The organism is Nocardioides anomalus, from assembly GCF_011046535.1.
GTDB classification, from domain to species: Bacteria; Actinomycetota; Actinomycetes; order Propionibacteriales; family Nocardioidaceae; genus Nocardioides; species Nocardioides anomalus.
The window spans coordinates 2,141,858-2,197,701 of the sequence record NZ_CP049257.1 but is presented as its reverse complement, the minus strand read 5'-3'; the positions used below and the strand labels follow the sequence as shown (position 1 = coordinate 2,197,701).

Sequence of the window (55,844 nt, the reverse complement as noted above, 5' to 3'; positions counted from 1 at the left end):
GTCCCCATCGAGTTCCTCGAGATCGAGCTCGCCACCCTCGGCGAGATGGGCCTGCAGCACACCCGCTCCGAGGAGTACGTCGCCCGCAACGGCCACACCCGCCTGGTCGACATCACCACCCAGCCCTCGGACCTGCGCGCCCCGCTGGACAAGATCCACCCGATGCCGTTCCCCGGCCTCAACATCGACAACCTGCCGTTCTTCGCCGTCATCGCCGCCGTGGCCGAGGGCCAGACCCTCCTGCACGACTGGGTCTACGAGAACCGCGCCATCTACCTCACCGAGCTCAACAAGCTCGGCGGCCAGGTCAAGCTCCTCGACCCCCACCGCGTGATGATCGAGGGCCCCACCCACTTCTCCGGCGCCGAGATCGTCTGCCCGCCTGCGCTCCGGCCGGCCGTGGTCATCCTGCTGGCCATGCTGGCCTCGAAGGGCACCAGTGTCCTGCGCTCGACGTACGTCATCCACCGCGGCTACGAGGACCTCGCCGAGCGGCTCAACGAGCTCGGCGCCAACATCGAGCCGTTCCGGGACATCTGAGCCGTACAGCGCGAGCCCGGTCAGTCGGCCAGCAGTTCGGCGACCGCAGCGGAGGCGTAGAACGGCTCGAGCTCGGCGCGCAGGAGCCGCTCCAGCGCCCCGGACTCGACCAGCGGCTCCATGACGCCTGGCGCCAGCCGGACCAGGTCGGCGACGACGTCTGCGCGGCCGAGGTCCAGCTCGGCGAGCAGCTCGGTGGGTGTGTAGCCGCCGAACGCCTCGAGGAAGCCGTCCACCACGGCGTGGGCGAACGTCACGGTCCGGGGGTCGGCCAGGGTCGTCACCACGAGGTCGTGGACGGCGTCGAGGAGACCGTCGGCCTCACCCGGCTCGAGGTGCTCCCCCTGCCCTCGCAACGGCGCGGCGGCGACCAGGTCCCACGTCTGCAGGGCCGCCTCGCGGGTGGTCGGGTCGCGGAGGGTGTCCACGACGATCCGGTTCAGGCGGCGCACGGCCAGGGCGCCGCCCCTGCCCGCGGTATCCGCGAGCATGCCGTCGAGCTGCCGGTCCGCCGCGCCGACGACGCCGGCCGCGGCACGGGTGCCGAGGGCCAGCAGGCCGCCGAGACCCGGGACCTTGTCGGCGACGGCCTGGTTGGTCGCGATCACCTCGCCCACGATGCGCGCCATGAACCTCGAGGCGGCCGCGCCCACCTGCGGGCTCGCGGTCAGCCGCTCCAGCGCCCGCTCGAGCGCGGGGGTCAGCCCCACCGCCTCGGTGAGCATCCGTTCGACCTGTGCGCGGTCGACGACGTCGGCCAGCGCGAACGGCTCGGCCGGGCCGGCCCGCAGCACCTCGCGGAAGAGGTCGACGAAGCCGGCCACCGCTGCGCTCGACGGCACGTCGCGCAGCGCGCGGCCCACGATGTCCTTCAGGGCGTCGGCGTCGACCAGGTCCGCCAGCTGGTGCGCGTCGACGGCGTCGAGGACCGCCTCGGCCAGGCGCGCCACCGTGGCGTCCAGCTCGCCGCCGGTCAGGCGGTCCAGGTGGTAGGCCACCTGGGCGTCGAGCAGGCGGCCGGCGAGAGGTGACGTGGCGGCGCGGCGGCGAGGGGTCAGAACAGGGTCTCCACCCAGGCGCGGGACTGGGTCTTGCCGCCGGGGGGCGCGGTCATGTCGGGCGTGATGCGCGGCATCGGCATGGTGTGCTGGCCGGCGTGGCGGTGCCAGTCCTGCTCGGCCTCGACCAGGGTGCCGAGGTCGGCGCGGCGGAGGAAGACGCCGTGGCCCTGGGGGCAGGCGTTGACCTCGGCGTCGCCGAGCGGGCGCACGTCCATCGGCGTACCGCAGACCGGGCAGTCCAGAGCAGCTTCCGCGTCCATCCCCCGAACCTAGCGTGCCGGCGCGGCGGCCCCCCGGACGCTCGCCGGTGTGCGGGGTGGTCGGCATACTGCTCGCTGTGACGGCGCCGAGGACCGGCTACCCCTTCCTGGACGCGGTCGCGGACGGGCGGGGCGGCGTGCTGGCCTTCGCGCACCGTGGGGGCGCCTACCACCCGGAGATCGAGGGCCTCGAGAACACGCTCGCCGCCTTCCGGCACGCGGTGGCCCTGGGCTACGACCACCTCGAGACCGACGTGCACGTGACCGCGGACGGGGTGCTGCTCGCCTTCCACGACACGGTGCTGGACCGGGTGACCGACCGGCAGGGCGCGATCGCCGACCTCACCTCCACCGAGGTGCGTCGGGCCCTGGTCGGCGGCCGCGAGCAGGTCCCGACGCTGGCCGAGCTGTTCGACGCGTTCCCGCAGGCGCGGTTCAACATCGACCTCAAGGCCGACGGGGCGGCGCCGGCCCTGGCGGCGTTCGTGGCCGAGCGCGAGGCGTGGGACCGGGTGCTGGTGGGGTCCTTCGCCACGAAGCGGCTCAACGCGTTCCGGCGGCTGACGGCGGGCCGGGTGCCGACGTCGGCCGCGCCGGCCGAGGTCGCGGCGTTCCTGGCCCTCCCGAGCGGTCGGGCGGCGGCCTGGGTGACCCGGCACCGGGTGGCGGCGGTGCAGATCCCGCGCCGGCGCGGGCGGCTGACGGTGGCCGGCCGGGCGATGGTGCGCAAGGCGCACGCGGCCGGCCTGCACGTGCACGTGTGGACCGTCGACGAGCCGCGCGAGATGCACGAGATGCTCGACCTCGGGGTCGACGGCCTGTTCACCGACCGGACCGACCTGCTCAAGGACGTGCTCGTCGAGCGCGGCCTGTGGAGAGGACAGCCATGACGTCGACACCGGCACCCGGCGGCGGCTTCGCCGACCTCGGCCCGCTGCGGGCGCAGGCCCGGCGCCGAGAGCAGAAGGCGTGGTACTTCTACGACTGGGCCAACTCGGCCTACTACACAACCGTGCTGTCGGTGCTGTTCGCGCCGTACATGATCACCGTCGCGGGCCGCGCGGCCGGCTGCGGCGACGACGCCGACGACACCTGCGACAAGACCGTCAGCGTGCTCGGGCTGCACCTGGCGGCGGGGTCGCTGCCGTTCTACCTGACCAGCTTCGCGACCATCCTGAGCGCGGTGATCCTGCCGGTGGTCGGGGCCATGGTCGACCGCTCGTCGCGCAAGAAGGTGCACATGGCCTTCTTCGCCTGGACCGGCTCGTTCTTCGCCGCGCTGCTGTTCTTGATGAGGGGCGACCAGTGGCAGCTGGCGGCGTTCTGCATCGTGGCCAGCAGCGTGCTGGCCGGCTGCTCGCTGGTCAGCTACTACGCGATCCTCGTCGACATCTCCACCGAGGAGGAGCGCGACCACGTCTCCTCGCGCGGCTGGGCCTTCGGCTACCTCGGCGGCGGCCTGCTCCTGCTGCTCAACCTGGTGGTGGTGCTGGGCCACGACGCGATCGGGCTCGGCACCGAGCTGGCGGTGCGGATCTCGCTGCTGTCCGCGGCGGTGTGGTGGGCCGGGTTCACGATCATCCCGTTCGTCTGGCTGCGCAACCGCGACCCGGTCGCGCCGGTCGACGCCACCGGGGGGCTGTGGCAGCGCAGCTTCGGACAGCTGTGGACCACGCTCAAGGAGCTGCGCCGCTACCCGATGACGCTGACCTTCCTGCTGGCCTACGTCTTCTACAACGACGGCATCCAGACCGTGATCTACGCCGCGTCGACGTACGGCTCCAAACAGCTCGGCTTCGGCGACTCGGTCCTCATCGCCACCATCCTGCTCATCCAGTTCGTGGCCTTCGGCGGGGCGCTGTACTTCGGGCGCCTGGCCGCCCGCCACGGCGCCTACCGCGCGATCCTGTGGGGCACGTTCGCCTGGATGGTCATCGTGGTCGTGGCGATGTTCCTGCCCGCGGAGAACGTCGCGCTGTTCCTGGTCGTCGGCGTGGCCATCGGCATCGTGCTGGGCGGCACCCAGGCCCTGTCGCGCTCGTTCTTCAGCCTGCTCATCCCCCGCGGCCGCGAGGGCGAGTACTTCGCGCTCTACAACGCCTTCGAGCGCGGTACGTCGTGGTTCGGCGTCCTGCTCTTCGGTGTGGTCTTCCAGGTCAGCGGCTCCTACCGCCCGGCCATCGTGAGCCTCATCGTGTTCTTCGTGCTCGGCGCGTTCTTCCTGCTCCGCCTGGACCCCGAGCGCGGCATCGCGGAGGCCGGCAACGAGGTACCCCGCACGGTGCGCTCCTGACCACCGGCGTGCCAGGCTGGGTCTGACGGACCTACCGGCCGGTACCAGCGCGGAATCGCGGGAATCACGACCGGCTGGGTACCGTTACACAACTGACGGGATGTTTGTCAACGGATCGCTACGGCGAACCTTTGGCTGGTCCACACCGTCTGTCAGTTGCACGGGGAAACCACGATCACACAGGGAGGTGCCTCATGGCGGAGCGCACACTGCGCGGAGCGCGTCTGGGAGGCCAGAGCTTCGAGGACGAGCGGGGCATCGAGTTCGCCGCCCGGCAGCAGGTCGGGTACCGCTGCCCGCGCGGCCACGAGTTCGAGATCACCATGTCCACCGAGGCCGAGATCCCGGCCGTCTGGGAGTGCCCCAAGTGCGGGGACGAGGCCGAGAGCACGGCGGGCATCGAGCGCGAGGTCAAGGTCGAGAAGCCGGTCCGCACCCACTGGGACATGCTGCTCGAGCGCCGCTCGGAGAAGGAGCTCGAGGACATCCTCAAGGAGCGCCTCGAGCTGCTGCGCGGCGGCGAGATCGGCCCGGCGCACCTGCACCGCGCCAACGCCAAGAAGCGCAAGGTCTCCTGAGACCAGCGACGAGCCCTAGGGCTCGTCGACCACCTCGCCCCGGACCACCGGCCCTTCAGGGTCAGGACCGGGGCGTCGTGCTGCTCCGGGACGCGAGCCGCCGCCGAGCCGGGTGACGACGAGTCGGCTGGCCACCACGCGGGTGAGCACGCCGCGGAAGAACGGGCGCGTGAACGGCAGGATCATCGCGATGCCGAAGATGTCGGTGACGAACCCCGGCGCCAGCATCAGCGTCCCGCCGACGAGGATCAGCCCGCCGTCCGCCAGCTCCTTCGCCGGCATCCGCCCGCTGTCGATGGCCTCGCGCAACGCGCGGAACGCGCGGCCGCCCTCGCGCTTGATCAGCCACGAGCCGAGCACGGAGTCGGCGACGAGCAGCAGGATCGTCCACCACGGTCCGATGGCCTGCCCCACCTGGATGATCACGTAGATCTCGACCAGCGGCACCACGACGAAGAGCGCGAACAGCGCCCACACGAGCAGCGGCCGACGGCGGCGAGCGGCCATCAGCGTCCCCGCCGAAGCGCGCGATGGAGCTGCTCGCGCCGCTCGCGCAGTCCCCACCGGGTGATCCGGCGCAGTGACTCGGTGGCCACCGCCCCGCTCATCTTGGAGTCGCCGCGCACGCGCTCGACGAACTCGATCGGCACCTCACGGACGGTGAGCCCGGCGCGCAGGCAACGGGTGACCAGGTCGGTCTGGAAGACGTAGCCGGTCGACTCCACCGAGTCCAGGTCGATCTTCTCCAGCGCCGTGCGCCGGAAGACGCGGTAGCCCGCGGTGGCGTCGCGCACCGCGATGCCGAGCAGCAGTCGGACGTAGAGGTTGCCGCCGCGCGAGATCGCCTCGCGGCGCTTGGGCCAGTTGACCACCGAGCCCCCGGGCACGTAGCGCGAGCCGATGACCAGGTCCGCTCCCCCGCCCTCGACCAGCGCCTCGAGCAGCCGGTGGAGCTGCTCGGGCTGGTGGGACCCGTCGGCGTCCATCTCCCCGACGACGTCGTACCCGGCGTCGAGCGCCCACCGGAAGCCGGCGAGGTACGCCGCGCCGAGGCCGCCCTTCTCGGTGCGGTGCAGCACGTGGATCGCGTCGTCGGCGGCGGCCAGCTCATCGGCGAGCGCGCCGGTGCCGTCCGGGGAGTTGTCGTCGACCACGAGCACGTGCACCGCCGGCTCGGCCGCCCGGAGCCGGCCCACCAGCCAGGCCAGGTTGTCGGCCTCGTTGTAGGTGGGCACGCACATCACGACACGGCCCAGCCCGGCGTCGTTCATGCTCCTCCTACGGTCGTCGGCTCCCGCTCCTCGAGCGGTGTCGCGGTCGTGTCCTGGTCCCGCCGACGATACGGGAGCAGGGCGAGGGCGAGGCCGAGAACGGTGAGCAGCTCCGCGGCGCGTCCCGTCCAGGCCCCGAGCCGTACGGCGGGCGTCAGCTGGTCGCTGAGGCCGACCGTGCGCGTCAGCACCGCGCGGGTGCGGGGGTCGGCGGTGTCGACCACGTCGCCGTCGGGCGCGATGATCCCCGAGACGCCGTTGGTGGTGGCCACCGCGACCCACCGGCCGGTCTCCAGCGCGCGCACGCGGGTGATCGCGAACTGCTGGTCGATCTGGTCGGTGCGGATGAAGGTCGCGTTGCTGCTCTGCACCACCAGCAGCTGCGCCCCGCGCTGGAGCTGGGCGACCAGCCCGTCGTCGTAGGCGATGTCGAAGCAGATCGCGTCGGCCACCTCGAGGCCGCCGATGCGCAGCGGCTCGTCGCGGGTCCCGCTGAGCATGTCGCGGCCGACGTCGCGCAGCCGGTCGAAGAACTGGTACCTGGTGAACAGCGCGCGGGCGGGGATGTACTCGCCGAACGGCACCGGGTGCCGCTTGGTGTAGCGCTCCCCCGCCCCGGTGACCGGGTCCCACACGATGCCCTGGTTGAGCACCTGACCCCGCTCGGGGCCGTCGACGATCGCACCGACCAGGATCGGCACGCCGATCGCCTCGCTGGCCCGCAGGATCCCCTCGTGGGTCTCGGCGTCGTTGAACGGGTCGGTGGCCGTGGAGTTCTCCGGCCACAGCACGAAGTCCGGGCGCGCGACGGTGCCGTCGGCGACGTCCCGGGCCAGGTCCACGGTGGCGTCGACGTGGTTGGCCGTGACCTGGCGGAAGTCGTAGAGGATGTCGTCGCCGCGCCCGGGGACGTCGCCCTGCACGGCCGCCACCGTGACCTCGCCGTCGGCGTGGAAGGACCACGGCCGGATCACCGGCGCGGCGAGCAGCGCGACCAGCGCGACCAGGCAGACCGCGGCGGCGGGTCGGCGAGCCGCCTGCGGAGACCCGGCGTGCAGGCCGCCCACCAGCCAGGCCAGCAGCGCCCCGAGCAGGGCGAGCAGGAAGCTCACGCCCACCGCGCCGGCGTACGGCAGTGCCTGCGCGACCGGGGTGTCGATCACGGCGAAGGCGAGCCGGCCCCAGGGCATCCCGCTCAGCGGCCAGCCGCTGCGGACCACCTCCATCGCCGTCCACGCCGCGGCGAACAGCAGCGGCCACCACGCGAGCCGGCGCTGGAACAGGGCCGAGACCGAGCCGAGCAGCCCGTAGAACAGCGCCTCGAGCGTGGCGAGCGCGATCCAGGCCGGGACACCGACGGCGCGCATCCAGAAGATGTGGGTGAAGTAGAAGGCCGCCCCGAAGACCAGCCCGACCACGAAGCCGCGTCGCAGCGTCACGCCACGGGTGGTGAGCACGAAGCCGGCCACGGCCACCGGGATCACCCAGGGCAGCGCCAGCGGCTCGAAGGCCACCGAGAGCAGCAGCCCCGCGCAGGCCGCGAGGAGGGCCCGCTTCAGCACCGCTGAAGTCTACGCAGAGGGCCGGAGAGGTCCCCCGCCACTTCGGTCCAGCCCAGGCTCGCAACCGGCTGCCGCGGTCAGGCTGTTGTCTAGGGGGCGGGGGCCCCTCCGTGCCCTGCTCTCACGACGGCGGCACCGACCAGGGTCGGCCACGTCTGCAGGCGATGGCACGTCCCCGTGACCCGACCGGACCCGAGGACCGGTGCTGCTGCCGTGATCTGCATGAGCGGACGACCGCTACCCAACTCGGCTCGGCGCCTCTCGTCAACCGCCCTTTGACCTGCACAAACGCGAGAAGTCGCAGGTCAGAGGACGTGTGGCGTTCATGCACAGTTCATGAAAATTCTGGTGCCGTCCGGCGTGTCCTACGCGCGAGGCGGCACGACCACGGTCCCGGTGGCCGTCGTGGCCACCAGCGGCTCGCCCAGCACGCGGGCGGCGCCGGGCCGCTCGGGCGTCGGCTCGCCGCGGGCCACCACGGTGACGGCCAGGTCGAGGGTGCGCGAGCGGGTGCCGACCCGGGTCAGCGTGCAGCTGATCTCCAGCACGTCGCCGGCGCGCACCGCCTCCTTGAACTGCACGTCGGCGTACGACGCGAACAGCCCCTCGTCGCCGTCGGTGACGATGCACATCTCGGTGGCCACGTCGCCGAACAGCTTGAGCGAGTAGGCGCCGTCGACCAGGTTCCCGGCGTAGTGGGCGTCGGAGTACGGCACGTAGCGCCGGTGCACCACGCGGGTGCCGACCTCGGCGCTCACGCCGCCGCCCGGGGGGCGATCCGGTGCACGAGGAAGGACGCGACCTCGCCGGGCGTCGTGCCCCGGGAGAACACGCGGTCCACGCCGAGCTCACCGGCCATGGTCTCGTCGAAGCGGGGCCCGCCCACGACCAGCAACGGCCGCCGCTCCGGCGGGTAGGCCTCGCGGAAGGCCGCGGACATCTCGCGGGTGTTGAGCAGGTGCGCGTCGCGCTGGGTGACGACCTGGGAGACCAGGACGGCGTCGGCCTTCTCGGCGCGGGCGCGCTCGACCAGCTGCGGGACCGAGACCTGGGCGCCGAGGTTCACCACCTTGATCTCGCGGTAGTACTCCAGCCCCTTCTCCCCCGCGAACCCCTTGATGTTGAGGATCGCGTCGATGCCCACGGTGTGCGCGTCGGTGCCGATGCAGCCGCCCACGACGACGAGGCGGCGGCGCAGCGAGCGCTTGACCGCGGCGTTGACCTCCTTGGGCGTGAGCAGCGGGTAGTCGCGCTCGACGACCTCGACGGTGCTGGTGTCGACGAGGTGGTTGACCCGGCCGTAGACCACGAAGAACGTGAAGTCCGGACCCATCGGCTTGCTGTGCACGACCAGCGCCGGGTCCATGCCCATCTTGTTGGCCAGCTGGACGGCGGCGCCGTCGGCGACCTTGTCGTGCGGCACCGGCAGGGTGAAGCTCAGCTGCACCATGCCGTCGCCGGTGGCGTCGCCGTACGGGCGGACGATGCTCACTGCGCCTCCTCGAGCAGCTCGCTGGCGGGGTTGAAGTACGCCTCGGCCTTGCGCGCGACGCCGTCCAGGCCGCGGCCGGCGTCGGCGGGGCGCTTCATGAGCCCGAAGGTGCCGTCCGCGATGGCCGCGAGCAGGCCGTCGTCGACGATGGCCTCGAGCAGGTCCACGGTCTCGCCCAGCACCTGCCTGGCGCGGGTGGCGATGAAGCCGTCCGGGGCGGGGTTGAAGTCCTCGTGCAGGTCGCCGGTGGCGTTGAGGACGTAGCGGACGTTCTGCAGCGCGATGTCGCGGTCGGAGAGCCACGGCGTCACCACGGCCTCGGTCATCATGCCGACCAGCAGGATGCCCTGGCCGGTGAGCGAGCCGACCAGGTTGAAGAAGCCGTCGAGCAGGTTGCCGCGGAAGACGTCGCCGGTCATGTGCCGCGTCGGCGGCATCCACTTCAGCGGCGCCTCCGGGAACAGCTCGCGGGCCAGCAGCGCGTGGGCCAGCTCCATGCGGAAGGAGTTCGGCAGGTCCGGGTCGATCTCGAACGCGTGGCCCAGGCCGAGCTGCCAGTCCTCGAGCCCGGCCTCCTTGGCGAAGTACTCGTTGAGCAGCTGGCTCGTCGTCACCGTGTGCGCGGCCTCGACGGCGTCGGCGGTGGTGAGGTAGTTGTCCTCGCCGGTGTTGATGATGATGCCGGCGCGGGCGTGGACCTGGCGGCTGAAGCGCTGGTCCACGAAGGTGCGGACCGGGTTGATGTCGCGGAAGAGGATCCCGTACATCGAGTCGTTGAGCATCATGTCGAGCCGCTCGAGCCCGGCCAGGGTGGCGATCTCAGGCATGCAGAGCCCCGAGGCGTAGTTGGTCAGGCGCACGTAGCGGCCCAGCTCGGCGCTGGACTCGTCGAGCGCGGCCCGCATCAGCCGGAAGTTCTCCTGGGTGGCGTAGGTGCCGGCGAAGCCCTCGCGGGTCGCGCCCTCGGGGACGTAGTCGAGCAGGCTCTGACCCGTCGAGCGGATCACCGCGATCACGTCGGCGCCCTCGCGCGCGGCCTGCTGGGCCTGCGGGATGTCCTCCATGATGTCGCCGGTCGCGACGATGAGGTAGATCCACGGCGTGCGCGGGGCGTCGCCGTGCTTGCGGACCATCCGCTCGCGCTCCCGGCGGCGGGCGTCGATGCGCTTGAGGCCCGCCCCGACCTGCTTGCGCGCGGCGCTCCTGGCGCGCGTCGCGTCGCGGCCCTCGGGCAGCCGGAACCGCACCGAGCCGGCGCCGGCCTTCTGGGCCAGGGTGGCCAGGTCCTCGGCCTCGCCACGGACCAGGGCGTCCCAGACCGGCAGCGCGACGCCGTGCTCCAACCCGACGTCCGCCCGGACGGTGTCGAGGAGCCGGTTGGCCCACGGGATGCCGTCGCCGTCGGCGCCGCCGAGCCCGGCCATGCGCAGCGTGGCCCGCTCGACGCTGACCGTGGTGTGCTGCTGGGCCAGGTCGACGATCGGCCGGCCCGCCTTGCGGGCCAGCGCGCGCGCCTTGCGGACGGTGACCGGGTCGAGGTCGAGCTTGCCGCGGGGCCTGCGGGCCATCAGAGCCGCCGCTCGAACAGCGACCGGACGCCGTCGTGCTCACGGAGCAGCTCCACGGCGTACGCCGCGTGGCCGGGCACGTAGCCGTTGCCGACCAGCATCGTCACGTCGGCCGCGAGCCCCTCGGCACCGAGGGCGGCGGCGGAGAAGGACGTGGCCATGGAGAAGAAGATGACCGTGCCGCCGGCCGCGGTGGTCAGCACCGCGCCGCCCTCGCACCCGGGGACGTCGACGCAGACCACGGTGACGTCGGCCGGACCGCCGGCCGCGGCGGCCACCGCGTCGCGCAGCGCGACCGGGTCCCGGGCGTCGGCCAGGGCCACGTCGTCGGCGATGCCGGCGGCGCGCAGCAGCTGCGCCTCGGCCTCGGTGGGCACCACGCCGACGGTGCGCTTGGCGCCGGCCCGGCGGGCCGCGGCCAGCGAGAGCGAGCCGGACTTGCCGGCGCCGCCGATGACCGCGACCACCGGTGCGTCGTACCCCTCGACGACGCGGGCGGTGAGCGCCGGCGCGCCGCAGACGTCCATGACGGCCAGGGACAGCTCGGCGGGCAGGTCGTCGGGCAGCACGGCGGCGATGGAGCGGCCGAAGAGGATCGCGTAGCCGTCGGCCGGCACCTGCTCGGAGCGGCCGTCCCAGCGCGCCAGGTCGTCCTCGACCACGAGCGGGGTGAGCGTGAGCGAGACCAGGGTGGCCACCCGGTCGCCGACGCGCAGACCGAGCGGCGACTCGGGGCCGACCTCCTCGACGGTGCCGACCAGCATGCCGCCGGAGCCGGTCTCGGGGTTCTGCATCTTGCCGCGCGTGCGCACGATGTCGAGGACGGCGTCGCGCACCGCGTCGGGCGAGGCGTGGGTGCGCTCGAGCTGGCGGAACGACGCGGCGTCCAGGTTGAGCCGCTCGACCCGGATCCGGACCTCGTCGGGCCACAGCTCGCGCCGGGTGTCCAGCCGCTGCGCCGCCTGGGGCAGGACGGTGCGGTCGTCCAGCACACGGTGCAGCCCGGTCGGGTCACTCGGTCGCACGGAGTTTCTCCTCGATGACTGCGCGTTCAACAGGATGATTTGCGGCGTGTGCTTGGACATGCCGCAGATCGTCCACCTACAGTGGCACAGTGACCATTGAAACGTCCATCGGGCTCGAGACCGGTCAGCCCTACCCCTACCAGCGTGTCGAGCTGGTGGAGCCGGACTGGACCCGCTTCCCGGGCTGGCGCGACGTCACCCGCGCGGAGTGGGAGTCGGTCCAGTGGCAGCGCGCGCACTGCGTGAAGAACGTCAAGCAGCTGCGCGACCTGCTCGGTGACCTGGTCGACGAGCGCTTCTACGCCGACCTCGAGCGCGACCAGGCCGAGCGCGCCACGATGTCGATGCTCGTGCCGCCGCAGATGCTCAACACGATGGTCCCGCACCTCACGCCCGCCGGCCCGGGCTCGCTGACCGAGGCGCTCTACGCCGACCCCGTCCGGATGTACATGCTGCCGGTCTTCTCCGACCGCCGTACCGACTGGCCATCGCACCCCCACGCCACCCGCGACTCGCTGCACGAGCACGACATGTGGGCCACCGAGGGGCTGACCCACCGCTACCCGACCAAGGTGCTCGCCGAGCTGCTGCCCACGTGCCCGCAGTACTGCGGCCACTGCACCCGCATGGACCTGGTCGGCAACTCCACCGCGGTCATCGACAAGCTGAAGTTCGTCGGCAAGCCGAACGACCGGCTCGGAGACATGCTCGACTACCTGCGCCGCACGCCCCAGGTGCGCGACGTGGTCGTCTCCGGCGGCGACGTGGCCAACATGCCGTGGCCCCGGCTCGAGGCGTTCCTCACCCAGGTGCTCGAGATCGAGAACATCCGCGACATCCGCCTGGCCACCAAGGCCCTCATGGGGATGCCCCAGCACTGGCTGCAGCCCGACGTGGTCGAGGGCGTGGGCCGGGTCGCCTCGACCGCGCGCGCCCGCGGGGTCTCCATCGCCATCCACACCCACGTCAACCACGCCAACTCGGTGACCCCGCTGGTCGCCGACGCCGCCCGCGCGATGCTCGACGCCGGCGTGCGCGACGTGCGCAACCAGGGCGTCCTGCTCAACGGCGTGAACGCCGACCCGCACGCCCTGCTCGACCTGTGCTTCCGGCTGCTCGACGGCGCGCAGATCATGCCCTACTACTTCTACATGTGCGACATGATCCCGTTCTCGGAGCACTGGCGGGTCTCGGTCGCCGACGCCCAGCGGCTCCAGCACCACATCATGGGCTACCTGCCGGGCTTCGCCACCCCGCGCATCGTCTGTGACGTGCCGTTCGTCGGCAAGCGCTGGGTGCACCAGCTCGCGTCGTATGACGAGGTGCGCGGCATCTCGCACTGGACCAAGAACTACCGGACCTCCATCGAGGCGGCCGACCCCGAGGCGCTGACCCGCACCTACGAGTACTACGACCCGATCCACTCCCTCTCCGCCGAGGGCCAGGCGTGGTGGGCCGAGCACGGGCAGCTCGACGAGTCCGCGCTCAAGGCCGCCGAGATGGCCGAGGCCTCGCGTCGTACGGCGGCGCTGCAGGCGTACTGACCGCTCACGGTGAGCGGCTAGCGTCGGGGCGTGCGCCTCGACCACCTGATCCTCGCCTGCGCCGACGTCGACGCCGCCGCGGCCCGCCTGCTCGCCGAGCACGGCCTGGGGTCGGTCGTCGGCGGCGAGCACCCCGCCTGGGGCACCCGCAATCGGATCATCCCGGCCGGCTCGGCGTACGTCGAGCTGATGGGCGTCGGCGACCGTGCCGTCGCCGAGACCACACCGCTGGGCCGACGGGTGCTCGAGGCGAGCGCGGACGGCGACGCCTGGCTGGGCCTGGCCGTCGAGCCGGACGACCTCGAGGCCACCGCCGCGCGGCTGGGGCTCCCGGTCTCGACCGGCTCGCGGACCCGCCCCGACGGCAGCACCCTCTCCTGGCGCTCGGCCGGCATGGAGGAGATGGCGGCGCGGCAGGTGCCGTTCTTCCTGGCCTGGGACGGGGTCCGCGGCGCCGACGTGCACCCCGACGAGGGCGGACCGGCCGAGGTGGTCGAGGTCGAGCTCGGCGGCGACTCGGACGAGCTGGGTGCCTGGCTCGGCGGCGACGTGCCCGGGTTGACGCTGGTCGGCGGCGCGCGCGGAGTGCGCCGGGTGGAGCTGCGGGCCCCGCGCGGGACGTTCGAGCTCGGCCGCACCTGACGGCTGGTCCTCGCAGTGCCGGCCCATGGCCCGATCACGTCGTGCGAGACGAGTCCGTGCCGAGAGACCGCCCGGAGCTCGGGAGAAGACCCGGACCGGAGCAGAACTCACCTGCGTTCCAAGATCGCAGTCGGCGCCCTGCGACGGCGGCCGACCTCGGCGCCGGCTCGGTCGGCGGTGCACAGATCGCGGACGGCTCGGTCGCCCTCGGTGACCTGGCCGGCGGTGCGGTCGCAGAGCTCGAGCAGCCCCGCGCCTACGGCGTCCTCACGTCGAACGGGACCCTGGTCGCCGCGCGGTCGAAGTACGTGGTGGTGACCAGCCGACGTCGGCTGGCCCCGCGACGGGGGCGACCCAGCCGTCCGACTGCCCCAGTGCGTACGAGCTGGCGACGGACTCCTTCACTGGCCCGGGCTTGTCCAGGACCGACGTCGCAGTCACCTTCGTCATCCCGTGACCATCGCGGTCACGCGCCGAGCCTGACCGCCCCGTCACCCGCCGGTGACGGGGCGGTTCTCGTAGTACGTCGACAGCACGATCGTCGTGCGCGTGGAGACGTTGGCGGCCAGGCGGATGCGGGCGAGCAGGTCCTCGAGGTCGCTCGGGCGGGCCAGGCGGACCTTGAGGATGTAGGACTCGTCGCCGGCCACCGACCAGCAGGACTCGATCTCGGGGATCTCCTCGAGCCGGGCCGGGGAGTCGTCGGGCTGGGAGGGGTCGATCGGGCGGATGGAGATGAAGGCGGTCAGCGGCAGGCCGATGGCCTCGTGGTTGACGGTCGCGCCGTAGCCGAGGATCAGGCCGCGCTGCTCGAGGCGCTTGACCCGCTGGTGGACCGCGGACGTGGACAGGCCCGTGGCCTTGCCGAGGTCGGTGAAGGACATCCGGCCGTCCGCGGCCAGCAGCTGGAGGATCTGCCGGTCGGTGGCCTCGAGAGGGGGAGGACGTCACGCCCGCACCCTAGTCGCCGCCTCTGACAGGATCGGCCCGTGACCACCTCCGGGCCCCGCCTCATGCTGCTGGACTCCGCCTCGATGTACTTCCGGGCCTTCTTCGGCGTCCCGGAGATCACCGACGACGACGGGCTGCCGGTCAACGCGGTGCGCGGCTTCATGGACTTCATCTCCCGGCTGGTCGAGCAGTACGACCCCGACGAGCTGGTGTGCTGCTGGGACAACGACTGGCGCCCGCAGTGGCGGGTCGACCTGCTGCCGTCGTACAAGGCGCACCGGGTGGTCTCGGAGGTCGCGAGCGGGCCGGACGTCGAGGAGGTTCCGGACCCGCTCGAGGTGCAGGTGCCGGTGATCCTGGAGGTGCTGGACGCGTTCGGGCTCTGCGTGCGGGGCGCGGACGGCTACGAGGCCGACGACGTGATCGGCACGCTGGCGACGGGCGCGCGGGGGCCGGTGGACGTGGTGACCGGGGACCGCGACCTGTTCCAGGTCGTCGACGACGACGCGGAGGTGCGGGTGCTCTACATCGCGCGCGGCGTGGGCAACCACGAGCGGGTCGACAACGCGTGGGTGCGCGGCAAGTACGGCATCGACGCGGCGCAGTACGCCGACTTCGCCACCCTGCGCGGCGACGCCTCCGACGGCCTGCCGGGCGTGGCCGGCGTGGGCGAGAAGACCGCGGCCACGCTGCTGGGCCGGTTCGGGGACATGGCCGGCATCCTCGCGGCGGCCGGCGACCCGGACTCCGAGCTCGGGCCGGGGCCGCGCGGCAAGATCAAGGCGGCGGCCGACTACCTGGCCGTCGCGCCGCAGGTGGTCGCGGTGGCCCGGGACCTCGACGTGGACCGCACGGGTCTCGAGCGGCCGGTCACGCCGCGCGACCCGGAGCGGGTGGCGGAGCTGGCCGAGAAGCACAACCTCGAGGGGCCGGCCACCCGGCTCGTCGAGGCGCTCATGCGCTGAGCGCTCGGCCGGCCCTCGGCCGGCCCGTACCGTGGAGGGCATGTCCCGCATCGCCGTCGTCGGGGGCCACGGACAGGTGGCCCAGCACCTCCTCGTCGCGCTGCGGCGCTCCGAGCACACCCCGGTCGCCCTCGTGCGCCGCGAGGCGTACCGCGAGGAGCTCGAGTCCCGCGGCGCCGAGGTGCGCCTGCTCGACATCGAGAGCCAGGACGCCGCGGCCTTCGCGGCGGCCTTCGCCGGCTGCGACGCCGTCGTCTTCGCCGCCGGCGGCGGCCCGGACGGCAACCAGGAGCGCAAGCGGACCGTCGACCTCGAGGGCTCGCTGAAGTCCGTCGAGGGCGCTCGGCAGGCCGGCATCTCGCGCTTCGTGCAGGTCTCGGCCATCGGCGTGGACGACCCGCTGCCCGAGGACACCGAGGACGTCTGGCGGGCCTACGTCGAGGCCAAGCGCGACGCCGACGCGGCCGTGCGCGACAGCGGCCTCGACTGGACGATCATCCGGCCCGGCCGGCTCACCGACGACCCGGCCACCGGGCTGGTCGCGCTCGGCCCGGACGTGGAGCGCGGCGAGGTCACCCGCGCCGACGTGGCCGCCGTGCTGGCCGCCGTGCTCGACGAGCCCGGCACCATCGGCAAGCAGTGGGACCTGGTCAACGGCGACACGCCCGTCGCCGACGCGGTGCGCCAGGGCGGCTGAGGCTGTAACACCCCCGTCACACACGCCACCTACGGTCGCGCTGTGCACCTGACGCCGGGCGAGACCGAGAAGCTCCTGCTCTCGGTGGCGGGCATGGTCGCGCGGGACCGGCTGGCCCGTGGGGTCCGGCTCAACCACCCCGAGGCCGTGGCCCTGCTGAGCTGCTGGGTGATCGAGCGCGCGCGGGACGGCGCCGGCGTGGCCGAGCTCATGGAAGCCGGCCGCGAGGTGCTCACCACCGACCAGGTGCTGCCGGACGTCCCGGCCATGCTGCACGACGTGCAGGTCGAGGCGACCTTCCCCGACGGGCGCAAGCTGGTCACCCTCCACGACCCGATCGCGGGCGGTGACGACAGCACGACCGAGCCACCGGGCGCGCTCCGGCTGGCCGAGGGCACGCTCGAGATCAACGCCGACCGGACGCCCGAGGAGCGCGGGACCCTGGTCATCGTCAACACCGGCGACCGCCCCGTGCAGATCGGCTCGCACCTGCACCTGCCGGACGCCAACACCGCTCTCGACTTCGACCGCGAGGCGGCCCGGGGGTTCCGGCTCGACATCCCCTCGGGTACGTCGCGCCGCTTCGAGCCCGGCGCCTCCCGCGAGGTGGCGGTGGTGGCCCTGCGCGGGCGCCGGCTCGTGCCGGGGATCCAGGTGCGCGAGCGTGGCTGAGCTGACCCGGGGCGAGCACGCCGCGCTCTACGGCCCGACCGTCGGCGACCAGGTCCGCCTCGGCGACACCGACCTGTGGATCGAGGTCGAGCAGGACCTGACCTTCGGCGGAGAGGAGGCGGTCTTCGGCGGCGGGAAGTCCATCCGCGAGTCGATGGCCCAGGGCACGGCCACCCGGGCCGAGGGCGCGCCCGACACCGTCATCACCAACGCCGTGGTCCTCGACCACTGGGGCGTGGTCAAGGCCGACGTCGGTCTGCGCGACGGCCGGATCGTGGCCCTGGGCCGGGCCGGCAACCCCGACATCGCCGACGGCGTGCACCCCGACCTGGTCATCGGCCCCGGCACCGACGTCATCTCCGGTGAGGGCCGCGTCCTCACCGCCGGCGCGATCGACGTGCACGTGCACTTCCTGTCGACCTCGCAGGTCCACGAGGCACTGGCCAGCGGCGTCACCACCGTGGGCGGCGGCGGCACCGGTCCGTCGGAGGGCTCACGAGCCACCACCGTCACCCCGGGTGCCTGGCACCTGCGGACCGTGCACCGCGCGCTCGACCACCTGCCGGTCAACGTCCTGCTGATGGGCAAGGGCAACACCGTCAGCGCCGCCGGTCTGGCCGAGCAGGCACTGGCCGGCGCCGCGGCGTACAAGGTGCACGAGGACTGGGGCTCCACCCCGGCCGCCATCGACGCCGCGCTGCGCGCCGCCGACGAGCACGGGCTGCAGGTCGCCCTGCACTCCGACTCGCTCAACGAGGCCGGCTTCCTGGAGTCGACCGTGGCCGCCATCGCGGGCCGCTCGATCCACGCCTTCCACACCGAGGGCGCCGGCGGCGGGCACGCGCCGGACATCATCGAGGTCGCCTCGCTCCCCCACGTGATCCCCGGCTCGACCAACCCCACGCTGCCGCACACGGTCAACACCGTCGCCGAGCACCTCGACATGCTGATGGTCTGCCACCACCTCAGCCCACGGGTGCCGGAGGACCTGGCCTTCGCGGAGTCGCGCATCCGGGCCACGACGATCGCGGCCGAGGACGTCCTGCACGACCTGGGGGCACTGTCCATCACCTCCTCGGACGCCCAGGCCATGGGCCGCATCGGCGAGGTCGTCACCCGGACCTGGCAGGTCGCGCACGTGATGAAGGCCCGGCGGGGACCGCTCGACGGCGGCCTGGCGGCGGACAACGAGCGCGCCAGGAGGTACGTCGCGAAGTACACGATCAACCCGGCCATCGCCCACGGCATCGCCCACGAGGTCGGCTCGGTCGAGGTCGGCAAGCTGGCCGACCTCGTGCTGTGGGACCCGCGCTTCTTCGGGGTCCGTCCCGAGCTGGTCCTCAAGGGCGGCGCGCTGGTGCGCGCGGCCCTGGGCGACCCCAACGCCAGCATCCCCACGCCGCAGCCGGTGCTCATGCGCCCCACGCTCGTCGACGCCGACGGCGCCGACCACGCGGTCACCTTCGTCGCCCCGGCCGCCCTCGAGGACGGCCTCGCCGACCGGCTCGGCCTGCGCCGGCCGCTCGCGGCCGTGACCCCGACCCGCGAGGTGGGCAAGGCGGACATGGTCAACAACGACGCCCTGCCCGACATCCACGTCGACCCGGAGACCTTCGCGATCACCGTCGACGGCGACCTGGTCGTGCCGCAGCCGGCGACCGAGCTGCCGCTGGCCCGGTTGTACTCGCTGTTCTGACGTGAACGCTCTCGCGCTCCTGCTCGCCGACGCCCGCCTGCCGGCCGCCGGGCACACCCAGTCGGCCCAGCTCGAGCCGGCCCTCGCCGCAGGGCTCGCCGCCACGGACCCGGCGGCGGACCTGGCGGCGTACTGCCGGACCCGGCTGGCCACCGTCGTCCGCACCGAGGCCGCCACCGCGGTCGTCGCCCGCCACCACGCGCTCACCGGTCGCCCCCTCGCCGAGGTGGAGACCGCCTGGGCCGCCCGCACCCCCAGCGACGCCATGCGCGCCACCGCCCGCCTGCTCGGCCGCGGCCTGCTGCGGCTGGCTCGCCGCACCTGGCCGGCCGCGGCGCGCCACTGGACGAGCGTCGACCGCCCGCCCCGCGCCGTCGTCCTGGGCGCCGTGGCGGCCGAGACCGGGCTGGCGGCGCGGGAGCTGGTCACCGTCGTGGCGTACGACGACGTGCAGACCGTGCTGGGCGCTGCGCTCAAGCTCCTCCCCCTCGATCCGGCCGACGCCACCGCGTGGTGCGTCGGGCTGCTGCCCGACGTCGACCGGCTGGCCGACGTGCTCTCCACCCTGACGGCGACCACCGACATCCCGGCTACCGGTTCTCCACAGATCGAGGCGTGGGCCCAGGCGCACGCCCTTACGACCAGGAGGTTGTTCAGTGCCTGACCCGACCATGAGCACCCGGGCCCTGCGGCTGGGCGTCTGCGGCCCGGTCGGCACCGGCAAGAGCTCGCTGATCGCCACGATCTGCCGCGAGCTGGCGGGCACCCTGCGGTTGGGCGTGGTCACCAACGACATCTACACCGACGAGGACGCGCGCTTCCTGCGCTCGGCCGGGGTGCTGCCGGCCGAGCGGATCGTCGGCGTGGAGACCGGCGCGTGCCCGCACACCGCGATCCGCGACGACGTGACCGCCAACCTGCTGGCCGTGGAGGAGCTGGAGGAGCGGTTCGCGCCGCTCGACGTGGTGCTCGTCGAGTCCGGCGGCGACAACCTGACCGCGACCTTCTCCCCCGCCCTGGTCGACGTGCAGCTCTTCGTGCTCGACGTCGCCGGCGGCGGCGACGTGGCCCGCAAGGGCGGCCCCGGGATCGAGCGCGCCGACCTGCTGGTCGTCAACAAGACCGACCTCGCGCCGTACGTCGGGGTGGAGGTCGCGCGGATGGTGCACGACGCCGAGCACGCCCGGCAGGGGCGCCCGGTGCTGGCGCTCTCGCGCACCGACCCGGGATCGGTGGACACCCTCGCGGCGTGGGTCGAGGACCGGCTGGCCCACTTCCGCGCCGGCGACCTGGTGCCGGTCGACCCGGGACCGATGGCCGCGCATGCGCACCCGCACCCGCACTGAGGTCCGCAGCAGCCACCTGCGGGCGTTCCGGCTGGACGACGAGCGGGTCGCCCTGGTCCCCGAGCAGGCGGTGCTGCTGGCCGGCGACCACGTCACCGTCCGGGTCCGGGTCGACGCGGGCGAGCGGCTGCGCCTCGTCGAGCCCGGTGGCACCGTGGCCTACGCGATGCGCGGGCTGGACGCGCGCTGGGACGTCGAGATCGAGGTCGAGCCCGGCGGCGCGCTGGCGTGGGACGCCGAGCCGTTCGTGGTCGCCGACGGTGCCGACGTGCACCGCGGCCTCCGGGTCGAGGCCGGTGGCGCGGTGAGCCTGCGCGAGACCCTGGTCCTGGGCCGCTCCGGCGAGGGTCCGGGGCGGCTGCGCACGCGCACCGACGTCACCCGCGCCGGCGTACCCCTGCTGGTCGAGGAGCTCGACAGCGGCGTCGGCCTGGGCGGGCACCGCGTGCTCGACCAGGTCCTGCACCTCGGCACGGACTGCGCGCGGGACGGGATGCGCCTGGAGTCCGGCGACTGCCTGCACCGCTGGCTGGGCGGTGCGGTGCACGAGAGCCGGCTCTACTCCTCCTCGCCCAGCCCCGAGTAGGCGACGACGCCACGCCGGACGGCCCGGACCACGTCGCGCGCGGTCTCGCGCAGGGCCCCGTCACCGGCCGCGTCGGCCACCTGGCCGGCCAGGTCGAGCAGCTGCTTCATCCAGCGCACGAAGTCGCCGGCCGCCAGGTCGATGGCGCCGAGCAGGTCGTCGAGCTCCTCGCCCTCGGCCCACTTGTACGCCGCCCAAGCGAACCCGGCGTCCGGCTGGCGCAGGAAGTCGAGCTTGTGGTCGCGCTCGAGCGCGTCCAGCTCGCTCCACAGCCGCTGGGTCTGGGTGACGACGTCACGGGTGCGGCCGCCGGGCAGCCGCGGCGGGCCGGCGTCGTCCGCGCGGCGGGCCTCGAAGACCAGCACCGACAGCGCGCCGGCCAGCTCGGGCACGGAGAGCCCGTCCCACAGCCCGGTGCGCAGGCACTCGGCGGCGACCAGGTCCAGCTCGGAGTAGAGCCGCATCAGCCGACGGCCCTGGTCGGTGACCCTGCTCTCCGCGCCGGCGTCGGTGAGGTAGCCCAGAGCGGTCAGCACCTCGCACACCCGGTCGAACTGCCGGGCGACGGTGTTGGTCCGGTTCTCGACCCGGCGGCGCAGCGTGGCCGCATCGGCCTCCAGCTTGAAGTAGCGCTGGGCCCACCGGTCGTGGTCCTCACGGTCGGGGCAGGCGTGGCACGGGTGCGCGCGCAGCTGGTCGCGCAGCTCCTGGACCTCGCGCTCGACGGCCGGGTCCACCGACGCCTTCGGGGTCGGCCGCTTGCCGGGCGGCGGCGGGGCCAGGTCGTGGGTGCGCGAGCGCAGCGCCGACGCCAGGTCGCGCCGCATCTGCGGGTTGCGGCCGTTGAACGACTTCGGGACCTTGACCTGGGCCACGGCCTGGACCGGCACCGGGAAGTCGATCATGGCCAGCCGCCGCGCCTGGCGGTCCGCGGTGACGACGTAGGGGCGCGGGTTGGTCTCGTCCCAGCCGTTGTCGACCACGACGGCGTAGCCGGCGAACTTGCCGGTCGGCACCTCGATCACGTCGCCGCGCTTGAGCCGGCGCAGCGACTCGATGGCCTCGTCGCGGCGGTCGGCCTTGCGCGCCCGGCTGGCGCCCTTCTCGACCTCGGAGATGCGGCGGCGCAGGGCGGCGTACTCCATGAAGTCGCCCAGGTCGCACTTCGCGGCCTCGGCGTACCCCTCCAGCGCCTCCTCGGCCTTGCGCAGCTGCCGGGCCAGCCCCACGACCGCCTTGTCCGCCTGGAACTGGGCGAAGGACTGCTCCAGCAGCTCGCGCGAGGTGTCGCGGCCGAACTGGTGGACCAGGTTGACCGCCATGTTGTACGACGGCCGGAAGCTCGAGCGGAGCGGGTAGGTCCGGGTCGAGGCGAGTCCGGCGACCTCGCTGGGGTTCATGCCGGGCTGCCAGAGCACGACGCCGTGGCCCTCGGTGTCCAGGCCGCGACGACCGGCACGACCGGTGAGCTGGGTGTACTCCCCCGGCGTGATGTCGGCGTGCGTCTCGCCGTTCCACTTGGTCAGCTTCTCGATGACCACCGTGCGCGCCGGCATGTTGATGCCGAGCGCCAGGGTCTCGGTGGCGAAGACGACCTTGCACAGCCCCCGCAGGAACAGCTCCTCCACCACGTGCTTGAACGCCGGCAGCATGCCGGCGTGGTGCGCGGCCACGCCGCGGGTCAGGCCGTCGAGGAAGTCGTGGTAGCCGAGGACGTGCAGGTCCTCCTGCGGCAGGTCGCGGCAGGCCGCCTCCACGTAGGCGTGGATGGTGTCGCGCTCCTCCGGCGTGGTCAGCCGCACGCCGGCGGCCAGGCACTGCTGGACGGCCGCGCCGCAGCCGACCCGGCTGAAGATGAACACGATGGCCGGGAGCAGCCCCTCGCGCTCGAGCCGGTCGACCACGTCGGGCCGGCCCGGGATCCAGACCCGGCGACCGTTGCCCACGTTGCGGGGGTTCTTCGACGAGCCCGGGTTGCCCTTGCGGGCCGAGCGGCGGTCGCGCATCAGCCGGGTGGAGGCCCAGTCGTCGCGGGCCACCCGCATCAGCTCGCCGTTGACCGGGGCGCCCTCCTTGACGAAGCCGGCGGCCGCGTCGATGTCGTCGGAGGCGAACAGGTCCAGCAGCCGCTTGCCCACCATCACGTGCTGGTAGAGCGGCACCGGGCGGCGCTCCTCGACGATGGTCGTCGTCTCACCACGCACGGTGGCCAGCCACTCGCCGAACTCCTCGGCGTTGCTCACCGTGGCGCTCAGGCTGACGACCGTGACCGACTCCGGGAGGTGGATGATCACCTCCTCCCACACCGCACCGCGGCTGCGGTCGGCGAGGTAGTGCACCTCGTCCATGACCACGAAGCCGAGGCCGAGGAGGGTCCGGCTGCCGGCGTACAGCATGTTGCGGAGCACCTCGGTGGTCATCACCACGATCGGCGCCTCGCCGTTGACCACGTTGTCCCCGGTCAGCAGCCCGACCTCGTCGGGGCCGTAGCGGTCCACCAGGTCGTGGTACTTCTGGTTGCTCAGCGCCTTGATCGGCGTGGTGTAGAAGCACTTGCGGCCGGTGCTGAGGGCCAGGTGGATCGCGAACTCACCGACGATGGTCTTGCCGGAGCCGGTCGGGGCGGCGACCAGCACCCCGTGGCCGTCCTCGATCTCGCGGCAGGCGCGGAGCTGGAAGTCGTCGAGCGGGAAGTCGTAGAGCGCCCGGAAGTCCTTCACCACCGGGTGGCCCTGGTGTCGCCGGTGCTCGGCGTACCGCTCCGACGGGGACAGCTCGTCGGTGCTCACCCGTCCAGACTACGGACCCGGCTCACGCGAAGACGGTCAACGCCCCCGGGGCGCACTCCACGGTCATCGGCAGCGGCCCGAAGCGCTCGCCGTCGGCGTACGTCGTGATGCCGGGGCAGGCGACGGTGACCTGCCGGACCCGGTGGTGCTCGTACGCCGGGTGCGTGGTGTGGGTGCCCTTGAACAGCTTGGGGTAGGTGCGGACCAGGCCGCCGCGGCTCATCGGCTTGATGACGACCACGTCGAGCATGCCGTCGTCGAGCAGCGCGCCCTCGGTGATCCGCAGCCCGCCGCCGAACGACGGCCCGTTGCCCACCGCGACCAGCATGGCCTCGGTGCGGTGCTGGCGGCCGTCGAGCTCCAGGACGTAGCTGAGCGGCCTGAAGACCCGCAGCTCGGCCAGCGTGGCCAGGTTGTAGCGCATCTGCCCGCGCGGCCAGGTCATCTGGTTGGCCCGCTCGTTGACCAGGGCGTCGAAGCCCGCGCACAGCACGGTGGCGTAGTAGCGGCCGCCGCTGCGGGCCAGGTCCACCACGCGGGTGTCCCCTCGGACCACGACGTCCGCGGCCGCGAGGGGTCCTTGCGGGGCAGGTCGAAGTAGCGGGCCACGTCGTTGCCGGTGCCGGCCGGGACGATGCCGAGCGGGGTGCCGGTGCCGGCCACGGCCTGCACGCCGAGGTGGACCATCCCGTCGCCGCCGAGCACGACCAGCGCCTCGGCACCGTCCTGCAGCGCCGCTCGGGCCAGGTCGAGCGACTCGTCGGCGTCGCGGCCGCTGAGGTCGCGCACCACCAGGCCGCCCCGGCGCAGTCGGTCGAGGACCGCGGCGCGGGCCTGTCCCCCGCGCCCCTTGCCCGACGTGGGGTTGGTGAGCAGGGCGATCTCGCGGGCCACGCGCGCAGGGTAGCGCCCAGCGCCCCGGCGCCCGTCCGGCCGGACCACCAAAGGGTGAAAGGGCGCGAAACGGTCCCCGCGGCCCAAGACGCGTCTCAGACTGTTCGCATGGCACAGCTGGTGGTCGAGCCGTCCCACGCCGGCGAGGCGGAGGCGCTCCGCGCGGTCCTGGACGGCGCGCGGGTGCGCTCGGTCTTCCAGCCGATCGTGGCCCTGGAGTCCGGTCTCGTGGTGGGCCACGAGGCCCTGGCGCGCGGCCCCGAGGGCCCGTTCGCCCGTCCGGACGAGCTGTTCGGCGCGGCCCGGCGCACCGGCCAGCTGGCCGCCTTGGACGAGGCCTGCCGCCGCTCGGCCCTGCGCTCGGCCGTCGCGCTCGGCCTCACCGCGCCGACGACGGTCTTCGTCAACGTCGAGCCCGAGGTGCTCGCCGACGCCCCGCTGGAGGAGCTGGTCGCCGAGGCCGAGCGCGCGCCGGGCGGCGTGCGCGTGGTCCTCGAGGTCACCGAGCGCTCCCTGGCCGCCCGGCCGGCCGAGCTGCTCGCCGCCCTGCGCCGGGTCCGGGGGCTCGGGTGGGGCGTCGCGCTGGACGACGTCGGCGTGGAGGCCACGTCGCTGGCCTTCATGGCGCTGCTGCGGCCCGACGTGGTCAAGCTCGACCTCTCGCTCGTCCAGAATCCGCCCCACGGCGGCACGGCCGAGATCATGCACGCCGTCAACGCCTACGCCGAGCGGTACGGCGCCTCGGTGCTGGCCGAGGGCATCGAGACCGAGGAGCACCTGATGACGGCCCGCGCCCTCGGCGCGACGCTCGGCCAGGGCTGGTTCTTCGGCCGTCCCACCGACGAGCCGGACCACGGGGCCAGCACCGGCGTCCTCGAGCTGACCCGGACCGGCCGCGACCGCCCGGAGCGGTCCGTCCGCTCCCCGTTCGACGCGCTGCCGGAGGGCACCACGCTGCGGCGGGCCACCAAGGGGCTCCTGCTCGAGCTGACCTACCACCTCGAGCGCGAGGCGCTCCGGCTGGGCGAGACGTGCGTGGTGGCCTCGACCTTCCAGGAGGCCAGGCACCTGACGCCCGGGACCGTGCGGCGCTACGCCGACCTGGGCCGCTCGGCCGGCTTCGTGTGCGCCCTGGGCCGCGACCTGCCCGACGAGCCCGCCCCCGGGGTGCGCGGCGCCAGCCTGAGCGACGACGACCCGGTCCTGGACGAGTGGGACGTGGTCGTCATCAGCCCGCACTTCGCCACCGCCCTGCTCGCCCGTGACCTCGGCGACGACGGCCCGGAGATGGAGCGGACTTTCGAGTACGCCCTGACCTACCACCGCGACACCGTGGTCCGCGCCGGCGAGGAGCTGGTCTCCCGGGTCGCGGCGGTCCGACCCGCCTGAGCGCTAGGGGCGCAGGCCCAGCCGCACCGACCACCGTGCCGGGTCGGCGCCGACGGCCCGGGCCACCCGGGTCAGCGTCTCGAGCACGCCGTCCGCGCTCCACGACGTACCGGGGGCCGCGACGGTCGCCCGCTCGTCCACGCTGAGCAGCAGCACCTGCCCGTGCCGCCAGACCTGGTGCACCCGCGTCCGGGTCGGCTCGTCCAGCACAGGCGCCGGGTAGGCCTGGTCCACGGCCAGCAGGTCACAGGCGAGGGTGTCACCCGGACCGGCCAGCGAGCCGGCCACGGCGTGACCGGACAGCCCCGCGGTCGAGGCCCACACCACGTCACCGTCGCCCAGCCAGTCGGGCAGGTCGAAGGGGTCGAGCTCGGTCGCCGCCGAGGTCACAGCGGCGAGACCTCGTCGTCGGCCCACTGCTCGGTGGAGTTCTGCCCCCGTCCACGGGCGCGGTCGGAGAGCCGGGCGATGATCTCGGCGATGATGAACAGGACCAGCATCGGCACGGCGAGGAAGAGCATGGAGAACGGGTCCGTCGACGGCGTCGCGACGGCGGCGAAGACGAAGGTGCCGATGACGATCCACGGCCGGTAGCGCCCGAGCGCCTTGCCGGAGACGACTCCGGCCAGGTTGAGCATCACCACGAACAGCGGGATCTCGAAGGAGATGCCGAAGACCAGCAGCATGCGGGTGATGAAGGAGAAGAACTTGCCGAACTCCACGAGGTTGGTGACGTTGTCGGGCGTGAACCCGATCAGCACCTCGATGGCCTTGGGCAGGACGTAGTAGCCGACGGCCACGCCCGCGAAGAACAGCGGGCCGGCGATGGCCGCGAACACCCGGCTCCACTTGCGCTCCGAGGGGTGCAGGCCGGGGAGGATGAAGGCCCAGATCTGGAACAGCCAGTACGGCGCCGCCGCGATCACCGACACCACGCCGCACAGCTTGAGCTGCAGCAGGAGCGGGCCGGTGACGTCGTTGACCACGGCCTGGGTCTGGACCTCGCCGCCGAGCCGCTCGCGGGCGTCGTTGTAGGGCACCAGGATCAGGTCGAGCAGGTGGCCGTAGAAGTACAGCGCCACGCAGAAGATGACGATGACCGCGAGCACGGAGCGGATCAGTCGCGCGCGCAGCTCGCGCAGGTGGTCGGAGAGGGCCATCCGCCCGTCGGCACCGACGGGGTGTTGGGGGCTCGTGCTGAGGAGCCCGGCCAGGCGCTTGATCAAGTGCTGGAGGTCAGGCGGTCTCGCCGCGGCGGAGCTTCTCCGCCTCGGCGTCGAGCTCAGCCTGCCGTGCGGCCAGGTCGCGCTGCTTGGCCTCGATCTCGAGCTGCGCCTGGGTCTGGGACGCCGGGGTGGCCGACGTGGCCGGAGCCTCGTCGTCGTCGTCCATCAGTCCCTTGGTCTCGGCCTTGAAGATCCGCAGCGCGCGACCGCTGCCGCGGGCCAGCTCGGGCAGCTTGGAGGCGCCGAAGAGCAGGACGATGACCAGGACGATCAGGATCAGCTCGGTGGGGCCGAGGTTGGCGATGAGCGGGGTGATCATGAGTGTCCTCACAAGGTCGGTGGAGTCGTTTCCAGCGTACTCGCCCCTCAGCCGTAGAGGCTGAGCGCCCGCTGAGCGGCGGACGTGAACGTGTCGGCGTACGACGCGGGCGAGACCACCGTCGCGTACGGCGCGAGCCGCAGCAGCAGGCGGGTCAACCAGCGCTCGTCGGCGACGAGCAGGACGACCTCTGTTCGGTCCTGACCCACGTCGCGGATTTCCTCGGCGGGGTAGTACTCGGTGACCCAGCGGGCCTCCGGCTCCAGCAGCAGCGTCACCGGGGTGACCTCGGAGGACTGGCTGAAGATGCCGTCGCCCAGGTCGCGGGGGCCCTCCTGGGGGGTCTCCACGGGGTCGTCGAGCACCTCGGCACGGTCGATCCGGTCCAGTCGGAACAGCCGCGGCGCCTCGGCGCTGTGGCACCAGGCGTCGAGGTAGAGGTGGCCGACGTGGGTCACCACCCCCTTGGGGTCCACGACCCGCTCGGACTGCTCGTCGCGGCTGGCCACGTAGTAGGACAGCCGGACCTGCCGGCCCCGGTCGGCCGCGGTCTGCAGCCGCTTGCCCAGCAGGGCCAGGTCGGTGTCGGCGGCGGCGCCCGGGTCGATCTGGGCGCCCGCGCCACCCTCCGCGGCCGCGGTCTCCAGCTTGGCCAGCGCGCGGTCCACGACCTCGCGGGTGTCGTCCTTGGCGCCGTTGCGCAGCGCCCGCAGCGCCACGATCACCGCCGAGGCCTCGGTGGGACTCAGTCGCAGCGGCCGGGCCAGGTAGTCGGCGTTGGAGACCTTGATGACGCCGTCGGTCCGCACACCGTCCGGGCCCTCGAGCGCGTCGATGTCGACGTCGATCAGGTCGTCGGGGTAGCCGCCCGGCAGGCCGCACATGAAGAGGACCTTGAGGTCCTTGAACAGCTGGTCGGGCGCCACGCCGAGGGCCTGCGCGGCCTCGTCGAGGCGGACCTCGCCGTGGGCGTGCAGGTAGGGCACCAGGGTCAGCAGCCGCGCGACCTGGTCCTTCGCGCTCGCGGGGGCGCTCACGCTACGGCCTCCCGCAACCGGCCCACGACCGCCTCGCGCAGGGCCACGGGCTCCTCGACGTAGGCGTCCGCGCCGTAGCCCAGGACCTCGTCGGCCAGCCCGACCGAGCCGCGCTCGAGGACCAGCCGGTCCCAGGTGGACTCGGTGTCGGGGCCGGGCACGCCCTCCTCCACGCTGTCCGCGCCGCGGCGCAAGGTGTGGCCGGCGCCCTTGCGGACCAGCAGGACCACACGGGTGGTGGACGGCTCGGGCGCGAGGCGGCGGGCCACCTCGCTCACGTCGGTCCCGGGCGGGATTTCGTAGGAGCCCGGCCGGCCCCGCTTGGTGGCCTTGCCGACCACCCGCGAGAGCCGGAAGATCCGCTCGGCCCGGCGGTCGGTGTCGAAGCCGACGACGTACCACCGCCCGGAGTAGCGGGCCACGCCCCAGGGCTGGAGGTGGCGGGTGCGCTGCTCGGTCTCGCCCGAGCGCACGTAGTCGAAGACCACCGGCACGCGGTCCTGGGTGGCCTCCCAGAACACGTCGAACGACGGCTCGTCCGCGCTGAGCCGCGGCTCGACGATGTCGAGCGCGCCGAGGTCGACGTCGACCCCGAGCGCGGTCAGCTTGCGGACCGCCTCGGTCGTCGCCTCGGCCAGCCGGGCGTGCTGCCAGACCTTGGTGGCCAGGCCCACCACGGCGGCCTCGTCGGCGGTCAGGCTGATGTCGGGCAGCGCGAACTCGTCGGGGCGGATCCGGTAGCCCGGCTCGTCGTCGAAGAAGGCGTCCATCTGGCCCACCTCGATGGGCACGCCCAGGCTGCGCAGCTCGTCCTTGTCGCGCTCGAACATCTTCTCGAACGCCTCCGGCGTCGACCCCGGGTAGAGGATCTCGCGGATCCGCTCCTTGGCGACGTAGGTGCGCTGCACCAGCAGCATGATCAGCAGGTTGAGGAGCCGTTCGCTCTTCTCCGCCGCCATGGCTCAGATCCTGCCACCTCGGGCGGCCGGACCCCTCACGACATTCAGGCGGCGCCCAGCACGTCGATCATGAAGACCAGCGTCGCGTTGGCCGGGATGCCGTCGCTGCCCTGCTCGCCGTACCCCAGGTCCGGCGGGACCTCGAGGACCACGCGCGAGCCCACGGGCACGCCCTCCAGGCCCTGGTCCCAGCCCTTGATGACCGCGCCGGTGCCGATGCTGAACGTCGTCGGGGCGCCCTGGCCGTCGTCGCCGTAGTTCTGGTCGAACGGCTTGTCGCCCCCGAACGCCTGCCCGAGGTAGCGGACCGCGATGGTCTGGCCCTTCTTGACCCGGGGGCCGGTGCCCTTGATCAGCTGGGTGCGCAGGAGCTTGTCGGTGGGCTGCGGCGTGCCGGTGAAGTCCCAGCTCTTGATGACGCCCTTCTCGAAGTTGGGCTTGGGCATCCAGGCCGGGTACGCCGTCTGTTCGCCCTCCGGCTTGTCCAGGACCTTGGAGACCAGGTCCACGATGACCAGCACGGAGTCCTTGTTGCCGATGTCGAGCTGGGAGTTGCCGGCCTGGCCGAACATCTCCTCCGCCGAGGCCGTGATGGCCAGCCGGCTGCCGATCTTCGCGTCGCGGATCCCCGCCAGGAAGTCCGGCAGCTGGTTGTTGACCGTCAGCAGCTCGGCCTTCTTGTCGGTGTAGGTGCTGTAGACCTCGCGCTGGGAGTAGCCGTTGCCGATCCACAGCTGGGCCATGACGTCGTCCTGGCCCTTGAGCGCGTCACCGTCGCCCTCGGTCAGGGTCTCGGTCTCGACCTTGCCGGCCTGCATCTCGCCCTTCCACTTCACCTCCGGCGCCGTGCCGACGTCCCCGGAGATGGTGACCGCGTCCAGCCGCTCCGCCGCGCCCTCGCTGACGCCCAGCGGGTCGTCGCCGCCCCCGCCGCCGTCGTCACCGCACGCGCTGAGCACCAGCGCGGCGCAGGCCAGCAGGGCCGGGATCGTGGCGAGCCGTCGGGCGCGCGACCGCGTCCGCGAGGCAGGGCGACCTGTCAGGAGCACGCCGGAACCCTAATGGCCGAGCCTGAGAACTGGACAAACGCGGTCGGTACGACGCCGCCCGCCCCGCCCCGCAACGGCACGCACGGTCCGGGTGACGACCCCGGCCCGGCGGCCGGTCCTGTGCAGGGACCCGCCCCCCGCCACCGCGGGCGGGCGTGGAGGCGCGCCGGCGGCATCCCGCGAGGCGCGGCCTCCTCACATGCCGTCGATGAGCCTCTGCACGCGCTCGTCGTGGGCGCGGAAGGGGTCCTTGCAGAGGACGGTGCGCTGGGCCTGGTCGTTGAGCTTGAGGTGGACCCAGTCGACGGTGAAGTCGCGCCGGCGCTCCTGGGCGCGGCGGATGAACTCACCGCGCAGGCGGGCGCGGGTGTTCTGGGGCGGGACGGACTTGGCCTCGAAGATCTTCAGGTCGCTGGTGACGCGGGCGACGGCGCCGCGCTTCTCCAGCAGGTAGTAGAGGCCGCGGCCGCGGTGGATGTCGTGGTAGGCCAGGTCGAGCTGGGCGATGCGGGGGTGGCCGAGGGGCAGGCCGTGCTTGGCGCGGTAGCGGTCGATCAGCTTCCACTTGATGACCCAGTCGATCTCGCGGTCGACCAGGCCGAGGTCGTCGGACTCGACGGCCTTGAGGCCGCGCTCCCAGAGGTCGAGGGCGGCCTCGATGGTCGGGGTGCTGATCTGGCGGCGGTCGACGAAGTCGCGGGCCTTGGCGAGGTACTCGCCCTGGATCTCCAGCGCGCTGGCCTCGCGACCGTTGGCCAGGCGGACCTTCCGGCGGCCGGTGACGTCGTGGCTGATCTCGCGGATGGCCCGGATGGGGTTCTCCATCGTGAGGTCGCGCATCACCACGCCCTCCTCGATCATCCGCAGCACCAGGTCGCAGGAGGCCACCTTGAGCATGGTGGTGGTCTCGCTCATGTTGGAGTCGCCGACGATGACGTGCAGGCGGCGGTACTTCTCGGCATCGGCGTGCGGCTCGTCGCGGGTGTTGATGATCGGGCGCGAGCGGGTGGTGGCGCTGGAGACGCCCTCCCAGATGTGCTCGGCGCGCTGCGAGACGCTGTACGACGCGCCGCGGGGCGTCTGGGTGATCTTGCCGGCGCCGACCACGATCTGGCGGGTGACCAGGAACGGGATGAGGACGTCGGCCAGGCGGCTGAACTCACCGGCGCGGCCCACGAGGTAGTTCTCGTGGCAGCCGTAGGAGTTGCCCGCGGAGTCGGTGTTGTTCTTGAACAGGTAGATCTCGCCCGCGATGCCCTCGTCGTGCAGCCGCTGCTCGGCGTCGAGGAGCAGCCCCTCCAGGACCCGCTCCCCCGCCTTGTCGTGGGTGACCAGCTCGACGACGTCGTCGCACTCGGGCGTGGCGTACTCCGGGTGCGAGCCCACGTCGAGGTACAGCCGGGCGCCGTTGCGCAGGAAGACGTTGCTGCTGCGACCCCAGCTCACCACCTTGCGGAACAGGTAGCGGGCGACCTCGTCGGGGCTCAGCCGACGCTGGCCCTTGAACGTGCAGGTGACGCCGTACTCGTTCTCGATCCCGAAGATCCGGCGGTCCACACCACAACCCTACGGGTCAGGGCGCAGCACCGGGGGTCAACAGCCCGGCGTGGTCGAGGGCCAGGTAGGTCTCGAGGGCCGCACCGAGCCGCCCGGCCCGCAGCTCGGCCCGCAGCTCACCCACGCCGACGAGGCGGACCGTGATGTCCTCGAGGTCGTCCAGCTCCTGGTCCCCCGCCAGCCGGCAGCCGCGCGCGACCACGACGTGGCGCGGGTGGGTCTTGTTGTTGACCGGCGCCGTGACCACGAGCTCGGCCGAGTCCGCGACGTAGCCGGTCTCCTCGCGCAGCTCGCGCAGACCGGCCGCCACCGGGTCCTCGCCGTCGTCGACGAAGCCACCGGGCGGCGAGAGGCGGACCACGTCGGGGCCGGGCCGGAACTGCTCGACGCACACGACGTCGCCGTCGGGCGTCAGCGGCAGCACGGTGACGGTGGCCGGGGTGTCGTCGAGCTCCCAGACCGCCTCGGTGCCGTCGGGGAGCCGGACGGTGCGCTGCACGATCCGCAGGAACCCGTCGTGTGCCGGCCGGTCGGGCCCGACGCTCGTCCAGGCCCGTGCGTCGCTCAGGGCGCCACCGGAGGCCGGTCGTCGCCCTCGCCCGGGGAGGACGGCGGGGGTGGCGGCGCCACTGGGTCCACGAGCGGCGGCACGTCGCCCGAGGTCTGGTCGGTGGGGTCGGCGGGATCATCCGGGGTGACGTCGGAGGAGGCCGGGCCGGGCGGGTGCTCGGTGTGCTCCTCGGTGCCTTCCTCGGTGCGCTCCGTGCCCTCCTTGACCGGGTTGGACTCCGTCGGGCCGCGGTCGCCGAGCAACGACTCGAGCCGGTGGGGCCCGATCCGGCTGAACTTGCGCGGCCGCGCGCGGGTCCGGTCGAGCACGGCCACCTCGAGGTCCTTGACCGGGATGGTGCGGTCGTCGGACTCGCCGCGCTCGTTGGCGGTGCGGCCGAGCGCGGACACCGCGAGCGTGACCGCCTCGGTCAGCGTCGCGCCCTCGCGGTAGTGCTCGGACAGGTAGGCCGAGACGACGTCGGCGGCGCCGCCGACGACGGCGTAGCCGTGCTCGTCGGCCACCTGGCCGTCGTAGGTCAGCCGGTAGATCTGGTCCTGCTCGGCGGTGTCGCCGATCTCGGCCACGAAGATCTCGACCTCGTAGGGCTTCTCGCCGCCGCTGGAGAAGATCGTGCCGAGGGTCTGGGCGTAGGCGTTGGCCAGCCCGCGCCCGGTGACGTCGCGGCGGTCGTAGGCGTAGCCGCGCATGTCGGCCAGCCGGACGCCGGCGATGCGGAGGTTCTCGAACTCGTTGTAGCGCCCGACCGCGGCGAAGGCGATGCGGTCGTAGATCTCGGAGATCTTGTGCAGGGCCTGGGAGACGTTCTCCGAGGCCAGCAGGATGCCGTCGGCGTACTGCACCGCGACCATGGACCGCCCGCGTGAGATGCCCTTGCGCGCGAAGTCGGCCCGGTCCTTCATCAGCTGCTCGGGCGAGACGTAGAACGGCATGCTCATGCCGAGGCACCCCCCGTCGTGGCCGTCGAGCTCGTGGTCAGCGGCGCGGCCGGGCCGTCGGGCCGGGTCATCCGGGCCGCGATGACGCGGTCGGCCACCTCGGCCACCTCGTCGTCGGCGAGTCGTCGGCCGCCCTCGACGGTGATGATCTGCACGACCGGGAAGATCCGGCGGGTCAGGTCGGGCCCGCCGGTGGCGGAGTCGTCGTCGGCGGCGTCGTAGAGCGCCTGGACCACGACCTCCACCGCGCCGGTGACCTCGAGGTCGCCGCGGTAGAGCTTCTTCAGCGCACCGCGGGCGAACATCGAGCCGGAGCCCACGGAGTGGAACGCGGTCTCCTCGTAGCGGCCGCCGGTGACGTCGTAGCTGAAGATCCGGCCCTGGCCGGTGTCGAGGTCGAAGCCGGCGAAGAGCGGGACGACGGCCAGGCCCTGCATGGCCATGCCCAGGTTGCCGCGGATGAGCGCGGAGAGCCGGTTGGCCTTGCCGTCGAGGGAGAGCGTGGTGCCCTCGATCTTCTCGTAGTGCTCGAGCTCGACCTGGAACAGCCGCACCATCTCGACCGCGATCCCGGCCGTGCCGGCGATGCCGACCGCGGAGAACTCGTCGGCCGGGAAGACCTTCTCGATGTCGCGCTGGGCGATGACGTTGCCCATGGTGGCGCGCCGGTCACCGGCCATCACCACACCGCCGGGGAACGTCGCGGCCACGATGGTCGTGCCGTGCGGCGCCAGGTCGCCGGCGTTGCCCTGCGGGACCGCGCGGCGCGCGGGCAGCAGGTCGGGCGCCTGGTCGGCCAGGAAGTCGGCGAACGAGGACACGCCGGGCTGGAGGTACGCCGCGGGGAGGCGAGGGTCGGTGGTGCTCACTCGCCGCCCTTCTGGATGAACGACTTCACGAAGTCCTCGGCGTTGGTCTCGAGCACGTCGTCGATCTCGTCGAGGATCGCGTCGACGTCGTCGTCCAGCGCCTCCTTGCGCTCGGCGACGTCGGTCTCGGTGACGTCCTGCGGCGCCTCCTCCGTCTCCGAGGACTTGCGCGGCTGCTTCTGCTCCTGGGCCATGGCTCCAACCTAGCCGCCACCACCCACAGTCGGGGGACGGTGTGGCGTTCCGGACCGGGTGGCTCAGCGGGTCAGCTCGGCGACCAGGGCCTCGGCCGTCTCGGAGCGGTCCAGCAGCTCCCCGACGTGCGCCTTGCTGCCGCGCAGCGGGTCGATGGTCGGCACCCGCTGCAGCGACTCGCGCCCGGGCAGGTCGAAGATGACCGAGTCCCACGACGCCGCGGCGACCTCGGGGGCGAACTTCTCCAGGCAGCGGCCGCGGAAGTACGCGCGGGTGTCCTCCGGCGGGTCGTGCATGGCCGCGTCGACCTCGGCGTCGTCGAGCAGCCGTTCGATCCGGCCCGCCGCGGCGAGCTTGTTGTAGAGCCCCTTCTCGGGCCGGATGTCGGAGTACTGGTAGTCGATGAGCTGCAGCTTGGCGTCGTCCCAGTCCAGGCCGTCGCGCGAGCGGTACTGCTCGAGCAGCTTGAGCTTGGCCACCCAGTCCAGCTCGGAGGCGCACAGCATCGGGTCACGCTCGAGCCGGTCCAGCACCGACTCCCAGCGCGCCAGGACGTCGAGGGTCTGCTCGTCGGCGTCGGCGCCGAGCCGGTCCTCGACGTACTTCTTGGCCAGGTCGAGGTACTCCAGCTGCAGCTGGACGCCGGTGAGCGTGCGGCCGTCGGCCAGCGTGATCGTCTGCTTGAGCGTCGGGTCGTGCGAGACCGCGCGCAGGGCGGCGACCGGGCCGTCGACGGTGAGGTCGCGGGAGAGGTAGCGGTCCTCGATCATGGCCAGGACCAGCGCGGTGGTGCCGATCTTGAGGTACGTCGAGACCTCGGCCAGGTTGGCGTCGCCGATGATGACGTGCAGGCGGCGGTACTTCTCCGGGTCGGCGTGCGGCTCGTCGCGGGTGTTGATGATCGGCCGCTTGAGGGTGGTCTCCAGGCCGACCTCGACCTCGAAGAAGTCCGCGCGCTGGCTGATCTGGTAACCGTGCTCGCGCCCGTCCTGGCCCATCCCGACCCGGCCGGCGCCGGTGACGACCTGGCGGCTCACGAAGAACGGCGTCAGGTGCCGCACGATGTCGGCGAACGGCGTGGAGCGCCGCATCAGGTAGTTCTCGTGCGCGCCGTACGACGCGCCCTTGTTGTCGGTGTTGTTCTTGTAGAGCACGATCGCCGTGCCCCCGGGCAGCTGGCCGGCCCGCCGCGCGGCGTCGAGCATGACCTGCTCCCCCGCCTTGTCCCAGCGCACGATGTCGCGCGGCGTGGTGACCTCGGGCGTGGAGTACTCCGGGTGGGCGTGGTCGACGTAGAGCCGGGCCCCGTTGGTGAGGATGACGTTGGCCAGCCCGAGGTCCTCGTCGGTGAGCTGGCTCGGGTCCGCGATCTGGCGCGACATGTCGAAGCCGCGGGCGTCGCGCAGCGGTGACTCCTCCTCGAAGTCCCACCGGGCACGCCGGGCGCGCACCGTGGCCGAGGCGTAGGCGTTCACGACCTGCGAGGACGCGACCATCGGGTTGGCCAGCGGCTGGCCGACCACCGAGATGCCGTACTCGACCTCCGTGCCCATGACCCGTCGGACCGACATGCGTTCAGCGTACGGGTAGCGTCAGGACGTGGGCTGGTGGTCCGAGCGCGTGCTGCCGCACTGCGTCGACCGCTCCCTCTCGACCCGCCCGGTCATGCGGCTGCGCGAGCAGGTCTGCGCCGGGCTCTCCGGCCGGCTGCTCGAGGTCGGCTTCGGCAGCGGCCTGAACGTCGGCGCCTACCCGGACGCCGTCACCGCGGTCGACGCCGTCGAGCCGTCCGAGCGCGCGTGGGCGCTCTCCGCCGGGCGGCGCGCGGGCTCACCCGTGCCCGTCGAGCGCACCGGCCTCGACGGCCAGCGGCTCGAGGCCCCCGACGCGACGTACGACGCGGCGCTGGCGACGTTCACGCTCTGCACCCTCCCCGACCCGGCCACCGCCCTGGGCGAGGTGCGCCGCGTGCTGCGCCCCGGTGGCACGCTGCACGTCCTGGAGCACGGGCTCGCGCCCGAGCCAGGGGTCGCGCGCTGGCAGCGCCGCCTCGAGCCGCTGCAGCGCCGGGTCGCCGGCGGCTGCCACCTGACCCGCGACGTGCCCGCGCTCCTGGCGGCCGCCGGCTTCCGGGTCACCGGCGTCGAGCAGTCCTACCTGCCCGGCCCGGCGGCGAGCCGGCCGTGGGGGTTCACCACGCGGGCGGTGGCGGTGCGGGCGTGAGCGCGGACCCCGACGTCCCGGCGGCGGCCGCCGCCGACGCGCTGGGCCTGGCCTACGAGGTGGCGCGCCACGGGCCGGTCGGCTCCTTGGCCGAGGCCGCGGCGGCCCGCGGCGTCTCCCCGCACCAGCTGGTCAAGACGATGGTGGTCCGCGTCAGCGCGGACGAGCACGTCTTCGTGCTGGTGCCCGGCGACCGCGAGATCGCCTGGCCCCAGCTGCGTGCGCTGCTGGGTGTCAACCGGCTGACCATGGCGTCCGCGGACGCGGCGTACGACGTGACGGGCTACCGCCGCGGGACCATCACGCCACTCGGCAGCCGGACGGCGCTCCGGGTGGTGGCCGACGCCTCCATCAGCGGGCGGATCAGCCTCGGCGCGGGCGCGCCCGGGGTCGGTCTCACCGTCGACGCCGGCGCGCTGCTGGTCGCGCTGGACGCGACCGTCGCCGACGTCACTGGCTGAACGGGCCGCCCGGGTCGAACCGCGTCTGGTTCTCGACCGAGCGCCGGTAGGCGTCGGACCCGAGCAGGCTGCTGTGCGGGTCGAACGCGGTCCGCTTCGAGCGACCGCTGGTCCACCAGGCCAGCGCCCCCAGGACCGCGACCACGGCGGCCGCCACGATCCAGAACGTCATCGCGTCCTCCTGGTCACAGGATGAGCCCGGTGCCGGCGTCGCCGGGCTGGCGCCGCGGCTCCTGCCCGGGCCGATCGGCCCGCTCGGCCGAGCGCTGGAGGCGCGAGCCCGTGGGGCGGGGTGCGGACAGGCCCCACCAGGCCACGCCGCCGACGGTCAGCAGCACGACCGCGAGCGCCACGAGGGACCCGGTCACAGGTGCGGGCCCAGGTCGTCCACGTGGTGCTGCTGCCCGCGGAGGTAGGCCTCGCCGCGGGCCGAGTCCTGCGCGTTCCCGGGGCCGGGGAGCTGACGCCTGGACCGGCGAGAGCCCCACCAGCCGAGCGCGCCGACCACGACGAGGATCCCGACGACCACCAGCAGTGCGACCACGACGCCTCCCAGACGGGTTGTCCCCTTCCGACGCGCGAGCGCCGTCAGGAGTTCCCAGACTAGGCCTTCGCTTCGGCGTACGGCGGGAGAAGGTTCCGGACTAGAGGTACTGGCCGGTGTTGGGGACGGTGTCGATCGAGCGGCCGGGCTCGGTGCCCTGCTTGCCGGTGATGAGCGTGCGGATGAAGACGATCCGCTCGCCCTTCTTGCCGGAGATCCGGGCCCAGTCGTCGGGGTTGGTGGTGTTGGGGAGGTCCTCGTTCTCCTTGAACTCGTCCACGCAGGCCTGGAGCAGGTGCGAGACGCGCAGCCCGTGCTGCTGGAGGTCGAGGAAGTCCTTGATGGCCATCTTCTTGGCCCGGTCGACGATGTTCTGGATCATCGCGCCGGAGTTGAAGTCCTTGAAGTACAGGACCTCCTTGTCGCCGTTGGCGTAGGTCACCTCGAGGAAGCGGTTCTCCTCGGTCTCGGTGTACATCCGCTCGACGGTGGCCTGGATCATCGCGTTGACCGTGGCGTCGCGGTCGCCGCCGAACTCGCCGAGGTCGTCGGCGTGCAGGGGCAGCGTGGTGGTGAGGTACTTGCTGAAGATGTCGCGCGCGGACTCGGCGTCGGGCCGCTCGATCTTGATCTTCACGTCGAGGCGCCCGGGGCGCAGGATCGCGGGGTCGATCATGTCCTCGCGGTTGGAGGCGCCGATGACCAGGACGTTCTCCAGCAGCTCGACACCGTCGATCTCGCTCAGCAGCTGCGGGACGATGGTGTTCTCCACGTCGGAGGAGACGCCCGAGCCACGGGTGCGGAACAGCGAGTCCATCTCGTCGAAGAACACGATGACGGGCGTGCCCTCGCTGGCCTTCTCCCGGGCCCGCTGGAAGACCAGGCGGATGTGGCGCTCGGTCTCGCCGACGTACTTGTTGAGCAGCTCGGGGCCCTTGATGTTGAGGAAGTAGGACTTGCCCTCCTGGCCGGTCTTGGCCGCGACCTTCTTGGCCAGGCTGTTGGCCACGGCCTTGGCGATGAGGGTCTTGCCGCAGCCGGGCGGGCCGTAGAGCAGCACGCCCTTGGGCGGCTTGAGCTCGTGCTCCTTGAACAGCTCGGGGTGCAGGTAGGGCAGCTCGACGGCGTCCTGGATGGTCTCGATCTGGCCCTTGAGGCCACCGATCGACTCGTAGGCGATGTCCGGGACCTCCTCGAGGACCAGCTCCTCGACCTCGGACTTCGGGACCTTCTCGTAGACGTAGCCCGCACGGGGGTCGAGCAGCAGCGAGTCGCCGGCGCGGATGGTGTCCTGCTTGAGCGGCTCGGCCAGGCGCACCACGCGCTCCTCGTCGGCGCTGGCGATGACCAGGGCGCGGTCGCCGTCGGCGAGCAGCTCCTTGAACATCACGACCTCGCCGGCCTTCTCGAACTCCAGCGCCGCCACGACGTTCAGCGCCTCGTTGAGCATGACCTCCTGCCCCTTCTGGAGGGTGTCGAGGTCGACGCTGGGGCTGACGTTCACCCGCAGCTTGCGCCCGCCGGTGAACACGTCGATGGAGTCGTCGTCGTTGCGGGCCAGGAAGGTGCCGAAGCCGGCCGGCGGCTGGGCCAGCCGGTCGACCTCCTCCTTGAGCTTGGTGATCTGGTCGCGCGCCTCGCGCAGGGTGCCGGCCAGCCGCTCGTTCTGGCTGGTCACGGCGGCCAGCGAGCGCTGCGCGTCGGCGAGCCGGAGCTCGAGCCCGCGCGAGCCGGTGGGCGCCTCGTTGAGGCGGCGGCGCAGGTCGGCGACCTCGGCCTCGAGGAAGCGCACCTGGCTCGTGAGCTCCTCGGCACTGCGGCCGCCCGTGGAACCGTCGTAGGCAGTCATGGGTGTCACCTCCTGTGGGTGCTTTCGACCCTACTCGCGCAAACTCGTCCACCAAGCGGAAGTCCACGCGGTGTTGGTCACGAAATGAACACCGTGCCGGTTGCCAGCAGGTTGCCCCGCTGTTGCGCTCAGCTCTCCGGGTCCTCGACGGGTACGCCGGGCGGGCGCGGGCCCTGGTAGTCCGGGCCGTAGGCGCCGGGCGCCGGGCGGCGCTTCTTGAGCAGCGTCCTCTCCCCCGGTGCCATCCGGCGGGCGGTGACGAGGAACGCCGTGTGCCCGATCATGGCGTGGCCGGGCCGGACCGCGAGGCCCTCGACGTGCCAGTCGCGGACCAGCGACTCCCAGGCGGCGGGTTCGGTGAAGCCGCCGTGCAGGCGCACGGTCTCGACGAAGCGGCTCAGCTGGGTCGTCGTGGCGACGTACGCGCAGACGATGCCGCCGGGGCGCAGCGCGTCGGCGGCCGCCTCGAGGCACTCCCAGGGCGCCAGCATGTCGAGGATGATCCGGTCGGCCCGCTCGCCGGAGCGGGGCAGCTCCTCGGCCAGGTCGCCGACCCGCAGCGACCAGGCGGGGTGGTCGCCGCCGAAGAACTGGATGACGTTGCGGCGGGCGACGTCGGCGAACTCCTCGCGCCGCTCGAAGGAGGAGACCCGCCCGGTCGGGCCCACCGCGCGCAGCAGGGAGCAGGTGAGCGCCCCGGAGCCCACGCCGGCCTCGACCACGTGCGCGCCCGGGAAGACGTCGGCCATGGCGATGATCTGGGCGGAGTCCTTGGGGTAGACGACCGCGGCGCCGCGCGGCATCGAGATGACGAACTCCGAGAGCAGCGGCCGGAACACGAGGTACTCGCCGCCGCCGGAGGACTTGACGGTGAAGCCCTCCTCGCGGCCGAGGAGCTCGTCGTGCTCGAGGTGGCCCTTGTTGGAGAAGAAGCGCTTGCCCGCCTCGAGGCAGAAGTTGTGCTTGCGGCCCTTGCTGTCGATGAGCCGCACCCACTCGCCGGGGCGCAGGGGTCCGCGGTGCACGCCCGACCAGTCCTCGGTGCCCGGCTCCGTGCCCCCGCCCGTCTCCTGGGTCATGCGGGGACCTCGCGGAAGGCGCGGTCGACGTCGGCGGTGGTGAGGACGCCGAAGACCGAGCCGTCGTCCTCGACGAGGAGGTACTCCGAGGCGGGGGCGCGGTTCATGGCGCGGACCAGGTCCTCGCCGGCCAGGCCGACGGGCAGGGTGAGGCCGTCGTCGACGCTGCGGGCGACGGTGGACGTGGCCAGCCAGGGCCGGCGCTCCTCCGGTGTCGCGGCCAGCGCCGCCTCGTTGACCACCCCGACCGGGCGTCCGGCGCTGGTCACGGTGACGATGGCGGTCGCGGCTGCCTCCTGCGCGCGGCGCACGGCCTCGGCGAGCGGGAGGTCCTCGGGGACCGACAGGGCGGGGCGGGCCAGGCGGCGGGCCACGAGGGCGGGCAGCCGGCGGCGGATGCGCGCGGACTGCAGCGACGCGCTGGCGCCGTTCCAGAGGAAGAAGGCGATGACGAAGGCCAGGATCAGGTCGAACAGCTGGGGGTCGATGCCGAACAGCGCGCGGCGCAGGAACGGCCAGAGCAGCACCGCGATCGCGGTCACCCGGCCGCCCCACGCGGCGACGACCGTGCCGCGGTGGACGCTCCCGGTGGCCTGCCAGACCGCGGACTTCAGCACCCGGCCGCCGTCGAGCGGCAGGCCCGGCACCAGGTTGAGCGCGCCCACCATCAGGTTGCCGAAGGCCAGGCCCTCGATGACCAGGAGCAGCAGGCCGTCGGGCACGACGAACCACAGGCCGAGCGCGGCGAACCCGACCGCGAGGCTGGTCAGCGGGCCGACCACGGCGATCCAGAACTCCTGGCGCGGCTTCTTGGCCTCGGCGTCGATCGAGGTCAGCCCGCCCAGGAAGTGCAGCGTGATGGCGGTGACCGGGAAGCCGTAGTGCCGCGCGACGTAGGCGTGCGAGGCCTCGTGCAGCAGCACCGAGCCGTAGAGGACGACGGCGAAGACGAAGCCCGCGACGTACGCCCACGCGCCCAGGCCGGGGTGCGCCTCCTCCGCGCGCGGGGCGACCGCCACCGCGATGATGGCCGCGATCACGAACCACGAGGAGGAGACCAGCACGTCGCTGCCGGCCAGGGTGCCGATCTTGATGGTGCCCGCCGGGCGCGGCGCCTTGGGGCTCGCCTGGGTGCCGGACACACCCGAACGCTATCCGACCGCTGTCCGTGGCCCCGGCTAGCGTGCCGCTCATGGTCGGTGCCGCGCTCTCCCCCAGCCGCGCGGGCGACTTCCTGTCCTGCCCGCTGCTGTTCCGCTACCGCACCATCGACCGGCTGCCCAGCTCCTCCTCGCCCGACGCGGTGCGCGGGACGCTGGTCCACCAGGTCCTCGAGGACATCTTCGACCTGCCCGCGCCGGAGCGGACCCCGGCCGCCGCCCACGCCCTGGTCGACCCGGCCTGGGAGGCGCTCCGCGCGCGTTCCGCGCAGGTGCGCGACGTGGCCGCGACCCTCGACGAGCCGACCTGGCTGGCCTCGGCCCACGAGGTCATCGACCGTTGGTTCGTCCTGGAGGACCCGACCCGCCTCGAGCCGGCCGAGCGCGAGGCGTGGGTCGAGGCCACCCTGCCCTCCGGGCTCACCCTGCGCGGCGTCATCGACCGGCTCGACCAGGCGCCCGACGGGTCGCTGCGCATCGTGGACTACAAGACCGCGTCGGCCGTCCGCGAGGGCTTCGAGCAGAAGGCGCTGTTCCAGCTGCGGCTCTACGCGCTCGTGCTGTGGCGCAGCCGCGGGGTCGTGCCGTCCATGCTCCAGCTGGTCTACCTCGGCGAGACCTCCGAGATGGTCCGCTACGAGCCCGACGAGCAGGACCTGCTGGCCACCGAGCGCAAGGTCGACGCGATCTGGGCCGCCATCGAGGAGTCGCGGCGCACCGGCGTCTTCGAGCCCAGCCCCGGCCGCCAGTGCGACTGGTGCGACTACAAGGCCCACTGCCCGGCCTTCGGCGGCCAGGTGCTGCCCATGCCCGCGCCGCCGACCCGCTGGACCCGGCTCCGTCGGGACGTGCGGCGGCGCTGGCGCCGGCTGCGGAGGCGACTGCGGGGCAGCTGAGCCCCTCTTGACGTATCAGGCTCAGCTCGTCGGCGCTCCTCGCTCTCGACCTGACCGCGCGGGGATGCGTCGAGAGGAACGTCCATGGCCGAGCTCCCACGCCGCCGCCTGCTCCAGGCGGGCCTGGCCTCCGGGGTCGGGGCGGCCGCCCTGGCCCGCACCACGACGAGCGGGACGGCCCACGCCGCCGGCGGCTGCCCGATGGGGGGCGGGTCAGCCGGCGGCGGTGACCCGACGACGTTCGGCCGGATGTTCCCGCGGCTGCCGGCGTTCGCCGACAACACCGCGTCCCTGCGCGCAGCGCTGACGGCGATCGGCGCGCCCGGCGGACCGCTCGACGCGGGCGACGACCTGTTCGGCCCGGACGGCGGTCCGGTCAAGCTCATCACCGACCCGGCACTGAGCCTGGTCAACCGCAACAACCCGCACGACACGGCGGGGATGACCTTCGTCGGGCAGTTCCTCGACCACGACCTGACCTTCGACGCCACCTCCCGGCTCGCGGTGGCGACCGAGCCGGGTCGCACCACCAACGTGCGCTCGCCGCGGCTGGACCTGGACTCGGTCTACGGGCTGGGGCCGGTGGCCCAGAGCGAGCTCTACGACCCGGCCGACCCGGTCAAGCTGCGGGTGGAGAGCGGCGGGCAGTTCGAGGACCTGCCGCGCCGCGCGGACGGCTCGGCCGTGGTCGCCGACCCGCGCAACGACTCCAACCTCATCGTGAGCGGCCTGCACGCGGCGTTCCTGTGCTTCCACAACCGGGCCGTCGACGCCACCCGGGTGGCCGGCGAGGACCCGCAGGACAGCTTCGAGCGTGCCCGCGGGCTCACCGTGTGGCACTGGCAGTGGCTGGTGGTCAACCGGGTGCTGCCGAACTTCGTTGGCGACCGGCTCGTGGGGCGGGTGCTGCGCCACGGCGCCCGGGCGTACGCCGCGCGGCAGGGCGGTGCGGTGCCCGTCGAGTTCTCCGGCGCGGCGTACCGCTTCGGCCACAGCATGGTCCGCCCGTCCTACCGGGCCAACCTGGCCGGCGACGGCGGGAGCCCGTTCTTCGGCCTGGTCTTCGACTCCCGCGTCGTGGTGCCGGACGGGCAGGGCCCGGCGAGCGACCCGGGTGACCTGCGCGGCGGCTTTCGTGCGCCGCGGCGCTTCGTCGGGTGGCAGACGTTCTTCGACTTCGGCGGCACGCACGCGGCGGACGTGCGACCCAACAAGGTCATCGACACCACGCTGTCCACGCCGCTGTTCGCGCTGCCGACCTCGGCCATCGCCCACGTCCCCGGCGCGCCCGGCCCGACCGCCCTCCCCCAGCGCACCCTGCTGCGGCACCTCACCTGGTCGCTGCCCAGCGGGCAGGCGGTGGCGCGCGAGCTCGGCGTCGAGCCGCTCGCCCGGGCGGACCTGGCCGACCTCGCGGCGTACGGCCACCGGCTGGACCGCTCCACGCCGCTGTGGCTCTACGTCCTGCGTGAGGCCGACCTGGTGAACGACGGCCAGTTCCTCGGGCCGGTCGGCGGGCGGATCGTGGCCGAGACCGTGCTCGGGCTGCTGCTGGCCGACCCCACGTCGTACCTCAACCGGCAGCCGTCGTGGACGCCGACGCTCGGTCCGGGTGGGTCGGGCTACGACCTCACCGGCTTCCTGCGCTTCGCGGGTGTGGACCCGGACAGCCGGGGCCAGTAGCCCTAGACCGACAGCGAGCGCAGGTCGGCGACGCCCATCCCGGCCAGCGTGTCGCGGAAGACCCGGCGCGGGCCCTCGAGCACCGGCACGTGGTGCTGGACCACCAGCACGGTGCAGCCGGCGGCCTCCGCGGACTTGGCGCCGGTGTTGGAGTCCTCGATGGCCACGCACTCGCCGGGCTCGACGCCGAGGGCGGCGGCGGCGGTGAGGTAGGGCTCCGGGTGGGGCTTGCCGAACTCGACCTGGTCGCCGGTGACCACCACCCGGAAGGTCTCCGGCGGCAGCTGGCGCAGGATCGGGGCCACGAAGCGCTCGTAGGACATGGTGACCAGCGCGCACCTCACGCCGTCGGCCACGAGCTCGTCGAGCAGCTCCCGGGCGCCGGGACGCCAGGGCACGTCGGACTGCACCATCGCCACCACCCCGTCGAGGAGCTCCTCGACGATCTGCTCGGGGGTGAGGTCGACGCCCCAGCGCTGCTGCATGTAGCGCCCGGAGTCCACCAGGTTGTTGCCGACCATCTGCATGGCGTCGGCGTCGGTCCACTCGCCGCCGTACTTCGCGGCCATGCCGTGCTCGACCTCGATCCAGTACGGCTCGGTGTCGACCAGCGTCCCGTCCATGTCCCAGAGGACCGCCTGCACGGGCTCAGTCCTCCGGGTCGTAGCCGAGGTTGGGCGAGAGCCAGCGCTCGGCCTCGGCCAGCGTCCAGCCCTTGCGCTCGGCGTAGTCGGCGACCTGGTCGCGACCGAGCCGGCCCACCACGAAGTACTGCGCCTGCGGGTGGCTGAAGTAGAAGCCGGAGACCGAGGCGCCCGGCCACATGGCCATCGACTCGGTCAGCTCGATGCCGGTGTTCTCCTGGACGTCGAGCAGGTCCCAGAGGGTGAGCTTCTCGGTGTGGTCCGGGCAGGCGGGGTAGCCCGGCGCCGGGCGGATGCCGGAGTAGCGCTCGGCGATGAGGTCAGCGTTGGACAGCGTCTCGTCGGCGGCGTGGCCCCAGAACTCGGTGCGGACCCGCTGGTGCAGCCGCTCGGCGAAGGCCTCGGCCAGCCGGTCGGCCAGCGCCTCGATGAGGATCGCGTTGTAGTCGTCGAGGTCGTCCTTGAACGCCTGGACCCGCTCCGGCAGCCCGATCCCGGCGGTCACCGCGAACGCGCCGACGTGGTCCGGCAGCCCGGTCTCCAGGGGCGCGACGTAGTCCGCGAGCGCCCGGTTGGGCACGCCCTCGCGGTGCTGGCCCTGCTGGCGCAGGTGGTGCAGGACGGCGCGCCGCTCGGTGCGGGAGGCGTCGGTGAAGGCCACCACGTCGTCGCCGTCGGCGCCGGCCGGGAAGAAGCCGTAGACCCCGCGCGCGGCGATCCAGCGCTCCTCGACGATGCGGTCGAGCATGGCCTGCGCGTCGTCGTACAGCTTGCGGGCGGTCTCGCCCTGAGTCGGGCTGTTGAGGATGTCGGGGAACTTCCCCTTCATCTCCCAGGCGTTGAAGAACGGCTGCCAGTCGATGTACTCGCGCAGCTCGGCCAGGTCGTAGTCGTCGAGGACGTGCACGCCGAGACCCTGCGCCGGGGCGGGGGGCTGGTACGCCGACCAGTTGACCGGCGTGGCGTTGGCCTTGGCCGCGTCGTAGGTGAGCTGCGGGCGGTCGTTCTTGGCGGCGTGGCGGGTGCGCAGCGCGTCGTAGTCGTCCTTGACGTCGGCCAGCAGCTTGACCCGGCGCTCGTCGTGGAGCAGCGCGGCCGCGGTCGGGACCGAGCGCGAGGCGTCTTTGACCCAGACGACCGGGCCGTCGTAGCGCGGGTCGACCTTGACCGCGGTGTGCGCGCGCGAGGTGGTGGCGCCGCCGATGAGCAGCGGGATGTCCATCTCCAGGCGCTGCATCTCGTTGGCGAAGTGCACCATCTCGTCCAGCGAGGGCGTGATGAGCCCGGACAGGCCGATGATGTCGGCGCCGACCTCGGCCGCGGTGTCCAGGATCTTCTGGGCCGGCACCATGACCCCGAGGTCGATGACCTCGTAGTTGTTGCACTGCAGCACGACGCCGACGATGTTCTTGCCGATGTCGTGGACGTCGCCCTTCACCGTGGCCATGACGATGGTGCCGTTGGTGTCCTTCTGGGTGGCGAGCTCGGGGTTGGTGAGCTTCTCCTCCTCGATGAAGGGGATGAGGTAGGCGACGGCCTTCTTCATCACGCGCGCGGACTTCACCACCTGGGGCAGGAACATCTTGCCGCTGCCGAACAGGTCGCCGACCACGTCCATGCCGGCCATGAGCGGTCCCTCGATGACCTCGATCGGGCGGCCGCCGCGCTCGGCGATGTGCTGGCGCAGCTCCTCGGTGTCGGCCTCGACCCAGGCGTCGAGCCCCTTGACCAGAGCGTGCGTGATCCGCCCCTCGACGGGCAGCGAGCGCCACTCCTCGGCCGTCTTCTCGGCCTCCTCGCCCTGCTTGTTGTAGGACTCGGCGATCTCGAGCAGCCGCTCGGCGGCGTCGGGGCGGCGGTTGAGGACGACGTCCTCGATCCTCGTCCGGAGCTCGGGCTCGACCTCGTCGTAGACCGCCAGCGCGCCGGCGTTCACGATGCCCATGTCCAGCCCGGCGCCGATCGCGTGGTACAGGAACACGGCGTGGATGGCCTCGCGGACGGGGTTGTTGCCGCGGAAGCTGAAGCTGACGTTGGAGATGCCGCCGGAGACCTTGGCGCCGGGCAGGTTCTGCTTGATCCAGCGGGTGGCCTCGATGAAGTCCAGGCCGTACGACGCGTGCTCCTCGATGCCCGTCGCGACGGCGAACACGTTGGGGTCGAAGATGATGTCCTCGGGCGGGAAGTCGACCTCGTCCACGAGGATCCGGTAGGCCCGCTCGCAGATCGCCTTGCGGCGCTCGAGGTTGTCGGCCTGTCCGTCCTCGTCGAAGGCCATGACCACCGCGGCCGCGCCGTACTTGCGGCACAGGCGGGCCTGCTCCTTGAACTTCTCCTCGCCCTCCTTCATGGAGATCGAGTTCACGATCGGCTTGCCCTGGACGTTCTTCAGGCCGGCCTCGATGACCTCCCACTTGGAGGAGTCGACCATCACCGGGACCCGGCTGATGTCGGGCTCGCTGGCCACGAGCCGGGTGAACCGGTCCATGGCCGCGACGCCGTCGATCATGCCCTCGTCCATGTTGATGTCGATGACCTGCGCGCCGTTCTCGACCTGCTGCGCGGCCACCGTCAGGGCGGCGTCGTAGTCGCCGGCCTTGATCAGGTTGCGGAACTTCGCCGACCCGGTGATGTTGGTCCGCTCGCCGACGTTGACGAAGAGGCTGTCCTCGCTGATTGTGAACGGCTCGAGCCCGGACAGGCGCATGGCCGGCTCGAGGTCGTGGGTCGCGCGGCGCTGCTTGTCCGCCACCGCCTCGGCGATGGCGCGGATGTGCGCCGGGGTGGTCCCGCAGCAGCCGCCGACCAGGTTGACGAAGCCCGCCTGCGCGAACTCCTCGATGATCGCCGCCGTCTCCTCCGGCGCCTCGTCGTACTCCCCGAAGGCGTTGGGCAGCCCGGCGTTGGGGTAGCAGGAGACGAAGGAGTCGGCGACCCGCGCCATCTCCTCGATGTAGGGCCGCATCTCCTTGGCGCCGAGCGCACAGTTGAGCCCGACGGCCAGCGGCTTGACGTGGCGCACAGAGTCCCAGAAGGCCTCGGTGACCTGGCCGGACAGCGTGCGGCCGGAGGCGTCGGTGATGGTGCCGGAGACGATCACCGGCCAGCGGCGACCGGCCTGCTCGAAGACCGACTCGACGGCGAAGATCGCGGCCTTGGCGTTGAGGGTGTCGAAGATCGTCTCGATGAGCAGCAGGTCGGCGCCCCCGTCGAGCAGCGCCTGGGCCGCGGTGGTGTACGCCGCGACGAGCTGGTCGAAGGTGACGTTGCGGGCCGCGGGGTCGTTGACGTCGGGGCTGATGCTCGCCGTGCGCGTGGTCGGGCCGAGGGCGCCGGCCACGTAGCGCGGGCGCTCCTCGGTGGCGAACTCGTCGGCCACGCCTCGCGCCAGCCGAGCCGCCGCGACGTTCAGCTCGTAGGCCAGCTCGTCCATGCCGTAGTCGCTCAGCGAGATGGCGTTGGCGTTGAAGGTGTTGGTCTCCAGCACGTCCGCGCCGGCCTCGAGGTACTCGCGGTGGATGCCGGCGATGATCTCGGGCTGGGTCAGCGTGAGCAGGTCGTTGTTGCCCTGCAGGTCGCTGGGCCAGTCGGCGAACCGCTCGCCGCGGTAGCCCGCCTCGGACGGGCGGTCGCGCTGGATCGCCGTGCCCATGGCGCCGTCGATGACCAGGATCCGCTGCTCGAGGGCTGCGGTGAGCGCGTCGGTGGCGTCGGGACGCCAGTGCTGCTCGCTCATGCCGGACTCCTCCCCGAGGTCGGTTCCCACGCTACGGACCCGCGTCCACCTGGTGGAACGCCTATCCGAATGGTGGCACCGCGCGGCGCCGCGACCCGAATTGACGGCACAGATCTAGACTCGAGGAGTGATTGAGCTCGACGACGTCCACGAGCTGGTGGACCCCGTCGTCATCGCGGCGTTCGAGGGCTGGAACGACGCCGCGGACGCCGCCTCCTCGGCCGTGGACCACCTCATGCGGGTGTGGAACGCGCGGGTCGTCGGGGCCATCGACCCGGACGAGTACTACGACTTCCAGGTCAACCGGCCGCTGGTCGGCACCGACCCCGCCGGCCACCGCAGCGTCACCTGGCCCGGCACCCAGATCGCCATCGCGTCCCCGCCCGACCTGGACCGCGACATCATCCTGCTGCGCGGCATCGAGCCGAACATGAAGTGGCGGCTGTTCTGCGCCGAGCTTCTCGCCGCCTGCGACGACCTGGGCGGCCAGCTCGTGGTCACCCTCGGCGCGCTGCTCGCCGACACCCCGCACACCCGGCCGATCCCCGTCTCCGGCACCGCCACCGAGCCCGAGCTGGTCGACCGGCTCAAGCTGCAGGAGTCGACGTACGAGGGGCCGACCGGCATCGTCGGGGTGCTCCAGGACGCCTGCGGCCGGCTCGACATCCCCGCGGTGTCCTACTGGGCCGCGGTCCCCCACTACGTCGCCCAGCCGCCGTGCCCCAAGGCCACGCTCGCGCTGCTCGGCCAGCTCGAGGACCTGCTCGAGGCCTCGATCCCTCTCGGCGACCTGCCCGAGGACGCCCGCGCGTGGGAGCGCGGCGTCGACGAGCTGGCCGAGGAGGACGAGGACGTCGCGGAGTACGTCCGCTCGCTGGAGGAGACCCGCGACACCACCGAGCTCCCCGAGGCCTCGGGCGAGGCCATCGCCCGGGAGTTCGAGCGCTACCTCAAGCGGCGCCAGGGCGAGTAGCTCCTACAGCGCGAGCCCCAGGGCCGCGTCCAGGACGGCGTGGACCTGCGGCGCCGCGTTCTCGTCGCTGGCGTCGGCCAGGTGACCGGCGACGCCGAGGGTGGCGTCCACCCAGCCCTGGACGGCGGCGACGGCGCGCGGGGCGTCGAGGTCGTCGGCCAGCGCGGCCAGCACCTCGGTGACGACCGGCTCGGCGGGGGCGCCGGCGCCGAGGGCCAGCGCGCGTCGCCAGTCGGCGAGCGTGTCGACGGCCTCCCAGAGCTCGCTGTCCAGCCACTCCCAGTCCGAGCGGACGTGGTGGCGCAGCAGCACCAGGCGGATGGCCATGGGGTCGACGTCGCTGTTGCGCAGCGCCGAGACGAAGACCAGGTTGCCCTTGGACTTCGACATCTTCTCGCCGTCGTAGGCCACCATCCCGGCGTGGCTGTACACCTGGGCGAACGGCCCGGAGGGGTCGGCGACCTGGGCGTGGCCGGCGCACATCTCGTGGTGTGGGAAGACCAGGTCGCTGCCGCCGGCCTGGACGTCGAAAGCCACGCCGAGGGTCTCGTGGCTGATGGCGGCGCACTCGATGTGCCAGCCGGGGCGCCCGGGGCCGAGCGGGCTGTCCCAGGACGGCTCGCCCTCGCGCGGACCGCGCCAGACGACGCAGTCGAGCGGGTCCCTCTTGCCGGGCCGGTCGGGGTCGCCACCGCGCTCACCGAACAGCGCGAGCATCTTCTCGCGGTCGTAGCCGGACTCCTGGCCGAAGGCCGGGTCGGCGGTGACGGAGTAGTAGAGGTCGTCCTCGACCCGGTAGACCGCGCCCTTCTCCTGCAGGCGCTCGATCATGGCCACGGCGAGCGGGATCGACTCGACCGCGCCGATGTAGTGGTCGGGCGGGAGCACGCGCAGGGCCTGCATGTCCTGGCGGAACAGCTCGGTCTCGCGCTCGGCCAGCTCGGTCCAGTCCACGCCGACCTTGGTCGCGCGCTCGAGCAGCGGGTCGTCCACGTCGGTGATGTTCTGGGTGTAGACGACCTCGTGCCCGGCGTTGCGCCACGCGCGGTTGAGCAGGTCGAAGCCGACGTACGTCGCGGCGTGGCCCATGTGCGTGGCGTCGTACGGCGTGATGCCGCAGACGTACATCCGGGCCGGGCCGTCGGGGCGGGTCTCCACCTCGGTCTGCGTCGCGGTGTCGAAGAGCACCACCGGCGGTCCCGCCACGGGGAGCTCAGGGACCTCGGGGGCCGTCCACGCACGCATGCCGGAAGCCTAAGGGTGGGCGGTCACGGCGAGGTCAGAAGGGCGGCCAGGGGATGGCCGGGTAGGAGCCCCGGGGCGCCGGCATGACCGCGCGCTCCACCAGCCGCCGGCACCGGGTCGCCGCCGTCTCGATCTCCAGGTCGGTCAGGTGCGCCGAGAGCGTGTCGCCGAGCGGGCCGGCGAGCGCCTGGCCGACGCGCAGCACCTCCTCGAGGTCCTCCGACGGGATCGCGTAGCCGAGCCAGCCCCACAGCACGGTGCGCAGCTTGTGCTCGACGTGGAAGGTGATGCCGTGGTCGACGCCGTGCCGGTGGCCGTCGGTCATCTCCAGGACGTGGCCGCCCTTGCGGTCGGCGTTGTTGACCACCACGTCGAAGACGGCCATCCGGCGCAGCGGCTCGGTGTCCTCGTGGACCAGCGAGACCGGCAGGTCGCGGCCGTCCACGCCGTCGAAGACGTGCAGGTAGCCCGGGGGCAGCTCGCCCTCGTGGACCAGGGTCACCGCCTCCTGGTCCGGGTCCGGCTCGCGCCACAGCTGGACCATGCCGAGCCCGTGCGGGCCCTCACGCAGCCAGGTCGGCGGCACGACGTCCCAGCCGAGCTCCTCGGAGACGAGGTACGCCGCCACCTCGCGGTCGGCCAGGGTCCCGTCCGGGAAGTCCCAGAGCGGACGCTCGCCCGAGACCGGCTTGTAGACCACCTTGGCCCCGTCGATCTCGCCGAGGAAGGTGGCGTTGGACGCCGGCATGATCCGGCCGTGGAGGACGAGCTCGCCGTCCTGGAGCTCCGCGGTGGGCGCACCGCCGGTCGAGCCGGTCACGAGCCGGTGGGGTCCCGTCGCCGGAAGCCGTTGGCGCGCACGCACAGGTGACCCTCGGGGTCGATCGGGTTGCCGCAGAAGGGGCAGTTCGGCCGCCCCGCCTCCAGCACCTGCTCGGCGCGCTTGACGAAGGCGCGGGCCGCGCCCGCGTCGAGCCGGACCAGGAAGACCTCGTCGGGCTCGGGCTCGGTCAGCTCCTCGTCGAGCTGATCGGGGCTGACCACGGCGGCCTCGGTGTAGGGGAAGACCTCGATGACCACGCGCTCGTCGTCGGGGTCCCAGGACAGCGTCATGGTCCCGGCCCGGAACTCCTCCTCGATCGGCTGCTCCAGCGGGGCGGAGTCCTCCAGCCCCAGCGGGGCGACCGCGGGGACGACCGACTCGGTCGAGTCGCTGGTCATCACCTCGTCGAGGAGCTGGTCGATCCGCTCGCTGAGGGCCGCGACCTGCTGCTTCTCCAGGGACACGCTGGTGATGCGCGCGCCGCTGCGGGCCTGCAGGAAGAAGGTGCGCTGGCCGGGCGGGCCGACGGTGCCGGTGACGAAGCGCTCCGGCGGGTCGAATCCGTGGATCAGCGGCATGCTGACACCTTAGGCAGGCCGGTCACGCGCCCGCGGAGGGACCGGCGCCTCCACCCACGGCGGCGTCCTGCCCGCCGTCCGCAGCGGTCCCGGACCCGGCCTTCTTCCGGGTCCGCTTCGCGGGCGGCGGGGGCTTCAGCCAGGACAGGTCGCCGGCGTGCGTGTTGGTGGCCAGCACGTAGGGCCGGGTCCCGGTGTAGCGCACGATCGACACCGACGCCGGGTCCACCTGGATGCGCTGGAACAGGTCCAGGTGCATGCCCAGGGCGTCGGCCAGCACCGACTTGATGATGTCGCCGTGGCTGACCGCGACCCACACCGAGCCGGGGCCGTGCTCGGCCTCGTGGAGCGCGTCCAGCCGGCGTACGGCGGACACCGAGCGCGCCTGCATCGTCGCCATCGACTCCCCCTCGGGGAAGGCGGCGGCCGACGGCTGCTGCTGGACGGTCTTCCACAGCGGCTCCTTGGCCAGGTCGCGCAGCGAGCGCCCCTGCCAGGTGCCGTAGTCGCACTCGGTGATCCCGCGCTCGGTGGCCGTCGTCGGGGTGCCCTCCTGGGCCTTGAGGATGGCCTTGGCGGTCTGCCGGCACCGCTCGAGCGGGCTGCTGACCACCGCGACCAGCGGGACCACCGCCAGCCGCTCGGCCGTGCGCTGGGCCTGGGCCGTGCCCACGTCGTCGAGCCGCACGCCCGGCGTACGACCGGCCAGGACGCCCGAGGAGTTGGCCGTCGTCCGCCCGTGTCGCACGAGGATCACCGTTGCCACGCCGGGAACAGTACGGGCACTACCGTGGGAGGGTGATCGTCGACAGCGCGCTCTACCGCAAGGGCGAGCGGGTCGAGGTCGACTGCTTCCCGCACGAGTTCGACAAGCTGCGGGCCGGGGTCGAGGAGGCCGGCGACTTCGTCTGGGTCGGGCTCTACAAGCCCAGCGAGGGCGAGCTCGGCGACGTCGCCGCGGCCTTCGGGCTGCACCCGCTGGCCGTCGAGGACGCCCTCAACTCCCACCAGCGGCCCAAGCTCGAGCGCTACGACGACAGCCTGTTCCTTACCCTCAAGACGCTCTGGTACGTCGACGCCGAGGACGCGGTCGAGACCGGGGAGATCAACCTGTTCGCCGGCGCCGACTTCGTCATCACCGTGCGCCACGGCCGCGGCTCGGAGCTGCACTCGGCCCGCAGCCGCCTCGAGGGCCAGGCCGCGGTGCTCGACCACGGGCCGTCCGCGGTCATCTACGCCGTGTGCGACTCCGTGGTCGACGGCTACGTCGAGGTGGTCGACGACCTCCAGGTCGACGTGGACGAGATCGAGACCTCGGTCTTCTCCCCCGCCCGCACCAACGACTCCACCCGCATCTACGTGCTCAAGCGCGAGATCGCCGAGGTCCGGCGCGCGGTGATGCCGCTGCGCGAGCCGATGCGCAAGTTCGCCGACGGGCTGGTCCACGGCGTGACCCGCGACTCCGCGCCGTTCTTCCGCGACGTCTTCGACCACCTCAACCAGGCCGCGGAGGTCGTGGACAGCCTCGACGCGCTGCTCTCCACGGCCTTCGACGCCCACCTGGCGCGGATCACCGTCCAGCAGAACGACGACATGCGCAAGATCTCCGCCGGCGTCGCCCTGGCCGCCGCCCCGACGCTGATCGCGGGCGTCTACGGCATGAACTTCCAGCACATGCCCGAGCTGGGCTGGGAGTTCGGCTACCCGCTCGCGGTGCTGCTGATGTTCGGGATCTCGGGCTTCCTGTGGGTGCTGTTCAAGCGCAGCGGCTGGCTCTAGCCGCTCACGCCGCGATGACGCCGGCGCCGACCAGGATCAGCGTCAGCGCGCCGAGGGCGATGCGGTAGACCACGAACGGCGTGTACGAGCGGGTGGTGACGTAGCGCAGCAGCCACGCGATCGCGGCGTACCCGACGACGAAGGAGACCACCGTGGCCACGATCGTCGGCCCCCAGCCGTAGGGGTTGTCGCCGCCCGGGACGTCCTTGAGCTCGAAGACGCCGGCCCCGATGACCGCCGGGATGGCCAGCAGGAACGCGTAGCGGGTCGCGGCCTCGCGGTCGTAGCCCAGGAAGCGGCCCATGGACAAGGTGGCGCCGGAGCGCGAGACGCCCGGGATGAGGGCCAGCGCCTGGGCCAGCCCCATGAGCACGGCGTGGCGCAGGGTGAGCTGCTTGATGGTGCGGTCGGTGGGCCCGACGCGGTCGGCGACGCCGAGCACGACGCCGAGCACGATGAGGGTCGTCCCGATCAGCCAGAGGCTGCGGAAGTGGGACTCGATGGTGTCCTGGAGCAGCACGCCCAGGACCACGATCGGGAGGGTGCCGAGGATGATGTACCAGCCCATCCGGGCGTCCAGGTGGCCGCGGTACTCCGGCTTGAACAGCGACCGCACCCAGGTGCTCACGATCCGCCAGATGTCGTGGCGGAAGTAGAGGAGCACGGCGAGCTCGGTGCCGATCTGGATGACCGCGGTGAACGCCGCGCCGGGGTCGCCCCAGCCGAACAGCTCGGGGTAGATGCGCAGGTGGGCGCTGCTGGAGATCGGGAGGAACTCCGTCAGCCCCTGGATGACGCCGAGCACCACGGCCTTGAGGAACTCGGACACGGTGGGCCACGCTAGTGCCCCCGGTCCCAGACCGTGTCGCGGGCGCTCCGGGGTGGAGGGCACCTACTAGGTTGGTGGGCGTGCAGCACAGGTCCCTCGGTCGCTCCGGACTCTCGGTCTCGCGGCTCGGCCTGGGGCTGATGACCTGGGGCAACCAGACCGACGAGCACGAGGCGCGCGAGCAGCTGACGGCGTTCGTCGACGCCGGCGGGACGCTGCTCGACACCGCCCACACCTACGCCGGCGGCGCCTCCGAGGAGCTGCTCGGCCGGCTGCTCGGCACGGTCGTGGACCGCAACGACGTGGTCGTCGCCACCAAGGCCGGCGTCGGGATGCGGCGCGGCCAGCGGGTCATGGACACCTCGCGCGGCTACCTGCTGCGCTGCCTGGACGAGTCGCTGCGGCGTCTCCAGCTCGACTCGGTCGACCTGTGGCAGGTGCACGTGTGGTCCGACGCCACCCCGGTCGAGGAGACGCTGTCGGCCCTGGACACCGCGGTGTCGTCCGGGCGCGCGGCGTACGTCGGCGTGTCGAACTGGTCCGGCTGGCGCACCGCCCAGGCCGCGACCTGGCAGCAGGCCCTCGGCCGGGCGCCGCTGGTCTCGACCCAGGTGGAGTACTCCCTGCTCAACCGCGGCATCGAGCACGAGGTCGTCCCGGCCGCGCAGGAGCTGGGCCTCGGCATCCTGCCCTGGTCGCCGCTGGGGCGTGGGGTGCTGACCGGCAAGTACCGCTCCGGCACGCCGGCCGACTCCCGCGGCGCCTCGGAGATGTCGCAGTGGGTCGACGGCTACCGCGACG

The 55,844-nt window shown here is 72.7% G+C and carries 59 protein-coding genes (2 of these 59 running past the window's edge); 21 read left to right on the top strand and 38 right to left on the bottom strand.

All coding sequences use genetic code 11. The features are described from left to right. Window positions 1–540, top strand: the 3' end of a protein-coding gene (locus G5V58_RS11140) for a helix-turn-helix domain-containing protein (RefSeq protein ID WP_165232358.1). 987 nt of this gene lie to the left of the window's left edge; only the last 540 of its 1,527 coding nucleotides appear in the window; its start codon lies beyond the left edge, outside the window; it ends in the stop codon at window positions 538–540. Between the two features lie 20 nt (window positions 541–560). Here G5V58_RS11140 and G5V58_RS11135 read toward each other — a convergent pair whose 3' ends face one another. Beyond that, window positions 561–1,538, bottom strand: coding sequence for a hypothetical protein (locus G5V58_RS11135; RefSeq protein WP_165232355.1), 978 nt, complete (start codon window positions 1,536–1,538; stop codon window positions 561–563). 56 nt (window positions 1,539–1,594) lie between these two features. Further along, entirely contained in the window at window positions 1,595–1,861 is a 267-nt protein-coding gene (locus G5V58_RS11130; RefSeq protein ID WP_165232352.1) for a TFIIB-type zinc ribbon-containing protein, read from the bottom strand. 77 nt (window positions 1,862–1,938) lie between these two features. Between G5V58_RS11130 and G5V58_RS11125 the strand changes: the two genes are divergently transcribed. The 3 genes from G5V58_RS11125 (at window position 1,939) to G5V58_RS11115 (ending at window position 4,732) form a co-directional block, all read left to right on the top strand. Beyond that, a complete protein-coding gene (locus G5V58_RS11125) occupies window positions 1,939–2,751 on the top strand; it encodes a glycerophosphodiester phosphodiesterase (protein ID WP_165232349.1) in 813 nt (270 codons plus the stop codon). Next, on the top strand, window positions 2,748–4,154 hold the full coding sequence (locus G5V58_RS11120) for an MFS transporter (RefSeq protein WP_165232346.1): 1,407 nt from the start codon (window positions 2,748–2,750) through the stop codon (window positions 4,152–4,154). The genes G5V58_RS11125 and G5V58_RS11120 overlap by 4 nt, the downstream gene beginning before the upstream one ends. 194 nt (window positions 4,155–4,348) lie before the next feature. Beyond that, window positions 4,349–4,732, top strand: a complete 384-nt coding sequence (locus G5V58_RS11115; RefSeq protein ID WP_165232343.1) for an RNA polymerase-binding protein RbpA — start codon at window positions 4,349–4,351, stop codon at window positions 4,730–4,732. A gap of 15 nt (window positions 4,733–4,747) precedes the next feature. Here G5V58_RS11115 and G5V58_RS11110 read toward each other — a convergent pair whose 3' ends face one another. The 7 genes from G5V58_RS11110 to kdd form a co-directional block, all read right to left on the bottom strand. Then, window positions 4,748–5,239: an FxsA family protein gene (locus tag G5V58_RS11110; protein WP_165232340.1), complete on the bottom strand. Its 492-nt coding sequence runs from the start codon at window positions 5,237–5,239 to the stop codon at window positions 4,748–4,750. After that, window positions 5,239–6,003, bottom strand: coding sequence for a polyprenol monophosphomannose synthase (locus G5V58_RS11105; RefSeq protein WP_230487274.1), 765 nt, complete (start codon window positions 6,001–6,003; stop codon window positions 5,239–5,241). Before G5V58_RS11105 ends, G5V58_RS11110 begins: the two co-directional genes overlap by 1 nt. Continuing rightward, window positions 6,000–7,565 carry an apolipoprotein N-acyltransferase gene (lnt, locus tag G5V58_RS11100; protein WP_165232337.1) on the bottom strand — a complete coding sequence of 522 codons (1,566 nt, stop codon included), beginning with the start codon at window positions 7,563–7,565 and terminating at the stop codon, window positions 6,000–6,002. Before lnt ends, G5V58_RS11105 begins: the two co-directional genes overlap by 4 nt. A 365-nt stretch (window positions 7,566–7,930) precedes the next feature. After that, window positions 7,931–8,323: a 3-aminobutyryl-CoA ammonia lyase gene (kal, locus tag G5V58_RS11095; RefSeq protein ID WP_165232334.1), complete on the bottom strand. Its 393-nt coding sequence runs from the start codon at window positions 8,321–8,323 to the stop codon at window positions 7,931–7,933. Next, complete coding sequence (gene kamE / locus G5V58_RS11090; RefSeq protein ID WP_165232331.1) at window positions 8,320–9,057, bottom strand: lysine 5,6-aminomutase subunit beta; 738 nt, start codon at window positions 9,055–9,057, stop codon at window positions 8,320–8,322. Before kamE ends, kal begins: the two co-directional genes overlap by 4 nt. Further along, entirely contained in the window at window positions 9,054–10,625 is a 1,572-nt protein-coding gene (kamD, locus tag G5V58_RS11085) for a lysine 5,6-aminomutase subunit alpha (RefSeq protein ID WP_165232328.1), read from the bottom strand. Before kamD ends, kamE begins: the two co-directional genes overlap by 4 nt. After that, window positions 10,625–11,650, bottom strand: coding sequence for an L-erythro-3,5-diaminohexanoate dehydrogenase (kdd, locus tag G5V58_RS11080; RefSeq protein ID WP_165232325.1), 1,026 nt, complete (start codon window positions 11,648–11,650; stop codon window positions 10,625–10,627). Before kdd ends, kamD begins: the two co-directional genes overlap by 1 nt. An 89-nt stretch (window positions 11,651–11,739) precedes the next feature. On the opposite strand from kdd, the gene G5V58_RS11075 reads away from it, so the two are divergent. Both G5V58_RS11075 and G5V58_RS11070 read left to right on the top strand, forming a co-directional pair. Beyond that, complete coding sequence (locus tag G5V58_RS11075) at window positions 11,740–13,194, top strand: KamA family radical SAM protein (RefSeq protein ID WP_230487273.1); 1,455 nt, start codon at window positions 11,740–11,742, stop codon at window positions 13,192–13,194. A 30-nt stretch (window positions 13,195–13,224) separates the two neighbouring features. After that, window positions 13,225–13,836, top strand: a complete 612-nt coding sequence (locus tag G5V58_RS11070; protein ID WP_165232322.1) for a VOC family protein — start codon at window positions 13,225–13,227, stop codon at window positions 13,834–13,836. A 491-nt stretch (window positions 13,837–14,327) separates the two neighbouring features. Here G5V58_RS11070 and G5V58_RS11065 read toward each other — a convergent pair whose 3' ends face one another. Beyond that, window positions 14,328–14,720: an Lrp/AsnC family transcriptional regulator gene (locus G5V58_RS11065; protein WP_230487272.1), complete on the bottom strand. Its 393-nt coding sequence runs from the start codon at window positions 14,718–14,720 to the stop codon at window positions 14,328–14,330. A 129-nt stretch (window positions 14,721–14,849) separates the two neighbouring features. On the opposite strand from G5V58_RS11065, the gene G5V58_RS11060 reads away from it, so the two are divergent. The 7 genes from G5V58_RS11060 to G5V58_RS11030 are packed head-to-tail and all read left to right on the top strand — an operon-like array spanning window position 14,850 to window position 20,749. Continuing rightward, window positions 14,850–15,752 (top strand): 5'-3' exonuclease, encoded by a 903-nt coding sequence (locus G5V58_RS11060; protein ID WP_196240603.1) that lies wholly within the window; start codon window positions 14,850–14,852, stop codon window positions 15,750–15,752. A gap of 40 nt (window positions 15,753–15,792) precedes the next feature. Beyond that, window positions 15,793–16,449, top strand: coding sequence for an SDR family oxidoreductase (locus G5V58_RS11055; protein ID WP_165232316.1), 657 nt, complete (start codon window positions 15,793–15,795; stop codon window positions 16,447–16,449). Window positions 16,450–16,491: 42 nt separating this feature from the next. After that, window positions 16,492–17,121, top strand: coding sequence for an urease subunit gamma (locus G5V58_RS11050; RefSeq protein WP_165232313.1), 630 nt, complete (start codon window positions 16,492–16,494; stop codon window positions 17,119–17,121). Beyond that, a complete protein-coding gene (locus G5V58_RS11045; protein ID WP_165232310.1) occupies window positions 17,114–18,817 on the top strand; it encodes an urease subunit alpha in 1,704 nt (567 codons plus the stop codon). Before G5V58_RS11050 ends, G5V58_RS11045 begins: the two co-directional genes overlap by 8 nt. 1 nt (window position 18,818) lies before the next feature. After that, on the top strand, window positions 18,819–19,481 hold the full coding sequence (locus G5V58_RS11040) for an urease accessory UreF family protein (protein WP_165232307.1): 663 nt from the start codon (window positions 18,819–18,821) through the stop codon (window positions 19,479–19,481). Then, a complete protein-coding gene (gene ureG / locus G5V58_RS11035) occupies window positions 19,474–20,163 on the top strand; it encodes an urease accessory protein UreG (protein WP_329957569.1) in 690 nt (229 codons plus the stop codon). The genes G5V58_RS11040 and ureG overlap by 8 nt, the downstream gene beginning before the upstream one ends. Continuing rightward, complete coding sequence (locus tag G5V58_RS11030; RefSeq protein ID WP_165232304.1) at window positions 20,141–20,749, top strand: urease accessory protein UreD; 609 nt, start codon at window positions 20,141–20,143, stop codon at window positions 20,747–20,749. The genes ureG and G5V58_RS11030 overlap by 23 nt, the downstream gene beginning before the upstream one ends. Here G5V58_RS11030 and G5V58_RS11025 read toward each other — a convergent pair. From G5V58_RS11025 to G5V58_RS26580, 3 genes are read right to left on the bottom strand one after another with little or no spacing between them, the layout of a single operon-like run. Further along, window positions 20,722–23,538 carry a DEAD/DEAH box helicase gene (locus G5V58_RS11025; protein WP_165232301.1) on the bottom strand — a complete coding sequence of 939 codons (2,817 nt, stop codon included), beginning with the start codon at window positions 23,536–23,538 and terminating at the stop codon, window positions 20,722–20,724. The genes G5V58_RS11030 and G5V58_RS11025 overlap by 28 nt on opposite strands. A 22-nt stretch (window positions 23,539–23,560) precedes the next feature. Beyond that, window positions 23,561–24,073 carry a hypothetical protein gene (locus G5V58_RS26585; protein WP_329957568.1) on the bottom strand — a complete coding sequence of 171 codons (513 nt, stop codon included), beginning with the start codon at window positions 24,071–24,073 and terminating at the stop codon, window positions 23,561–23,563. Next, window positions 23,980–24,432, bottom strand: coding sequence for a diacylglycerol/lipid kinase family protein (locus G5V58_RS26580; RefSeq protein ID WP_329957567.1), 453 nt, complete (start codon window positions 24,430–24,432; stop codon window positions 23,980–23,982). Before G5V58_RS26580 ends, G5V58_RS26585 begins: the two co-directional genes overlap by 94 nt. A gap of 108 nt (window positions 24,433–24,540) precedes the next feature. Between G5V58_RS26580 and G5V58_RS11015 the strand changes: the two genes are divergently transcribed. Then, window positions 24,541–25,821 carry a sensor domain-containing phosphodiesterase gene (locus G5V58_RS11015; protein ID WP_165232298.1) on the top strand — a complete coding sequence of 427 codons (1,281 nt, stop codon included), beginning with the start codon at window positions 24,541–24,543 and terminating at the stop codon, window positions 25,819–25,821. A gap of 3 nt (window positions 25,822–25,824) precedes the next feature. Here G5V58_RS11015 and G5V58_RS11010 read toward each other — a convergent pair whose 3' ends face one another. The 12 genes from G5V58_RS11010 to dop all read right to left on the bottom strand — a co-directional run bounded on the left by G5V58_RS11010 (window position 25,825) and on the right by dop (window position 36,112). Then, window positions 25,825–26,211 (bottom strand): hypothetical protein, encoded by a 387-nt coding sequence (locus G5V58_RS11010; protein ID WP_165232295.1) that lies wholly within the window; start codon window positions 26,209–26,211, stop codon window positions 25,825–25,827. After that, window positions 26,208–27,047, bottom strand: a complete 840-nt coding sequence (gene tatC / locus G5V58_RS11005) for a twin-arginine translocase subunit TatC (protein WP_230487271.1) — start codon at window positions 27,045–27,047, stop codon at window positions 26,208–26,210. Before tatC ends, G5V58_RS11010 begins: the two co-directional genes overlap by 4 nt. 10 nt (window positions 27,048–27,057) lie before the next feature. Beyond that, window positions 27,058–27,366, bottom strand: a complete 309-nt coding sequence (gene tatA, locus G5V58_RS11000) for a Sec-independent protein translocase subunit TatA (RefSeq protein ID WP_196240580.1) — start codon at window positions 27,364–27,366, stop codon at window positions 27,058–27,060. Window positions 27,367–27,413: 47 nt separating this feature from the next. Continuing rightward, a complete protein-coding gene (locus G5V58_RS10995; RefSeq protein WP_165232292.1) occupies window positions 27,414–28,403 on the bottom strand; it encodes a helix-turn-helix transcriptional regulator in 990 nt (329 codons plus the stop codon). Further along, window positions 28,400–29,362 carry a helix-turn-helix transcriptional regulator gene (locus G5V58_RS10990; RefSeq protein WP_165232289.1) on the bottom strand — a complete coding sequence of 321 codons (963 nt, stop codon included), beginning with the start codon at window positions 29,360–29,362 and terminating at the stop codon, window positions 28,400–28,402. The genes G5V58_RS10995 and G5V58_RS10990 overlap by 4 nt, the downstream gene beginning before the upstream one ends. Before the next feature lie 44 nt (window positions 29,363–29,406). Next, on the bottom strand, window positions 29,407–30,411 hold the full coding sequence (locus G5V58_RS10985; protein WP_165232286.1) for an FKBP-type peptidyl-prolyl cis-trans isomerase: 1,005 nt from the start codon (window positions 30,409–30,411) through the stop codon (window positions 29,407–29,409). A gap of 195 nt (window positions 30,412–30,606) precedes the next feature. Then, the gene (gene pafA, locus G5V58_RS10980) at window positions 30,607–31,968 is read right to left on the bottom strand and encodes a Pup--protein ligase (protein ID WP_165232283.1); all 1,362 of its coding nucleotides are present in this window, start codon (window positions 31,966–31,968) and stop codon (window positions 30,607–30,609) included. A gap of 16 nt (window positions 31,969–31,984) precedes the next feature. After that, entirely contained in the window at window positions 31,985–32,467 is a 483-nt protein-coding gene (locus tag G5V58_RS10975) for an NUDIX hydrolase (RefSeq protein WP_165232280.1), read from the bottom strand. A 65-nt stretch (window positions 32,468–32,532) separates the two neighbouring features. Beyond that, window positions 32,533–33,477 carry a proteasome subunit alpha gene (gene prcA, locus G5V58_RS10970; RefSeq protein WP_165232277.1) on the bottom strand — a complete coding sequence of 315 codons (945 nt, stop codon included), beginning with the start codon at window positions 33,475–33,477 and terminating at the stop codon, window positions 32,533–32,535. Further along, window positions 33,474–34,346 (bottom strand): proteasome subunit beta, encoded by an 873-nt coding sequence (prcB, locus tag G5V58_RS10965; protein WP_165232274.1) that lies wholly within the window; start codon window positions 34,344–34,346, stop codon window positions 33,474–33,476. Before prcB ends, prcA begins: the two co-directional genes overlap by 4 nt. Continuing rightward, entirely contained in the window at window positions 34,343–34,540 is a 198-nt protein-coding gene (locus G5V58_RS10960) for a ubiquitin-like protein Pup (RefSeq protein WP_165232271.1), read from the bottom strand. The genes prcB and G5V58_RS10960 overlap by 4 nt, the downstream gene beginning before the upstream one ends. A 63-nt stretch (window positions 34,541–34,603) precedes the next feature. After that, a complete protein-coding gene (dop, locus tag G5V58_RS10955; protein WP_165232268.1) occupies window positions 34,604–36,112 on the bottom strand; it encodes a depupylase/deamidase Dop in 1,509 nt (502 codons plus the stop codon). Between the two features lie 28 nt (window positions 36,113–36,140). Between dop and G5V58_RS10950 the strand changes: the two genes are divergently transcribed. Beyond that, window positions 36,141–36,764 carry a class I SAM-dependent methyltransferase gene (locus G5V58_RS10950; protein WP_165232265.1) on the top strand — a complete coding sequence of 208 codons (624 nt, stop codon included), beginning with the start codon at window positions 36,141–36,143 and terminating at the stop codon, window positions 36,762–36,764. Further along, window positions 36,761–37,225: an aminoacyl-tRNA deacylase gene (locus G5V58_RS10945; protein ID WP_165232262.1), complete on the top strand. Its 465-nt coding sequence runs from the start codon at window positions 36,761–36,763 to the stop codon at window positions 37,223–37,225. The genes G5V58_RS10950 and G5V58_RS10945 overlap by 4 nt, the downstream gene beginning before the upstream one ends. On the opposite strand, the gene G5V58_RS10940 is transcribed toward G5V58_RS10945, so the two are convergent. The 6 genes from G5V58_RS10940 to G5V58_RS10915 all read right to left on the bottom strand — a co-directional run bounded on the left by G5V58_RS10940 (window position 37,215) and on the right by G5V58_RS10915 (window position 41,839). Beyond that, window positions 37,215–37,397, bottom strand: coding sequence for a hypothetical protein (locus G5V58_RS10940; protein ID WP_165232259.1), 183 nt, complete (start codon window positions 37,395–37,397; stop codon window positions 37,215–37,217). The genes G5V58_RS10945 and G5V58_RS10940 overlap by 11 nt on opposite strands. Before the next feature lie 13 nt (window positions 37,398–37,410). Further along, entirely contained in the window at window positions 37,411–37,593 is a 183-nt protein-coding gene (locus G5V58_RS10935) for a hypothetical protein (protein WP_165232256.1), read from the bottom strand. Next, the gene (locus tag G5V58_RS10930; protein ID WP_165232253.1) at window positions 37,590–37,769 is read right to left on the bottom strand and encodes a hypothetical protein; all 180 of its coding nucleotides are present in this window, start codon (window positions 37,767–37,769) and stop codon (window positions 37,590–37,592) included. Before G5V58_RS10930 ends, G5V58_RS10935 begins: the two co-directional genes overlap by 4 nt. Before the next feature lie 100 nt (window positions 37,770–37,869). Further along, window positions 37,870–39,618: a proteasome ATPase gene (gene arc, locus G5V58_RS10925; RefSeq protein WP_165232250.1), complete on the bottom strand. Its 1,749-nt coding sequence runs from the start codon at window positions 39,616–39,618 to the stop codon at window positions 37,870–37,872. Window positions 39,619–39,746: 128 nt separating this feature from the next. Then, entirely contained in the window at window positions 39,747–40,697 is a 951-nt protein-coding gene (locus tag G5V58_RS10920) for a tRNA (adenine-N1)-methyltransferase (protein WP_165232247.1), read from the bottom strand. After that, window positions 40,694–41,839, bottom strand: coding sequence for a site-2 protease family protein (locus G5V58_RS10915; RefSeq protein ID WP_230487270.1), 1,146 nt, complete (start codon window positions 41,837–41,839; stop codon window positions 40,694–40,696). Before G5V58_RS10915 ends, G5V58_RS10920 begins: the two co-directional genes overlap by 4 nt. Window positions 41,840–41,889: 50 nt before the next feature. On the opposite strand from G5V58_RS10915, the gene G5V58_RS10910 reads away from it, so the two are divergent. Further along, window positions 41,890–42,753 (top strand): RecB family exonuclease, encoded by an 864-nt coding sequence (locus G5V58_RS10910; protein WP_165232244.1) that lies wholly within the window; start codon window positions 41,890–41,892, stop codon window positions 42,751–42,753. Window positions 42,754–42,837: 84 nt separating this feature from the next. Then, on the top strand, window positions 42,838–44,436 hold the full coding sequence (locus G5V58_RS10905) for a peroxidase family protein (RefSeq protein ID WP_165232241.1): 1,599 nt from the start codon (window positions 42,838–42,840) through the stop codon (window positions 44,434–44,436). A gap of 2 nt (window positions 44,437–44,438) precedes the next feature. Here the strand turns inward: G5V58_RS10905 and G5V58_RS10900 are convergent, their stop codons facing one another. Further along, complete coding sequence (locus G5V58_RS10900; protein ID WP_230487269.1) at window positions 44,439–45,080, bottom strand: HAD family hydrolase; 642 nt, start codon at window positions 45,078–45,080, stop codon at window positions 44,439–44,441. 4 nt (window positions 45,081–45,084) lie between these two features. After that, the gene (metH, locus tag G5V58_RS10895; RefSeq protein ID WP_165232238.1) at window positions 45,085–48,816 is read right to left on the bottom strand and encodes a methionine synthase; all 3,732 of its coding nucleotides are present in this window, start codon (window positions 48,814–48,816) and stop codon (window positions 45,085–45,087) included. 127 nt (window positions 48,817–48,943) lie between these two features. Here metH and G5V58_RS10890 point away from each other — a divergent pair, with 127 nt between their 5' ends. Beyond that, window positions 48,944–49,789 (top strand): PAC2 family protein, encoded by an 846-nt coding sequence (locus G5V58_RS10890; RefSeq protein WP_165232235.1) that lies wholly within the window; start codon window positions 48,944–48,946, stop codon window positions 49,787–49,789. 3 nt (window positions 49,790–49,792) lie between these two features. On the opposite strand, the gene mshC is transcribed toward G5V58_RS10890, so the two are convergent. From mshC to G5V58_RS10870, 4 genes are read right to left on the bottom strand one after another with little or no spacing between them, the layout of a single operon-like run. Beyond that, window positions 49,793–51,034: a cysteine--1-D-myo-inosityl 2-amino-2-deoxy-alpha-D-glucopyranoside ligase gene (mshC, locus tag G5V58_RS10885; RefSeq protein ID WP_165232232.1), complete on the bottom strand. Its 1,242-nt coding sequence runs from the start codon at window positions 51,032–51,034 to the stop codon at window positions 49,793–49,795. Between the two features lie 34 nt (window positions 51,035–51,068). Further along, complete coding sequence (locus G5V58_RS10880; RefSeq protein WP_329957566.1) at window positions 51,069–51,854, bottom strand: SCO1664 family protein; 786 nt, start codon at window positions 51,852–51,854, stop codon at window positions 51,069–51,071. After that, the gene (locus tag G5V58_RS10875) at window positions 51,851–52,435 is read right to left on the bottom strand and encodes a DUF3090 domain-containing protein (RefSeq protein ID WP_165232229.1); all 585 of its coding nucleotides are present in this window, start codon (window positions 52,433–52,435) and stop codon (window positions 51,851–51,853) included. The genes G5V58_RS10880 and G5V58_RS10875 overlap by 4 nt, the downstream gene beginning before the upstream one ends. 22 nt (window positions 52,436–52,457) lie before the next feature. Then, the gene (locus G5V58_RS10870) at window positions 52,458–53,201 is read right to left on the bottom strand and encodes a histidine phosphatase family protein (RefSeq protein WP_165232226.1); all 744 of its coding nucleotides are present in this window, start codon (window positions 53,199–53,201) and stop codon (window positions 52,458–52,460) included. A gap of 32 nt (window positions 53,202–53,233) precedes the next feature. Here G5V58_RS10870 and corA point away from each other — a divergent pair, with 32 nt between their 5' ends. Continuing rightward, complete coding sequence (corA, locus tag G5V58_RS10865) at window positions 53,234–54,214, top strand: magnesium/cobalt transporter CorA (protein WP_165232223.1); 981 nt, start codon at window positions 53,234–53,236, stop codon at window positions 54,212–54,214. Window positions 54,215–54,218: 4 nt separating this feature from the next. On the opposite strand, the gene G5V58_RS10860 is transcribed toward corA, so the two are convergent. Continuing rightward, a complete protein-coding gene (locus G5V58_RS10860) occupies window positions 54,219–55,043 on the bottom strand; it encodes an undecaprenyl-diphosphate phosphatase (RefSeq protein WP_165232220.1) in 825 nt (274 codons plus the stop codon). Window positions 55,044–55,117: 74 nt separating this feature from the next. On the opposite strand from G5V58_RS10860, the gene G5V58_RS10855 reads away from it, so the two are divergent. Continuing rightward, on the top strand, window positions 55,118–55,844 hold the 5' portion of the coding sequence (locus G5V58_RS10855; protein ID WP_230487268.1) for an aldo/keto reductase. 227 nt of this gene lie beyond the right edge of the window; the window shows 727 of its 954 coding nt (coding positions 1–727); the start codon lies at window positions 55,118–55,120; its stop codon lies beyond the right edge, outside the window.

Coding starts and splice junctions, on each gene's coding strand:
- G5V58_RS11130 (WP_165232352.1), bottom strand. CDS start 1,861: ATGGACGCGGAAGCTGCTCTGGACTGCCCGGTCTGCGGTACGCCGATG.
- G5V58_RS11120 (WP_165232346.1), top strand. CDS start 2,748: ATGACGTCGACACCGGCACCCGGCGGCGGCTTCGCCGACCTCGGCCCG.
- G5V58_RS11115 (WP_165232343.1), top strand. CDS start 4,349: ATGGCGGAGCGCACACTGCGCGGAGCGCGTCTGGGAGGCCAGAGCTTC.
- G5V58_RS11110 (WP_165232340.1), bottom strand. CDS start 5,239: ATGGCCGCTCGCCGCCGTCGGCCGCTGCTCGTGTGGGCGCTGTTCGCG.
- G5V58_RS11105 (WP_230487274.1), bottom strand. CDS start 6,003: ATGAACGACGCCGGGCTGGGCCGTGTCGTGATGTGCGTGCCCACCTAC.
- kamD (WP_165232328.1), bottom strand. CDS start 10,625: ATGGCCCGCAGGCCCCGCGGCAAGCTCGACCTCGACCCGGTCACCGTC.
- G5V58_RS11065 (WP_230487272.1), bottom strand. CDS start 14,720: ATGTCCTTCACCGACCTCGGCAAGGCCACGGGCCTGTCCACGTCCGCG.
- G5V58_RS11060 (WP_196240603.1), top strand. CDS start 14,850: ATGCTGCTGGACTCCGCCTCGATGTACTTCCGGGCCTTCTTCGGCGTC.
- G5V58_RS11055 (WP_165232316.1), top strand. CDS start 15,793: ATGTCCCGCATCGCCGTCGTCGGGGGCCACGGACAGGTGGCCCAGCAC.
- G5V58_RS11030 (WP_165232304.1), top strand. CDS start 20,141: ATGCGCACCCGCACCCGCACTGAGGTCCGCAGCAGCCACCTGCGGGCG.
- G5V58_RS11015 (WP_165232298.1), top strand. CDS start 24,541: ATGGCACAGCTGGTGGTCGAGCCGTCCCACGCCGGCGAGGCGGAGGCG.
- tatA (WP_196240580.1), bottom strand. CDS start 27,366: ATGATCACCCCGCTCATCGCCAACCTCGGCCCCACCGAGCTGATCCTG.
- G5V58_RS10990 (WP_165232289.1), bottom strand. CDS start 29,362: ATGGCGGCGGAGAAGAGCGAACGGCTCCTCAACCTGCTGATCATGCTG.
- prcA (WP_165232277.1), bottom strand. CDS start 33,477: ATGAGCATGCCGTTCTACGTCTCGCCCGAGCAGCTGATGAAGGACCGG.
- G5V58_RS10960 (WP_165232271.1), bottom strand. CDS start 34,540: ATGGCCCAGGAGCAGAAGCAGCCGCGCAAGTCCTCGGAGACGGAGGAG.
- dop (WP_165232268.1), bottom strand. CDS start 36,112: ATGTCGGTCCGACGGGTCATGGGCACGGAGGTCGAGTACGGCATCTCG.
- G5V58_RS10940 (WP_165232259.1), bottom strand. CDS start 37,397: ATGACGTTCTGGATCGTGGCGGCCGCCGTGGTCGCGGTCCTGGGGGCG.
- arc (WP_165232250.1), bottom strand. CDS start 39,618: ATGACTGCCTACGACGGTTCCACGGGCGGCCGCAGTGCCGAGGAGCTC.
- G5V58_RS10920 (WP_165232247.1), bottom strand. CDS start 40,697: ATGACCCAGGAGACGGGCGGGGGCACGGAGCCGGGCACCGAGGACTGG.
- G5V58_RS10910 (WP_165232244.1), top strand. CDS start 41,890: ATGGTCGGTGCCGCGCTCTCCCCCAGCCGCGCGGGCGACTTCCTGTCC.
- G5V58_RS10905 (WP_165232241.1), top strand. CDS start 42,838: ATGGCCGAGCTCCCACGCCGCCGCCTGCTCCAGGCGGGCCTGGCCTCC.
- metH (WP_165232238.1), bottom strand. CDS start 48,816: ATGAGCGAGCAGCACTGGCGTCCCGACGCCACCGACGCGCTCACCGCA.
- mshC (WP_165232232.1), bottom strand. CDS start 51,034: ATGCGTGCGTGGACGGCCCCCGAGGTCCCTGAGCTCCCCGTGGCGGGA.
- G5V58_RS10875 (WP_165232229.1), bottom strand. CDS start 52,435: ATGCCGCTGATCCACGGATTCGACCCGCCGGAGCGCTTCGTCACCGGC.